Here is a 55477-nt window from a genome sequence, read left to right on the forward strand (position 1 = left end):
CCCGGAGCGTCCCGAACGTTAAATCTAACGTTGTTAGGTATCGGGAATGCGGGGACCTTAACCCGGCTCGAACCCCTTGGGAAGACCCTGCCAACGGGTAACCTGGCGGCCCGGAACGAGGGGGATCACACGTGGGCCGACCGAACCAGCCGCTGCTCAGCCGGGGGAACATCGCCCGCGCGGCCCTCGAACTCCTCGACGGCGAGGGCCCGCAGGCCCTCAAGATGCGCACGCTCGCCGACCGCCTCGGGGTCAAAGGGGCATCCCTCTACCACCACGTCGCGTCCAAGGAGGACGTCCTCGACGCGGTCTCGGAACTGATCAACGAGGAGATCGACCTGAGCCCGCTCGACGGGCCCGACTGGCGGGAGGGGATCGCCTCGTACGCGCGCGGCTACCGCCGCGTGTACCTGCGCCATCCGAACGCCATCGCCCCCGCCGCCCGCCGCAGGGTCGAGGCGGACCGCGCCCTGCGCGGATACGACGCCCTGCTCGGCGCCCTGATCCGGGCGGGCTGCACCCCGGCGCGGGCGGCCGAGGCCGCCGCCGCCATCGACTACCTGGTCCTGGGCTCCGCACTGGAGACCTTCACCGCGGGCTTCACCCGCGCGGCGGGCGACTACCGCCCCGCCTACCCGGCCCTCGCCGACTCCCTCACCGGGGCCGCGGCCACCGGCGCGGGCCTGGCCGAGCTCGACGACCGCGGATTCGAGCTGGGCCTCGGCCTCGTCCTCGACGGCATCGCCGCGGGGTCGGCCCGCGGGCATGGAGCGGTCGGCCCCGGGTAGCCGCGTGGCATGACGGGCGGCGAAACGACAGGCGAAGGAGTACGGCGCGAGGGGGCACGGACCGCGTCCCCGGGCGGCATGGGCCGAGAGGTCGTGGCCCGGTGCGGACTGGTGGCGCGCGGCGTACTGTACGTGCTCCTCGGTGCGGTCGCCGTCCGCGTGGCGTTCGGCGAGAGCGGCCCCGAGGCGGACCGCAAGGGCGCGCTCCAGGCGCTCACGGAGCAGCCCTTCGGGGGGGTCCTCGTCTGGGCGGTCGGCATCGGCCTGGTGTGCATGATGCTGTGGCGGCTGTCGGAGGCGGTGTTCGGCGCCGCGGGCCCGGACGGCGACAAGGCCGGCAAGCGGCTGGCGTCGGCGGCCCGGGCGGTGTTCTACGGGGCCCTCGCGTTGTCGGTGCTCTCCTTCGCCGCCGGGTCCGGCGGCCAGCGGTCCAGCGACGAGCAGTCGCGCGACGTGACGGCCAGGGCGATGGAGCTGCCCGGCGGCCCGTGGTGGGTCGGCGCGGCCGGTGGGGCGATCCTCGTCGCGGGCGGCGTGATCGCCGTAGGGGCGGCCCTGCGCACGTTCCGCAAGTATCTGGCCCTGGACCGGATGACCGAGGGGGTCCGCAAGGCGGTCGAGTTCCTCGGCGTCACCGGCGGCGTGGCCCGCGGCGCGGTCTTCACCGCGGCGGGCGCCTTCGTCGTGTACGCGGCGCTGCGCTACGACCCGGCGGAGGCGAAGGGTGTCGACGACACCCTCCGCGCCTTCACCCAGACCCCGGCGGGACCGTGGCTCCTGGTCCTGGTCGCCGCCGGGCTCGTGCTGTTCGGGCTGTTCTCCTGGGCGATGGCGGTCTGGCGCCGGGTCTGAGGAACCCGGCGCCGCGCGTCAGAGCCGCACCGTCCACGCCGCCGTCGAGCGCAGGGTGCGTGCGATCTCGGGGTCGCGCACCGAAGGGGTGCGGTCCTCCGCCGTGACCTTGAGGCGGTGCGGGCGGAAGTCGAAGAGCCACAGGTCCGCCACCGCCACCTCGGTCCGGCCCTCGAACCGCTTCAGCTCCCTGCCGTCCAGGTACCACCTGACCACGAGCTGGCGCCCGTCCGCTCCGGCCAGCCGCGGCACGGCCGCCCGCGCGGTGTCGCGCGCCCGCAGGGTGCGGTCGGTCGGGGTGAGCGGGGTGACGGTCCTCGCGTGCTGGTGGAACCCGCCGATCATCGCCTCGACGCCGGGCAGGTTGAAGGGCTTGCCCAGCACCCGCATGATCGAGTTGTCCGTGGGCCGGTACAGCCCGGTGGAGAAGTAGCCGCCGCCCTCGTACGCGCCGACCGTGCCGCCGTCCGGGGAGGGTTCGCCGAGCCAGCGGTACCACTTGGCCCGCTGGGTTGCCATCCGGTCCGCGGGCAGGGCGGAGCTGTTGGACTCGGCGGGCTCGGGGCCGGTGTACTTCTCGTACTCCGGGACGCCGGAGTAGAAGTACTCGTCGGCGAGCTTGCCGAGCGAGTGGCCGGTCTCGTGGATGGCCACCTGACCGGACTTCGGGTGGCCCGCCGAGGCCGTCGATATCCCCTCGTAGCCGAGGGTGGCGCTGGGCTCGTTGTAGCCCGCGCCGCCGTACTTGGCGCTGTTGGCGAGCACGATGACCAGGTCGGCCTCCGGCGCCTTCGCCACGTACGCGTCGACCTTGGGCTGGTCCACGCAGAGCAGCCGCTCGATCTCCTCGCACCAGAAGTACGAGCCGAGGGCGGTGTCGCGGACGGTGGCCGCAGTGGGGTCGCCGGAGACTCCGGACTCCCGGGAGACGGCGTCGACCGTCCACACGTTGAACAGGTTCCGGTAGGTGGTGTACGGCTCCACGGCCGTCACCTCGTCCCACTTCTGCCGGGCGTCGGAGCGGAACCGCTCCAGCTCCGCGGAGGTGTAGCCGTCGCCGATGACGACGACGTCGAGGCGGTCGGCGGTGGGGCCGTTGTCGACCATTTTGACGACCTCGCCGTCGGCCGCCCGCTCGGCCGGGGACAGCCCGCCCGAGGTCTTCGCCCGGGCCCCGGCGGCCGGGACCCGGATGTGGCCGGATCCGGCGTCGCCGCCGTGCTCCGGCCCCGGTATCTCGACCTCCACCCCGGCCGCCGGCGGCGCGTCGGCCGCCCCCGCCGGTGCGGCTGCCACCAGAACGGCGGCCGCGCAGACCGCCGCGAGGGCGGCCCGCAGCGCCGGACCCCGGACCCGGCCTCTGACTGGACGCATGAAGTCCTCCCCCTGGAAAGGAAGTTGAACAAGGAAGTTAAGCAAGGCGATAAGCCTGCTGAATCGGTTGCTTAAACTAGGTGGCGCGCGGGGCGTGCGCAATGGCCTGATCCCCCTGAATACTGGGGAGTTCGAGCAACCAGGGGGATTCCATGGACGAACCGGCCCGGATCGGCAGCAGGGTTCAGCGGATGCGCACCGAACTCGGCCTCACTCAAAGACAGTTGGCGGAGCCCAGCTATACCCCCGCATACATCTCGACGCTGGAGTCGGGCCGGGTCCGCCCGTCCGAGACCGCGCTGCGCTTCCTCGCCGGACGCCTGGGCACCTCGTACGAGGAGCTGGCCACCGGCCGCCCCGCCCACCTGGCCACCGAGCTGCGCCTCGCGCTGGCCGACGCCCAGCAGACGCTCGCCACCGGCGCGGCCGACGAGGCCGCCGTGCGCTACCGGCGGCTGCTCGACGAGGCGGAGGAGCTCGCGCTGGTCGCCGAGCAGGCGGAGGCGCTGCTCGGGCTGGGCGACTGCGCCCTGGAGGCCGGGGAACTCGCCGACGCGATCGGCCGCTTCGAGGCGGCCGAGCGCCTGCTGGCCGATGAGCCGCTGCCCCGCCGGGCCCGCCCGATCCGCGGCCGCGCCGTGGCCCACCTGCTGGCCGGAGAGCTGCGCTACGCCTGCTACCTGCTGGAATCCACCATCGACGAGCTGGGCGCGAGCGGGCTGGCCGACCCCGAGGCGCTGGTCCTGCTCTACGCCGCGGTGATCGGGCCGTACATCGACATGGGCGCGCACGCCCGCGCCGCCCACGCGGCGGAACTCGCCCTCGCCCTGGCCCCGCAGGTCAGCGATCCGGCGCTGGTGGCGGGGATGCACCGGCAGGTGGCGCGGACGTTCCTGGCCGAGGGCCGGGTGGCCGACGCGGACGCCTCGCTCGCCAAGGCGCAGGCGATCTACGGGCAGCTGCGCCTGCGGACCGATCTGGCGCACTGCCACTGGATGCGCGGGTACGTACAGGCACAGAACGGCGAACTCGCCGCAGCGGAGCGGGAGTTGCGTACGGCCCGGGAGATGCTGGCGGCCCGGCGCGCCGCCCTGTACACCGCGCAGGTGGAGGTGGAACTGGCCGACGTACTGCGCCGGCTCGGCCGGTACGAGGAGGCCGCGGAGCTGCTCTCGGCGCTCCTGGAACTGGGGGACAGCCACGGCGCCGTGCACGCGGGAGGCGCGCACCGGCTCCTCGGCCTGATGGCCGAGGAGCGCGGTGAGCCCGAGACCGCGGAGGAGCACTACGTGCAGGCGCTGGCGCTGCTGGAGCGCAGCGGGGCCACCGGCGACCTCGCGGACCTGTGCCGGATGCTGGGTGACCTGCTGCGCCGGACGGGCCGGACCGAGGCGGCCCTGGACGTGTACCGCACGGGCCTGGGCCACCGGGCGGCGCCGGGCACCACCACTCTGGGCCCGGCGCCCGCCGCGCCGGCGTTCGGGGCCGTCCCTTTCGGGCCGGCCCGGATCAGTGGTTCTCGGTGGGCTGGAGATCGCGCGGAATGAGGGCCCAGGTCGTGGCCGCCGCGGCGATCGCGAGGCCGCCGGCCATGAGGAACGCCGGGGTGATCGCGAGGGTGTAGGCGTGCGAGGCGGCGTCGGCCAGGGCCTGGCCGACGGTGCCGCCGAGCCGTTCGGCGATGTGCGCGGCCTCGCCCACGGAGTCCCGCACCGCGGCGGCGCTGGGGCCGTCCAGGTCCAAGGCGGGCAGGTTGCCCCGGTAGAGGGCGGCCGCGGTGGAGCCGAGGATGGCCACGCCCATGGCCGAGCCCAGTTCGTAGCAGGTCTCCTCGATGGCGGCGGCGCTGGAGACCTCGTCCGCGGGCGCCGCGGAGATCAGCGTGACCGAGGCGACCGTGGTGGCGGTGCCGGCGCCCAGGCCCATGACGGTCAGGGCGGCCGCGAAGGCCGGGTACCCGAGGTCGGTGAACTGCTGGAGGGTCCACGGCAGGGCCATGCCGACCGCCAGGACGACCAGGCCCGCGCCCAGCACGTGCCGGATGGCGAAGCGGTGCATCAGGGCGGGGGCCACCATCGAGGCGCAGATCAGCGCGAGCGGGGCGGGCAGCAGCCGCAGTCCGGCCTCGAGCGGGGTGTAGCCCTGTCCGTACTGGAACCACTGGGTGACGAGGAAGAGGATCGCGCCCATGCCCACCATGGGCAGGAAGATCGCGGTCGCCGCGACGCTGAAGGCCGGCTTGGCGAACAGCCGCACCTGGAGCAGCGGGTTGTCCCGGCGCAGCTGGCGGCGTACGAAGACGGTCAGCGCGACGGCTGCCACGGCCAGCAGGGCCCACGGCAGCGGGTCGGCGACGCCGCTCTTGCCGAGCTGCTTGATGCCGCCCGCGAGCGCGAGCATGCCGACGATGGACTGGCCGACGCCCCACCAGTGCCAGTCGCCGGTGCTGCGCGGGGAGCGGGACTCGGGGAGGTAGCGCAGGCCCGCCGCGACGATGAGGGCGGCTACGGGCAGGTTGAGGAGGAAGGCGGAGTGCCAGCCGTAGTCCTGGACGAGCAGCCCGCCGATGACCGGGCCGAAGGCCATGCCGCCGCCGAACACGGCCGCCCAGACGGCGAGGGCGAAGGCGCGTTCCCTGGCGTCGGTGAAGACGCTGCGCAGGATCGACAGGGTGGCGGGCATGATCGCCGCGCCGCCGATGCCGAGGAGGGCGCGGGCCGCGATGACGTGCCAGGCCTCGGTGGAGAAGACGGCTATGAGCGAGGCCAGCGAGAAGATGCCGAAGCCCGCCATGAGCAGCCGCTTGCGCCCCCAGCGGTCGCCGAGCGCGCCCGCGGTGACCAGCAGGCCGGACAGCGCGAGCGCGTAGACGTCGATGATCCACAGCTGCTGTACGGCGCCGGGCCGGAGGTCGCCGACCAGGGAGGGGAAGGCCACGTTGAGGATCGTGGTGTCCATGGAGATCAGCAGGAGGCTGCCGGAGAGGATCGCCAGGACGATCCACCGGCGGGGGTCGAGCGCGGCGGGGTGCATGAGGTTCCGTTCGGGGTGGTGCACGGGGTGGAGCGGGTCGGGGCGAAAACAGCCCTACGGCGCGGACGGCTGCCCGGGGGGCCGGGTCCCGCTGAGGAAGGAGGTCAGGACCAGGTGGCCGATCCGGCGGGGGGCGAGGTGCCCGTCGCGGACGCCCTCGGCGGCGGCGTCGAGCAGGCCCCACAGCGAGTACCAGATCCAGTACGGCGGCAGGTCGGTGCGCAGCCGCCCGAGCCGCTGGCCGAGGGAGAGGAAGGCCAGTGCCCGCTGGTCCTGTCGGTCGACACCGGCCCGGAACTCGGGGTCGGCGAGGACGGTGGCGTCGCGCGAGGTGAAGCCGTACAGGTGCGCGGCGGGCAGCAGGGCGACGACCAGCTCCTCCAGCGCGGCGTCGAAGGCCGGGCCGTCGGCGGTCTCCGGCAGGTCGGCCGGGGTGAGGCACGCGTCGACCACCTGGATGGCCCGGACGGCGACGGCTTTGAGCAGCGCCTCCCGGGTCGCGTAGCGGCGGCCGAGCGTGGCGCGGCTGGTCCCGGTCCCGGCGGCGATCTGCACCATCGAGGCGCTGTGATCGCCGGCGAGGACGCGCGCGGCGCTGTCCAGCAGTTCTTCTTCGTGCACCATGATGAGCCTCCTTCGCCTCGAACGATACAAAGTTGTCTCATCCGAGGCAAGTGTGACCCATTGTCGGCTCGTGGCGCGGCGCGTCGTTCGCTACCGTGGGAGGACCATGGACGAGAAGACGAACGAGAGCACCACCGACGCGACCGGCGTCGCGGCCGCCGCGAAGTACGAGAAGTGGAAGCAGAACGGCGTCGCCCTGCGCGCCTTCCTCTACATCGTCGGCACCCACGTGTTCGCCGGTTTCGTTTGGCTGCTCTTCCACCTGGGCCAGCAGGCCCAGAAGTGACACCGACCGGGAGACGGCATGCGCGAAGAGAGCGGCGACGCCGAACGGGGTGACGGCCGGAACGAGAGCGAGGAACAGCGCGCGGACCGGCGGTGGCAGGAGCTGGTGCAGGAGATCCGGGTCGTCCAGACGGGCGTGCAGATCCTCTTCGGCTTCCTGCTGACCGTCGTCTTCACCCCCCACTTCCACGGGCTGCCCCAGACCGACAAGACGCTCTACATCGTGACCGTCGTCCTGGGATCCCTGGCGACCGGCGCACTCGTCGGCCCGGTCGCCTTCCACCGCATCGTCTCGGGCCGCCGGATCAAGCCCCAGGCCGTCGTCTGGGCCTCACGGCTCACCTTCGCGGGGATCCTCCTGCTGCTGGCCACCCTCACCGCCGCGCTCTTCCTGGTGCTGCGCGTGGCCACGAACAACGCCTTCGTGCCCTGGCTGGTGGCCGGCGTGCTGGGGTGGTACCTGCTGTGCTGGTTCGCCCTGCCGCTGTGGGCGCGCACGCGCTACACGCACAAGGACTGACCCGGCCCCGCCCCGGCGCACCTGCGAGCCGCTACTCCGCGTCCTCCGCGCCGGTACGGGCCCGGGCGCCCGAGCGGGTGCGGCCGGCGGTCTGGGCCCGCCGCGGGTGGCGGCGTACGTACTCGTGCTCCAGCTCGTTCATCCGCTGCGTGTGGGTGACCAGGGCATCGTCCGACCCGTGCAGCAGGGTCTCGTGGCGCGTGCGGTGGATGGCCTCCAGCTCCTTGAGCAGTCGGCCTTCCTCCAGATTCCGCGCCGACGGACCGCCGTCGTGCTCCGTCATGGCACGCACACCTCCTCCGCCCTCGGTCCCGCCCTCGCAGAAACGGCCCTGCGCTTCCATCATCTCCTGCCCGGCCCGCGTCAGCAGATGCGCGGCAGCTGCTCTCCGATCGGCAGGTCGACCACCCGGGTGCCGCCGAGGCCGGTGCGGGCCACGACCAGGCCGGGGTGGGCAGCGACCGCCTCGCCGATCACCGCCGCGCGGCGGCCCAGCGGGTGGGCGCGCATGGCGTCGAGGACGGCGTCCGCGTGCTGCCGGGGGACGAAGGCGACCAGCTTGCCCTCGTTGGCCACGTACATCGGGTCGAGGCCGAGGATCGCGCACGCGTTCGCGACGGCGGCGGGGACCGGCACCCGGCGCTCCTGGATGACGACGCCGGTCCCGGAGGCGGCCGCGATCTCGTTGAGGGAGGCCGCCAGCCCGCCGCGGGTGGGGTCGCGCAGCACGTGGAGGTCCGGGGTGACGGCGAGCATGGCCTGGACGAGACCGCCCAGGGCCGCGCAGTCGCTCTCGACGTCCACACCGAACTCCAGCCCCTCCCGGACGCTCAGGATGGCCACCCCGTGCAGGCCGATCTCGCCGCTGACGATCACCACATCGCCCGGAACGACCCGCTGGGGGCGCAGGTCCACCCCGTCGGGGATCAGCCCGATGCCCGCGGTGTTGACGTACACGCCGTCGCCGTGGCCCGCCTCGACGACCTTGGTGTCGCCGGTCGCCACCTCCACCCCGGCGGCGCGCGCGGCCGCGCCGAGCGCCTCGGCAATCCGCGCCACGACGGACATCTCGACGCCCTCCTCGAGGATGAACCCGCAGGAGAGGTAGGCGGCCCCGGCCCCGCTCATGGCCAGGTCGTTGACCGTGCCGTTGACCGCCAGGTCTCCGATGCTGCCGCCCGGGAAGAACAGCGGCCGTACGACGTACGAGTCGGTCGAGAACGCCAGCCGGACACCGCCCAGCCAGAGGGCGGCGGAGTCCCCGAGCTGGGCCAGGACCTCGCCGCCGAAGGCGGGGGCGAAGAGGTGCTGGACCAGTTCGGCCGAGAGCGCGCCGCCTCCGCCGTGGCCCATCACCACGCGGGGGCGGTCGCGCAGGGGGGCGGGGCAGGTCCAGCCGGTGATGTCCAGCCTGGTCGCGGTCCGTGCGGCCGCGGTCTGTGCGGTCGCGGTCTGTGCGGTCGCGGTCTGTGCGGTCTCAGGCAACGGGGCTCGCCTCCGGCGAAACGGCGGTCCGGGCCGGGGTGAGTTCCAGCCGGCGGTAGAGGTAGTACGCGGCGCACGCGCCCTCGCTGGACACCATCGTGGCGCCGAGCGGGCTGCGCGGGGTGCACAGGGTGCCGAAGGCCTCGCACTCGTGCGGCTTGAGCAGCCCCTGGAGGACCTCGCCGCTGCGGCACTCCGCGGGCTCCCGGGTGTTGATGCCGGTCACCGAGAAGCGGTGCTCGGCGTCGTACTCCCGGTAGCGGGACGACAGCCGCCAGCCGCTGTCCGGGATGACGCCGATGCCCCGCCAGGCACGGTCGGTGACCTCGAAGACGTCCTCCAGCATGGCGAGGGCGGCCGGGTTCCCCTCCGGGCGCACGGCGCGCGCGTACGCGTTGTCGACGGTGTGCTCGCCGCGCTCCAGCTGCCGTACGGCCCGCCGTACGCCTTCGAGGATGTCCAGCGGCTCGAAGCCGGTCACGACGATCGGGACCCGGTGGCGGGCCGCCAGCTCCGGGTACTCCCCCATGCCCATCACGCTGCACACGTGCCCGGCCGCCAGGAAGCCCTGGACCCGGCAGCTCGGCGACCGCATGATCGCCTCGATGGCCGGCGGGACGCGGACGTGGGAGACCAGCAGGCTGAAGTTCGGGATGCCCAGCTTCCTGGCCTGGTACACCGTCATGGCGTTCGGCGGCGCCGTGGTCTCGAAGCCGATGCCGAAGAACACCACCTCGCGCCCCGGGTTCTCCTGCGCGATCCGCAGTGCGTCGAGCGGGGAGTAGACGACCCGTACGTCGCCCCCCTCGCTGCGCACCTGGAAGAGGTCGCGGCCGGTGCCCGGCACGCGCAGCATGTCGCCGAAGGAGCAGAAGACCACATCCGGCCGGGAGGCGATCTCCAGGGCCTTGTCGATGACCTCCAGCGGGGTGACGCACACCGGGCAGCCCGGGCCGTGGATCAACTCCACTTGATCCGGGAGGAGTTGATCGATCCCGTGCCGGATGATGGTGTGGGTCTGGCCCCCGCAGACCTCCATCAGGGCCCAGGGGCGGGTCACGATGGCGTGGATGTCGTCGAGCAGCCTGCGGGCGAGCTCGGGGTCCTGGAACTCGTCGATGTACTTCACTTGCGGGCCTCCTCCTGCGCTGCGGCTCCGTCCGGATCGTCGGTGAAGGGCCACGGGGAGCCGCCCGCCGCCGCGGCCTGTTCCCAGGGGTCGCCGAACTCCTCCTGCAACATGCCGAGCTGCGCGAAGAGTTCGAGGGTCTGCCGGGCCGACTCCTCGTCGAGGCGCTGGAGGGCGAAGCCCACGTGGACGATGGCGTACTCGCCCACCTGGAGGTCCGGCAGGTATTCCAGGCACACCTCCTTCTGCACACCGCCGAAGTCGACGGTCGCCATGCGGGTGCCGTCCCGCTCCCCGATGTCGAGCACTCGGCCGGGTACCGCCAGGCACATGGGCTTCTCCTTCGCTAGGAGTGGTGGTCCGCGGAGTGGACCGCTGCCGCCACCACGAGCTGGCCCAGCGACAGGCCGCCGTCGTTCGGCGGGATCCGGACGTGGCGCAGGACGGTGAAGCCCCTCCCGCGCAGGACGCGGGCGCAGGCCGAGGAGAGCAGGGTGTTGGCGAAGACCCCGCCGGTCAGGGCGACGGTGTCCAGGCCGTGCCCTTCGCGGGCCCGTTCGCAGAGCGCGCCGACCAGTTCGGCGACCGCGGTGTGGAAGCGGGCGGCGATCCGGGACGGATCCGTGCCCGCGCGCACGTCGGCCGCCACGGCGGCCAGCAGGGGCGCCGGATCGGCGGTCACCGGCCCCTCGGCGCCGTCGGGGGGCGGGCGCAGGGCGAAGGCGTACCCCGGTCCGGATCCGGAGGTCGTGAGGTCGGCGAGGTCGGCGAGCGCCGCGGACTCCAGCTCGATCGCGGCCTGCGCCTCGTACCCGGAGCGGTGGCAGACCCCCGCCAGGGAGGACACCGCGTCGAAGAGGCGTCCCATGCTGGAGGTGGGGGCGCAGTTCAGGTTCCGCTCCAACTGGCTGCGCAGCACCCGCAGTTCGGCGGAAGGGCAGGCGGTGACACAGGGCAGGTCCGGGGTCCATTCGATGCCCGCGGCCCACAGGTGGGACAGGGCCATGCGGTACGGGCGCTGCACGGCCGCGTCGCCGCCCGGCAGCGGGACGTAGGCGAGGTGGGCGAAGCGCGTGTACCCGGCGTAGTCGGCCAGCAGGAACTCGCCGCCCCATACCGCGCCGTCGTCGCCGTAGCCGGTGCCGTCGAAGGCGACGCCGATCACCTTCCGGCCGCCGTCCAGGCCGTGTTCGGCCATCGCGGAGGCGATGTGGGCGTGGTGGTGCTGTACGCGGACCAGCGGCCGGCCGGCGGCGGTGCGCCGGGCCCGCTGCCCGGAGCGGTAGCCGGGGTGCAGGTCGGCCGCGAGCAGGGCGGGGGTGACGCCGGTGACGGCCTCCAGCTGCCGCTGGGCGCGCTCGCAGGCGTACTGGGTGGCGAGGTCGTCCATGTCGCCGATGTGTGCGGACAGCCAGGCCCGGCGTCCTTCGCCGAGGCAGAAGGTGTTCTTCAGGTCTCCCCCGGCGGCGAGGACCGCGGGGACCGGCAGCGGGAGCGCGACGGGCAGCGGGGCGTAGCCGCGGGAGCGTCGTACGGTCAGCCGCTCGCCGTCGCAGACGCGCACCACGGAGTCGTCGCAGGGCACGTGGATCGGGCGGTCGTGGGTGAGCCAGGCGTCGGCCAGCCGGGCGAGTCGGTCCAGGGCCTCGTCGTCGTCGGTGACGATGGGCTCTCCGGAGCGGTTTCCGCTGGTCATGACGAGCAGTCGGGCGCCGGGCGGGTCGCCGGGCAGTCCGAGCAGCAGGTGGTGCACGGGCGTGTACGGGAGCATCGCGCCCAGGTCGGGGCAGCGCGGGGCGACCCCGTCGGCCACCGCGCCGGCCGCGACGGCGGCCCCGAAGGCCCGGCGGCGCCGCAGCAGCACGATCGGCCGCGCCGCCCCGGTGAGCAGGGCCCGCTCCTTGGGGCCGATGTGGACGAGGTGTTCGAGGTCGGCGAGGTCGCGTGCCATCAGGGCGAACGGCTTGTCCCCGCGGGCCTTGCGGCGGCGCAGTTCGGCCACCGCCGCGGGGTCGGCCGCGTCGCAGGCGAGGTGGTAGCCGCCGATCCCCTTGACGGCGAGGATCGCTCCTGCGGCCAGGAGCCCGCGGGCCTCCGCGACCGGGTCAGCGCCGGTCACCTCGCGGGGAGGGTGCCCGACGAGCAGCCGCAGCCGCGGTCCGCAGGCCGGGCAGGCGACGGGCTGTGCGTGGAAGCGGCGGTCGGCGGGGTCGGCGTACTCACGGGCGCAGTCGGGGCACATCGGGAAACCGGCCATCGTGGTGTGGGCGCGGTCGTAGGGCAGCCCGGTGACGATGGTGAAGCGCGGTCCGCAGTGCGTGCAGGTGATGAAGGGGTGGCGGTGGCGGCGGTCGGCGGGGTCCGCCAGCTCGGCGAGACAGTCCGCGCAGGTGGCCGTGTCCGGCGGGACCAGGGTGCGGGCGGGGCCGCCGGTCCCGGAGGCGACGATGGCGAATCCGGTGCCCCCCGCGACGGGCACCCGGCGGTGGTCGACCGCGTCCACCCTCGCCAGCGGGGGCGCGTCCGCGGCGAGCCGCTCGCAGAACTCGGTGACGGCGGCCGGTGCGCCCTCCACCTCCGCGACGACGCCCTCGGGGGTGTTGGTGACGTGCCCGGCCAGGCCCAGGCCGGTGGCGCGGGTGTACACGTACGGCCGGAAGCCGACGCCCTGCACCACGCCCCGGACGGTGATCCGGCGCCGCTCGACGGCCTCCATCAGCGGGTCTGCACCACGGCGGGCGACGTCCCGTGGTCGTGCCCAGGCCTGTGTTCGGGCCCATGCCCGTGCCCGTGCCCGTGCCCGTGCCCATGCCCGTGGTCGGCCCCGTGCGCGTGGGGTCCGCGCGCCATGACCGGCGTGTGCGCTCCGGCGCCCGCGCCGACCGCCAGCGCCCGGTCCAGCAGCACGCCCACGCCCTCGCCCGTGCGGGCGGACGTCAGCGCCACCTCCACACCGGGGTTGACCCGCTGGACGTTGGCGCGGAAGGCGGCCTCGTCGAACGCGACGGCCTGCGCGATGTCCGTCTTGGTCACCACCACCAGCTGCGCCGACCCGAAGGCGGTCGGGTACTTCAGCGGCTTGTCCTCGCCCTCGGTGACCGAGGCGAGGACCACGCGCAGGGTCTCCCCGAGGTCGTAGGAGGCCGGGCAGACCAGGTTGCCCACGTTCTCCACGAACAGGAGCCGGGTGTCTTCGGGCAGCCATCCCTCCAGGTGCCGGCCCAGCATGCCGGCCTCCAGGTGGCAGAGCCCGTCGGTGAGCACCTGCTTGACCGGTGCTCCGGAACGGGCCAGGCGCCGTGCGTCGTTCTCGGTGGCGAGGTCGGCGGTCAGCGCGGCCACCGGCACCCCTCGCTCCCGGGCGAGGAGCAGTTCGCGCTCGAGCAGTTCCGTCTTCCCGCTGCCCGGGCTGGAGAGCAGGTTGACGACCACGGTTCCCCGTGCGGTGAGTTCGGCGCGCAGGGTGTGCGCCGCCTCGTCGTTCTTGGCGAGTACCGCCTGCCGTAGATCGACCACTCGGCACATGGTTCAGGCCTCCTCGGAGATCGGTTCGCGGGTGCGGGCGGCGGCGCGGGCGGCGGGACCGTCCTCCCAGTCCACGGTGAGGATCCGGAGCTCGCGGCCCGCGAGCAGCTCGACGTCGGTGGCCCGTGCGCAGCCGGGGCAGCACAGTTCGGGGGGCATGCCGGTCGGCCATTCGCGCGTGCAGGAGCCGCACCGGGCGCGGGCGGCCACCGTCTCGGTGACGAGACGGGCGCCTTCCAGTACGGTTCCGGCGCAGGCCAGTTCGAAGCAGAAGACCAGGGCGTCGGGGACCACGCCCGCCAGTTCTCCGACCTGGAGCCGCACGGCCGTCACGGCGCTCGCACCACCGGCCTCGGCCGCTTCCTCCACCTGGCCGACGACAGCCATGGCGATCGACATCTCGTGCATCGGACTCCGTCCTGCCGGGGCTCATTACACCGGCAGGACGGAGGCGTGGCGGGCGGGCACGCCGACGCGCGACACGCCCCGTACGCCATTCGGCGCCGGGGCGGTCGCGGTCTCACATCCTGACCATCCGCAGGTATCGCCTGATGTCGGGGAAGACCTCGATCAGTACGACGAGCAGTGCGGCGGTGGCGGCCCCGCAGAGGACGGCCTTCTTCATGGGGTTCTCCTCAGGGCGCGGGAAGGCGTGGCGGTTTCGCCGTGGAGCAGGTCCAGCACCATGCGGGCGGCCCGCGGCACGGCCGCGGCCACCGGTGGGCTCAGGCCGATGCCCTCCTCGACCGAGGCCGGTTCGCAGCCGACGACCAGCGTCCGGCGCGGCGGAGCGGTTCCGGTGCCGGCGCACAGGGTGTCCAGCAGCGCGAGGACAGCGTCGGGGGACATGTGGTGGCCGTCGAGGACGGCGCCGCCGGGCCCGTCGCTCCCCTCGGGTTCGATGAGGTAGAGCGTGCCCGGCTCGCCGCCGCGTGCGGTGGCGTCGACCAGCAGGAGCGTGTCGTAGCCGTCGAGGAGCTGGTAGGCGAGGTGCACTCCGCGTACGCCGAAGTCCACCGCCTCCGCTCCGTCGGGCAGCCGGTGCGCGGACAGGGCCCGCACGGTCTCGACGCCGAAGCCGTCGTCTCCGAGGAAGACGTTGCCGATGCCGGCGACGAGCGTTCTGCCGCTCACGCGTCCTCCAGGGGGGTGACCTCGTCGGGCTGGAAGTAGAGGAAGCGGCCCTGTTCCCGCCGGATGTCCGCGCCCGGGTCGTCCTCGACGGTCACGGCGAGGTGGACTCCCCCGTCGACGTCGTGCAGGACCGCCTCGACCCGGGCGGCCATGCCCTGGAGGAACAGGTCCTGGGCGTCGGTGCGGCGCAGGCCCGGGCGGAGCAGGACGCGGCTGCCCGCGCCCACCGGCGCTCCGTCGACGAGGATCCGGTCGCGTGCCGGGTCGGCGGTGTCCTCCCGGGCCGGGTCCCACCAAGGCGTGTCGGGCCGGAACACCCCGTGCTCGTCCGGGGGTTCGGTGATGGTGCCGGGGAGGTCCGGCTGCGCTCCGGCCGGGTCGGTGATCTCTCGCAGGGCGCGCACCGCCCCGTGCAGCCGTTCCAGTACCTCGGGCGGCATGGTGTCGGCCAGGTCGATCACGGCGGCGGCGCGGGCGTCCGTACCGCGCGCCTCGCGCTTCTCCCGGTCGGTGAGGGCCGCCGTGCGCAGGGCGAGGATCTCGTCGATCTCGGTGGCGTCGTACATCGCGCCGGCGCTTTCGGGGGCGATGGCCGGGTGGTCCTCCAGGATGATCGGGGAGGACAGCACCACGTCCGCGCGGCCGGGCCCGCCGGCCAGGACGGGCCAGGTGTGGCGGTTGACGCAGGAGGCGACCGCTTCTCTGGCCCACTCGGGCGGGTCGGTCATGGAGAGGAAGGAGCCGGCGCCCAGGCCGAGCAGGAGGTGCGCGGCGACCAGCGAGCGGGGCAGGGCCGCGTCGCGGTCGGCCCCGTCCGGCGGGGTCCACGGGCTGGTGTTCTCCACGACCGCGGTGAGCTTGAACACCCGGTAGGCGCCCGGGAGTTCGATGGCGCGCAGGCGTACGACGCCCTCGATTTCCACGGTACGCCGCACCAGGCGGCCGACGCGGCGGCCGTCGGCGTCGAGGACGGGCTCGGCGGTCTCGCGGGCGGGGCGGCGGAACGGGAGCGTGACGCCCTCCCCGGCCAGTTCGGCAACGCCGGCGGACAGCTCGACCCGCTCCTCGGCCCCCTCGTCCCAGGGGACGAGGACCCGGTCCGCCAGGTGCAGTTCGGCCACGTCCGCGAACCTGCCGTCGGGCAGGGCCTGTTGGACGGTGCGGCGCTGTGCGTGCAGGAAGCGCAGCTCGACGGCGAGGTGCGCGGCGCCCTTGGGCTCCATGAGGATCTCGGTCTGCTGGTGCGCGTGCTCCCCGTGCGCCGGCCCCCACGCGGGCGGGACCAGTACGCCGAACTGCCAGCGCAGCCGGTTCTTGGCCGCCGAGGCCCGGTACGGGTAGAGCACGTAGCCCTCGAAGAGGACGGCGTCGGCCACCTGCCGCGCGGTGGCGAAGCGGGAGTCCGGTGCGGCCGTGGTGGTCATGGCGCCGTCCTCTCGGTGGCACGGGGCGGGAGGGAGCCGAACCGGACGGGGGGCGGGTCCGGTGGCGGCGGGTCCGCCGCGGCGGCCGTGTCGAGGAGGGCGCGTACGGTGGACTCCCAGGAGGCGAGGGCCTGCCGCGAGCGGAAGGCGAGCAGCTCCGCCATGGTGTCGCGGGGCAGCCGCAGCCAGCCGGAGCCCGGGAAGTGCTGCTCGATCATCTCCCGCCACACGGGTACGGGCAGGCGGTACGAGGCTTCGCGGTCCCAGGGCACGGGCTCGACGCGGAAGCCGCCCGCGCCGGTGAAGGCGGTGCCGGAGAACAGCATCAGCAGCGGCGCCTCGCCGTCCTCCAGGGCGTGGAAGTAGCGGCTCGCCGCGATGTCCATGTCGTAGGTGCAGGGGACGGCCAGGTCGGTCTCGGTCTCCCCGGTGAAGCCGGGCACCATGAGCGCGACCTGGGCGAACTGCACGGGCTGGAGGGTGCTGCCCCAGCGGCTGCGCTCGCCGAACAGGTCGGCCAGGCCCTCGGCCTCGGCGGGGCCGTAGCCGCGCCGGGCCGGTTCGATGCGGATCTGGCAGCGCAGGGCGAGGGCGTGCACCCGGGCGTTGTCGGCGGCGGTGATCCGCAGCCGGAACACGAGGGTGGGGCCGGCGGCGTGGGCGTCGGCGCGCACCCCGGTGCAGCTGAAGCGGAGGTCGGTCATCGCGGCCGCGCCCCGGCTGCGCCGGCCGGGACCTTGGCCCGGCGCTCCACCTGGTCGAAGAAGGCGTCGAGGGCGGCGCGGGCCTCGCCGCCGCCGTCGAAGCCCTGCCACAGCAGCCTCATCCGGCCCACCAGTTCGTAGCAGATGTCGATGGGCACGAGGTAGCAGGCGGTGCGGCCCTCCGAGCGGCGCAGCAGGAGGGCCTCCACATCGGGCTCGAGCAGCGCGGCCAGTCGGCCGCCGCCGAGCACGGTCTGCCAGGTCTGCGGGTCCAGTTCGCTCTCGGTGGCTCCGGCCGGGCTCGGGTAGAGCGCGACCAGGCGGTCGAGGGCGGCGTTGCGGAAGAAGAAGGCGACGCCGACCGGGATCTGGAGCAGTTCCCAGGCTCCCTCGTCGAGCGGGTGGCCGGGGTCGGTGAGGTAGCGGTCGGGGACCGCGCGGTACCGCCCGGTGGTGCTGCCCGGCCGGTCGAACAGCAGGGCGCAGGCGGTGCAGGCGCAGACCAGCGCCCGCTTCTCGGTCTCCACCAGGTGGCGGTGGCCGTCCTCGGGCACCGCCGCCGCGCACAGTTCGCAGGTTTCGGGCCGCGGCGGACGAGGGCCGGCGAACCGCCGCAGGCCGCGCGGTGCGCCCGTACGCTCCGGGTGCCGGTTCACGGCACCCGCGCCGGGTTGTGCGGGCGGGCGGAGATCTGGAGCAGGGCGGGCTGCGGGGCCGCCTGCTCCACGTCCACCCGGGTGACCTCGGGGGCCAAGGAGGCGAGCGCGTCCTCGACGGCCTGCCGGGCGCCCGTCCCGCCGGCGCTGCCGCACCCGCAGCCGGTCCCCTCGGACGCGGGGCGCAGCCGCAGCACCCCGGTGCCCTCGTCGAAGCCCAGCACCTCCACCGGGTCGCCGGCGGCGGCCAGGGCGCGGGAGATGCGGGTGTGCACGTCCTCGGGGTGGAGGTCGTGCAGGGCCAGCAGGCTCGCGACGAGTTCGTCGTCGAGCAGCGGGCGCAGCGGCGCGTCGCCGAGCCGCCCGACGAGGCGGCCGAGGCCCGCCCCGTAGAAGTCCATGAGGGCGCGCACCAGTTCCTCGGCGGCCGCGCAGGCATCCCGGTCGCCGGTGGCGGCGAGCCGGTCGAGCGCCTCCTCGACGCGGCGGCCCGCCTCCCGGGCGTCGACGGCCGGGCTCATCCGCCCAGTCCGCTCAGGCCGGTGGGCACGTGCATGGTCTTGACGGTCTTGCCGCCGCCCACGTACATGTGGACCCCGCACGGCAGGCAGGGGTCGAAGCTGCGGACGGCGCGCATGATGTCGATCCCCTTGAAGTTCTCCGGGGTGTTCTCCTCGAAGATCGGCGTGTTCTGGACGGCGTCCTCGTACGGTCCTGGGGTGCCGAAGGTGTCGCGGGTGCTGGCGTTCCACGGGGTGGGCGGGTACGGGTGGTAGTTGGCGATCTTGCCGTCGCGGATCACCATGTGGTGCGAGAGCACGCCCCGTACGGCCTCGGTGAAGCCGACGCCGATGGACTCGTCCGGCACCTCGAACTTCTCCCAGGTCTGGGTGCGTCCGGCGCGGACCTCGGCCAGCCCCTTCTCGGCGCAGTGCAGGGCGATGGCGGCGGCGTACGCCTGGAAGTAGGTGCGGGCCCGGTTGCGCTCCAGGGCGTTGCTCCACTGCGGGATCTTCCACTCGAAGCGCGTCTCGGGCTTGGTCATCGTCTTCGGCAGGTTGATCACCACGCTGTGCCCGGTGGCCTTGACGTAGCCGACGTCGACGAGCCCGGACAGGGCCGTGGACCACAGGCGCGCGATGGGGCCGCCCCCGGTGTCGAGCGCGAGGTGGTCCTTGCCGTCGAACCAGCGGGGCGACATCACCCAGCTGTACTTGTCGTCGAAGTTCCGCTTCTGCGGGGCGGGGATGGTGTGCTGGTTCCAGGGGTGGCGGGGGTCGACCGGGTTGCCGAGCGGGTCGTGGGTGACGAACTGCTCCTGGCCCGCCCAGTCGTCGTAGTACGAGCTGCCGAGCAGGATGCGGATGCCGAGGTTGATCTCGGTGAGGTCGTTGGTGACGAGTCTGCCGTCGACGATCACGCCCGGGGTGACGAACATCTTCCGTCCCCAGTCGGACATGTTGGCGTACGTGAAGTCGCAGTACTCGGGGTCGTTGAGCGCGCCCCAGCAGCCCAGCAGCACGCGGCGCCGGCCGACCTCCTCGTACCCGGGCAGGGCCTCGTAGAAGAAGTCGAAGAGGTCGTCGTGGAGCGGGACGACGCGCTTCATGAACTCCACGTACCGCATGAGGCGGCTCATGTAGTCGGTGAAGAGCTGCACGGAGGCGATGGTGCCGACGCCGCCCGGGTAGAGGGTGGAGGGGTGCACGTGGCGGCCCTCCATCAGGCAGAACATCTCGCGGGTGTAGCGGCTGACCTGGAGGGCCTCGCGGTAGAACTCGCCCTCGATGGGGTTGAGGGAGCGCATGATGTCGGCGATGGTCTTGTAGCCGTGGTCACCGGCGTGCGGGGCCTCGGTGCGCTCGGCGAGCTCGAGGACCCCCGGGTTGGTCTCGCGGACCATCTTCTCGCAGTAGTCGACCCCGACCAGGTTCTCCTGGAAGATGTTGTGGTCGAACATGTACTCCGCCGACTCGCCCAGGTTGATGATCCACTCGGCGAGGTGGGGCGGCTTCACCCCGTAGGCCATGTTCTGCGTGTAGACGGAGCAGGTGGCGTGGTTGTCGCCGCAGATCCCGCAGATGCGGCTGGTGATGAAGTGCGCGTCGCGGGGGTCCTTGCCGCGCATGAAGACGCTGTAGCCGCGAAAGACCGACGAGGTGCTGTAGCACTCCGCGACCCGCTTCTGCTTGAAGTCGATCTTCGTGTGGATGCCGAGGCTGCCGACGATCCGCGTGATCGGATCCCAGGCCATCTCCACCAGCCCGCTGCCGTCACCGGCCGCCTTCGTCTTCGGTGCCATCGTGTCTGCCGTGACCCTTCTCGCTGCGGTGCCGCGCGGAGTGCGTGGACGGGGTGGGGACGTGCGGGGCGGTCACCAGGGCGGGCGGTAGCCCGTGGTCAGCTTCCGGCCGGTGCGGCGCCACTTCGGCTCCTGGTCCACGGTGTGCGCCGTGACCGCGCGGAGCCTGCGGACCACCGCCCCGTACGCGCCACTGGCCTTGCTGGACACCTTGGCGCCGGGGGGTTCGTCCATGAACGGCATGAACTTGTCGGGGAAGCCGGGCATCGTGCAGGCGATGCAGATGCCGCCGACGTTGGGACAGCCGCCGATGCCGTTCATCCAGCCGCGTTTGGGGACGTTGCACTTGACGACGGGACCCCAGCAGCCCAGCTTGACCAGGCACGTGGGCGAGTCGTAGGTCTTCGCGAACTGGCCCTGCTCGTAGTAGCCGGCCCGGTCACAGCCCTCGTGGACGGTGGCGCCGAACAGCCAGGTGGGGCGCAGCTTGTCGTCGAGCGGGATCATCGGGGCCGCGCCGGCCGCCTGGTAGAGCAGGTAGGTCAGGGTCTCCGAGAAGTTGTCCGGCTGGATCGGGCAGCCCGGCACGCACACGATGGGGATGCCGGCCTTCGAGGTCCAGTTCCAGCCCAGGTAGTCGGGCACGCCCATGGCTCCGGTGGGATTGCCCTCCATGGCGTGGATGCCGCCGTACGTGGCGCAGGTGCCGATGGCGACGACGGCGAGGGCCTTGGGCGCCAGCCGGTCGATCCACTCGCTGGTGGTGATGGGCTGGCCGGTCTCGGGATCGTCGCCGAAGCCGCACCAGTAGCCCTCGGGCTTGATCTTCTCGTTGGGGACGGAGCCCTCGACGACGAGTACGAACGGGTCGATTTCGCCCCGCTCCCCCTTGAAGAACCATTCGATGAAGGTGTCCGCGCCGCCGACCGGGCCGCATTCGAAGTCGATCAGCGGCCAGTGCACCGCGATCTCGGGCAGCCCCGGCAGGGCGCCCGTCACGATCTCCTCGATGCTGGGCTGCATGGCGGCGGTCAGGGATACCGAGTCGCCGTCGCAGCTCAGACCCGCGTTGATCCAGAGGATGTGGATCGGGGGGTCTTCGACCGTGGCCGACGTCGCTGGATCCATGGGGATGCCTCCTCGGGGAGGTGCTCGGGCGGAGTCCGGGGCGAGGCGGCGCGGGCGGCCTCACCTTTCTTGCTAGCAGCCGGGCCCCGGGCCTGCCGCGTCCTGCGCGGCCAGTCCAGTGACCGGACGCCGCCGCGAGGGAAGCGGGGCCGTGTGCCGGCCGGCCACGGCGCGCGCGAGGTGGGGCGGCGTGGCCGTCGCGGGTTCCTTGCGTACGAAGGCGCGGCGCAGGGCGTGGTACGGGGCGTCCGGGTCGAAGAAGGTCCGGCGCATCAGGGCCAGTTCCGCCTCTCGATAGGCGGACAGGGGCCGCTCGGCCTCGTCGCGGTCGCGCCGCGCCTTCTTGGCGGCGATCCGGGAGGCGGTGGAGGGCAGGGCGGCCAGCCGCACCGCGAACCGCGCCGTCTCGCCGGCGAAGTCCTCGGGCGCGCAGGGCACCGTACGGTCGGCCAGTCCCAGCCGGTGTGCGGCCTCCGCGCTCAGCGGCAGGGCCTCGGTGGTGAGGCGCTCGGCGACGCCGGTGCCGACGCGGCGCGGCAGGGTGTACGTCCAGAATTCGGAGCCGTGCAGTCCCATCAGGCGGTAGTGCGGGCCCAGGACCACGCCGGAGCGGCACCAGACCTCGTCGGCGGCGAGGGCGAGCATCGCCCCGCCGGCGGCCGCGTTGCCGCCCAGGGCGGCGACGACCAGGCGGTCGGTGGTGGTGAGGACGGCCTCGACCAGGTCGTCCATGGCGTTGATGTTGGCCCAGGACTCCTCCGCCGGGTCGCCGGCCGCCTCGATGACGCCCAGGTGGATGCCGTTGGAGAAGAAGTCGCGGCCGCCGCCGAGGACCAGGACGGTGGTGGGGCGGGCGCAGGCGAACCGGTAGGCCTCCCGCAGGCGCCGGCAGTGGGCGGTGCTCATCGCCCCGCCGGGGAAGGAGAAGGACAGGAAGCCGGTCTGCCCCTCCTCCCGGTAGCCGATGTCGGACCAGGTGCGCCGGCGCGCGTCGGTGTGCAGCGGGGCGGGAAGTTCCCGCAGCGCGGGCAGCCGGCCGGCGAGGGCCACGGTGGCGGGCAGTTTCGGGGCGGCGGGCCCGCCGGGGGCGCGGGGGGCGCGGAGTTCGGGGATCCAGACGGCCCCGTCGGCGGTGGCCCGGCAGATGGCGCCCGCCCGGGTGGCGAGCAGGTGTCCGGGGCGGCCGCGCAGGCTGTCCTCGGCGTGGCCGCCGTGCAGGAACCACTCGGCGCCGAGCAGTTCGTCCCGTACGCCGGGCTGTGAGTCGGCGGCGCGCAGGGTCCGCAGGACCCGCGCGGTGGAGTCCGTCTGCCAGTCGATCCGGCGGTGCTCCTGGCGCATCGCGGGGCGCGGGTGTCCGGTGGCCTGCGGCTGCGGGGTGTAGGTGCCGGAGGCGAAGCGGCCGACGGCGAGGAGGACGGCCTCCAGGGCGGCGTCGGCGATCTCGCCGCGGTAGAGGTCGCTCTTGCCCACCGGTGGTACGGGGCAGGCGACGTGGGCCCAGACGGCTCCGGCGTCCATCTCCGCCTCGGCCTGCAGGACGGTGACGCCCCATCGGGAGGCCTGTTCGTGGAGGGCCCAGTCGAGCGGGGCGGGGCCGCGGTCGCCGACCGGTCCCGGGTGGACGATCAGGCAGGTGTACGCGGCCCACACCTCCTCGGGGAGGGCGGTGCGCAGCATCGGCGCGATGACGAGGTCGGGCCGGTGCCGGTGGACGGCAGCGGCCAGGGGCACGTGGGGAAGGGCGAGTTCGACCGCCACGCTGTGGCCGTGGTCGCGCAGCTCGGCGTGGACCCGCTGGGTGAGGCTGTTGAAGGCGCTCGCGACGAGCAGGACGTGCACGTGATCTCCCAGCGGCGGCCCGGAGCCGGGACGCCGAAGCGCCTCGGCTGATCATGGCCGGAGCCCGACGCGAACGTCATGACCGGCCGCCTGAGATGGTCGGGCACCACGGCGGCGGCGCGCCCGGCACCGAGCGGGGGTGTCACCCGAAAGCGCAGCCCGCGGGGGCCACTCGGCCCTGGCGGTGCGGGGCCCGGGTCAGCGGGCGGCGGCGCGGGAGGTGCAGCTGCGGGCCACCTCGGCGGCGAAGGCCCGGGCCGGCGGGGCGAGGGCGGACCAGCGGCGGACCGCCCAGCCGACGGCGAGGGGCGGCAGGCCGGGGATCGGGACCAGGCGCAGCGGGCCGTCGGTGCCGGGGACCCGCCAGCCGGGCAGCGCGGGTACGACGGCGTGGCCCAGGCCCAGTTCGGCGAGGAGCAGGGCGGTGTCCCAGTCCGCCACGCTGGTGTCGGAGCGGACCCGGATGCCGGCTTCGGCGAAGGCGGCGTCGAGGCGGGCGCGGGAGGCGGAGTTCTCGGGCAGCCGGACGTGGCGGATCCCGGAGAGGTCGGCGAGGTCGATGCGCGGGCGGGCTGCGAGGGGGTCGTCGGCGCCGACCGCGAGCACCCAGGGGAGTTCCATCACGGGGCGCTGCTCGATGCCGCGGACCGGGGCGCCGATGGTGATCCAGGCGAGGTCGAGGTCGTCGGCGGCGAGGGCGTCGAAGCAGCTGCGGCTGGAGTTCTCGGTCTGGAACTCCAGGCTCACCCCGGGGTGCCGGCGGCGGAAGGTGACGACGGCTTCGGACATGAAGTGCCGGACGGTGGTCGCGCCGGTGGTGACGCGCACCGAGCCGCCGCCTCCCCGTACGAGGTCGTCCAGGCGGCGCAGGGCGCCGTCGAGGCCGGCGATGCCGTCGGCGGCGGCCGCCTGCAGGATGCGGCCGGCTTCGGTGGGCACCACCCCGCGGGCGTGGCGCTCCAGCAGGCTCGTGCCGGTCTGCTTCTCGAGGCGGCGGACGTGCTGGCTGACGGCGGACTGGGTGCGGCCGAGGTCGCGGGCCACGGCGCTGAGGCTCCCGGCGCGGCAGACGGCCACGAACACGCGGAGGTCGTCGAGGGTCATGAGGTCCAAGCTATCGCTTGGGTGCGGGGAGCAAATCGGTGGATTGACTTGGGTGTCGGGCCGGATCAGGATCGGTGCAGGGCCCGGGCGGCAACCCGTCCCGCGTCTGCGCCACGGGGTCCGGAACCCGGGCGCGGACGTCGGACGGGTGCCGACCCACCGTTCTCCGAAGGGACGCTCCTGTGCCGGATGAAGTCGTCACATGGCTGCGGGAGCTCGGCGCCGAGCGCGTCCCACATCCCGGCGGAACCTTGCTCGTCCACTTGATGCGGGTACGGCAGCTGCTCGCCTCCTGGGGTGCGCGGCCCGAGCTCCGGCAGGCGGGGCTGTGCCACGCGTTCTACGGGACGGACGGCTTCGCTACCGCCCTGCTCCCGCTCTCGCGGCGGCCCGAGCTGGCCGCGGTGATCGGCGCCGGGGCCGAGGAGATCGTCTACTTCTACGCCTCCTGCGACCGGGCGGCGTCCTATCCGACGCTCGGCGGCTCGGAGGCGGCCTTCCGGGACCGGTTCACCGGCCGGGTCCACTCCCCCGCCCTGGAACTGCGCAGGGACTTCGCCGAACTGTCGGCGGCCAACGAGCTCGATCTCGCGCGCACCGATCCCGGCTTCCGGGCGCGGTGGGGATCGGACCTGCTGTCGCTCTTCGGCGGGTTCCGCGAACTGCTGAGCGAGCCGGCCTGGCGGGAGTGCCAGGCCGTGCTCGGCGGCTGACGCGTGCGGTCAGGGGGTGAAGGTCCAGCGTTGGGCAGCGGTGTTGTCGCAGGCGGCGCGGGTGAGGAGGGTGCCGTTGGCGGTGCCGGATCCGGCCGGGGTGAGGCATTCGCCGGCAGTGCGCAGGGTGCTCTGGGGGCCCGCCTGCCAGGTCTGGCCGGCGCTGCCGTCGCAGGTCTGGACGGTCACGCGGGCGGCGCCTGCGTCCAGGCAGACCCCGGCGAGGCCGGTGAGGCGGCCGTCGCCCTGCAGGGTCCAGCGCTGGTTCGGGCCGCCGTGGCAGGTGTAGAGGGTGGGCTCGGTACCCGGGGTGGTGGAGCTGTGCGGCAGGTCCAGGCAGCTGGCCGAGGCCGCGTTGACGAGGGTGGCGTCGGCCGGCAGCGGGGCCGGGCGTCCGGTGAGGGTGATCTCGGCGGCGCTGGTCCAGGGGCCTCGCCCCCCGGCCTCGGTGAGGGCCTTCAACTTCAGGTAGCGGCCGCTCTTCGCGGACAGGGCGGTGCTCTTGGCGGCCGCGGTGTCGGCGAAGGAGCCGCTCGCCACGGGTGAGCCCCAGTCGGCGGTGGTGTCCGAGACGTAGACCTCGTAGTCGCCGATGCGGCCGTTGACCCCGCCGTCCTGGCGGGGCAGGTACCCGAGGCCGTCGACGGCGTAGCGGGCGCCGAGGTCGAGCTGGATCTCGTGCGGGAGCGCGGCCGGCTTCCCGGAGGACCAGGCGGTGTGCCACAGCGTGGCCGGGTCGCCGTCGAAGGCGTTGGCGGCGGCGCCGTTCTCGGCGGCGGTCTCCTGGCTGTCGGCCGAGACCAGGGACCAGCCCGACTGCGCGATGGGGCTGGCGGAGGGCAGCGCTCCGGCCGCCGGGACGGTGGTGCCCGCGGCCGAGACGCTGAACGCGCCCGACTTCGTACCCGTCTTGACCCACAGGACTCCGGCGCGGTCCGCCGGGTCGAAGAACCAGCCCGAGGCGGCCGCGTCGTAGGCGGCCTTGGAGGTCAGGCGGGGCAGGGCGGCTCCGTCCGCCGTGAGGGCGGTGGGCGCGGAGGCCACGTGGAGGGTGAACTCGTAGCCCCGGGAGGCCGGCTTGCCGGTGTAGCTGCCGGCGGGGGCACCGACGGAGACGGTGACCGTGCCGGAGCCCGAGGCCGGGGCGGTGACGTCGACCTGCTGGCGGGCGTAGGCGCCGGACTGGAAGGCCCGGGTGCGGCCGTCGTCCTCGTAGAGGCTGAAGGAGGAGTTGCCGCGCGGGTGGATGTCGTAGGTGAGCGTGGAGACGGGCTTCTCGCCCGTGTGGTTCATCTGCGGCCACATCGGCACGATGGCGCCGCCCTTGACGAAGAGCGGCAGGGTGTCGAGCGGGGCCCGGTAGCCGTTGAGCCACCCCGGGCCCGCGTAGGTGCGGCCCGTCCAGTAGTCCGTCCAGGTGCCGGCGGGGAGGTAGATCCCGTCGCGGACGGAGGTGTCGGAGACGACGGGAGCGACGAGGAGGGAGTCGCCGGCCATGAACTGGCCGCTGGTGAGGTTCCCGCGGGCCACCGGGTCGTCGGGGTACTCGAGGACCATCGCGCGGGTGCTGGGCACGCCGGTCTCGTGCGCCGTCCTGCTCATCGTGTAGAGGTACGGCATCAGCCGCATCTTGAGCTGGAGGTACTTGCGGTTGATGGAGAGGTACGGCTCCGCGAAGCGCCAGGGCTGCTTGTCCTGGTAGCCGGCGGACGGGTTGGTCGCGCCCCAGCCGGACATGGTCATGAAGGCGGGCGTGAAGGCCTTCCACTGGAGGTCGCGGGTGTACGTCTTGGGGCTGCCGCCGAAGATGCCGTCGACGTCCCCGGAGGCGTAGTTCAGGGCGGAGAGGCCCGCGCCGGCGATGGCGGGGACGTGCCAGCGCATGTCGTCCCAGGTGCCGTGGGTGTCGCCGGTCCAGACGACGGCGTTGCGCTGGGTGCCGGCCCAGCCGTCGACGGTCCAGACGTAGCGCCGGGCGTCGGAGTTCTTCTCGATCCCGTCGACGGCCTGCCGCACCCCGTCGAAGGCGTACTTGTAGCCGCTCCCGATCCACGCGACGTCCGTCTTCACGCCCCGGCTGCCGGCCGTGCCCACCTCGTCGGCGATGTTGCCCAGTCCGGTGGAGGTCCACAGTCCGGTCTGGAAGCCCTTGGCCTTCAGCGCGTCCACCGTCGACTTGAGGGGCGCGGTGTAGCCGCAGCCGTAGCCGTCGTTGGGCAGGAACCAGCCCGAGGGCATGTCGGCGGCGCGGGCGTCGGCCGCGTACCCCACGACGTCCGGGGTGGTCTGGTGGCGCAGGCGCCCGTGGTCGCCCTGGTAGTCGGGGTTGGAGGCGTTGAAGCAGTCGGCGTTGCCCAGTTCGAAGCCCCACATCGGCGCCATGAACGGTTTGCCGCTGACGTCCGTGTACGCGTCGAGCACGGACTTGAGGGAGCCGCCGGTGAAGTACCAGGCGTCGAAGCGGCTCTCGTTGTGGGTCAGCGCGGTGGGCGCGTTGAAGGCGTAGGAGCCGGGGGCCCAGGTGTTGCGCATGACGCCGTAGCCGTTGGTGGACATGTAGAAGGGGGCGGGGCTGGCGTTGTTGTTCTCGCGCCACTTGTTGTCGACCGCGACGGGGACGGTCTTGCCGCGCAGCGCCCATTCGCCCAGGCGCAGGCCGGTGCCGTAGAACTGCTCGTCCGCGCCCCGGGCCAGGTACTGGGTGGTCTGGCTGCCGGTCCAGCTGGTGGGCTGGGTCTCCTGCCAGACGAGGGTGGTGTTGTCGGCCCGGTAGACGGAGAACCGGAGGGGCGATTTGTTGACCCGGATGGACAGGGCTCCGGTGGTGATCCGGTAGTACGCGCCCGCGTCGGTCCAGCTCGTCGTGACGGAGCCGAAGTCGGTGGTCGGGGCGAGGTCGGTGCCGGCCGGGTCGTTGGTGAAGGCCCCGTCGGGCGAGAGCCAGAGCCGGAAGATGTCGGCCCGGGCGACGACCACGCGGGCCTTGGCTCCGCTGGAGGCCGTGACGGTGAAGGTGTTGCCGGCCCGGCTGAAGCCGGTGACGTTGCCGGCCGTGGCCGTGGCCCCGGCGGGCGCCGCGGCGGCGGGCGCGGCGACCGGCCCGGCGGCGGCCAGACCCGCGACGGCGAGAGCCGCGGCGAGGAGCGCGGACCGGGTCCGCCGCAGCCGGGGTGGGCGGTGGGGCGTGATCCCGCCCCATGTCCTGGTCCTGGTCCTGCGGATGCCTGGCAGTCTCATGGGGCAGCTCCTCGTGCGGTCCGGATCGCGGACACAGCTCTTTGGCATGCGCCTGACAAGATAGCGGCCGACAGGCCCTCACTGAAGGATGATGCTCGAAATCTCTTCCTACCGCGCAACTTTGAGCATCAAAGTGCCCGCCTCGTCCCTCAGAGGGTGACCGCCAGCACCGGCGGGGCCGGGGAGGACCACCGGTGACCGCAGGGCTCGAAGACCAGGACCACCGGACGGCCCGGCCGCTGGCGCCAGGAGATGCGTTCCGCCGCGCCGTCGCACACCGGACAGGAGGGCAGCGGGCCGGGCTCCGGCGGGCACTCGGATGCCGCCGCGAGCGGCGTGCGGCGCGGATCGCGCATGGAGGCTCCCTGTCGTGCGGTTGGGCTGCTCGCACTGTGCCATGGAGGAGCCCTCGACCGCATGGGCGGATCGTCCAGTGTTTCGGCTGGTCAGACGAGCCGCCACCAGGCCCGATGGCGCTCCGCCGCCCCGGGGTCCGCGCCGTGCGGACCCCGGGGCGTGCGCTCAGGCCGGCGTGTCGACCTCGGGGTGCTCGGCGAGCCAGGCGCGGACCGCCTGCTGCTCCTTGCCCTTGCCGGTGTTCTGGATCTCGGCTTCCAGGCTGGTCAGCTGCTGCTCGGTGAGCTTGAAGGAGCTCAGCCACCGCGCCACCTCGGGCTCGTCGGCGGCGAAGCCCTTGCGGGCCAGGGTGTGGATGCCGTCGCCCGCGCCCCAGACCCCCTTCGGGTCCTCCAGCTTGGTCAGCTCGTACGAGGAGTACGCCCAGTGCGGGGACCACAGCACGGCCACCACGGGCTCCTTCTTGTCGTAGGCCCGCTTGAGCTCGGCGAGCATGCCCGGCGTGGACCCGTCGACGACCTGGTACTCGCCCTCCAGCCCGTACTCCTTCAGGACCTTGTCCTTCAGGATCGACATGACGCCCGCGCTCGGCTCGATGCCGATGATGCGGCCCTTGAACTGCGCGGACTTGCCCTTCAGGTCGGCGAGCGAGCGCACGTCCTTCACGTACGAGGGCACGGACAGCTCCAGCGAGGTGGGGCCGTACCAGGAGCCGAGGTCCTCCAGCTTGTTCCCGTACTTCTCCATGTACTGGGCGTGGGTGACGGGCAGCCAGGCGTCGGTCTGGAAGTCCAGCTGGCCGCCGGCCAGGCCGGTGTAGAGCGCGCCGGCCTCCAGCTGGCGGGCGTCGACCTTGAAGCCGCGCCGCTCCAGGAGCTCCTTCCACAGGAAGGTGGAGGCGATGCCCTCGTCCCAGGGGATGTAGCCGACGGAGAGGGTGCGGCCCTTGCCGATGTCCGCGGCGCCGGCCGGCCCGTCCTGGGAGGCCGAGCCGCCGAAGGTGCTCAGGGCCCCCGCGACGAGGGCGAGGACGACGGCCCCGGTGACGGCGTAGGCGGGCCGGGGGCGGTGGTTCCACACCCGGGCCGCACCGGTGGCGGCGGACCGCGCCTTGGCGAGGGCGCGCCGGCCGAGCGGGGACACCTGGCGGCCGAGCGCCCCGGTCATCCGGTCGAGGTACATGGCCAGGATGACGATCGAGATGCCCGCCTCGAACCCGAGGCCGATGTCGACGTTGCCGATGGCCCGGTAGACGGCGCCGCCGAGGCCGCCGCCGCCGACCATGCCCGCGATGACGACCATGGACAGGCCGAGCATGATGACCTGGTTGACCCCGGCCATGATGGTCGGCAGGGCCAGCGGCAGCTGGACGCGGACGAGGGTGTCGCGCGGCGCGGTGCCGAAGGCGTCGGCGGCCTCGACCAGCTCCGGGTCGACCTGGCGGATGCCGAGCTCGGTCATCCGTACGCCCGGCGGCAGCGAGAAGATGATGGTCGCGATGATGCCGGGCACCACGCCCACCCCGAAGAAGATGATGCCGGGGATCAGGTAGACCATGGCCGGCATGGTCTGCATGAAGTCCAGGACGGGCCGCAGGACGGCGCTGACCCGGTCGGAGCGCGAGGCCCAGATGCCGAGGGGGACGGCGAAGAACAGCGTGACGAGCGTGGCGACCAGGACCAGGGACAGCGTGGACATGGCCTCGGACCACAGGCCCACGGAGTCGACGAGGGCGAAGCCCGCGAAGGCCAGCAGGCCCGCGAGGAGCCCGCGCAGCCACCAGGCGCCGACGGCGAGGATGCCCGCGAACAGCAGCGGGGCGGGGGCGGACAGGACGGCGTCGATGCCGTCGTAGAGGCCGGTGACGAGCGCGCTGATCGCGTCGAACAGCCAGGACAGATGGCTCTGGAGGAAGTCGACACCGCTGTCGACCCAGGCGCCGAGGTGCAGGCGGGGCATCAGGCGGCCACCTGCACACAGGCCATCGGCGGCCGCGGTTCGTCGCCGATGAAGGCGATGAGGCGGTCCTGCGGGACGGCGCCGATGACCGCGCCGTCCGCGCCGGTCACGGCGACCGGGTGCGGGACCCGGGCGCTGACGGCGCACAGGTCGGCGAGCGAGGTGCCGGCATGGACGGTGGGGCAGGCGCAGGCGTTTGCGCCGGCGGGGGCCTCGTCCATGACGGCGTCGGCCGTGAGCACGCGCGAGCGGTCCACGTCCTGGATGAAGGAGGCGACGTAGTCGTCGGCGGGCCGGGTGAGGATGTCCTCGGCGGTGCCCTGCTGGACGACGCGCCCGTCACGCATGACGGCGATGCCGTCGCCCAGGCGCATGGCCTCGTTGAGGTCGTGGGTGATGAAGACGATGGTCTTCTTCAGCCGCCGCTGCAGTTCGAGGAGCTGGTCCTGCATGTCGCGGCGGATCAGCGGGTCGAGGGCGCTGAAGGACTCGTCCATCAGCAGCAGGTCGGCGTCGGTGGCCAGGGCGCGGGCCAGGCCCACGCGCTGCTGCATGCCGCCGGAGAGCTCGTCGGGCCAGGACTTCTCCCAGCCGCCGAGCCCGCACAGCTCCAGGGCCTCGGTGGCCCGGCGCTCGCGCTCGGCCCGGGGGACGCCCTGGACCTCCAGTCCGTACGCGGCGTTCTCGAGGACGTCGCGGTGCGGGAACAGCGCGAAGTGCTGGAAGACCATGCTGATCTTGGTGGAGCGCACCCGGCGCAGTTCGCGCGCCCCGAGGGCGGTGAGGTCCTCACCGTCGAAGAGGATGCGTCCCGCGGTGGGCTCCAGCAGTCCGTTGAGCATGCGCAGCAGCGTGGACTTGCCGGATCCCGACAGACCCATGACGACGAAGATCTGGCCGGGCTCGACGCGGAAGGAGGCGTCGATGACCGCGGCCGTCGTCCCTTCGGCGCGCAGCTCCTCGCGGCCTGCCCCGTCCCGGAGCGCGCGGACCGCCGCCGCCTCTTTGTCGGGGTGTCTTGCGAACACCTTGTAGACGTGCTCGGCCTGGAGCGTGGACACATGCACCTCGCGGGTCGTACCGGGTGCGGCGCGCGCCGGTCGGGCCGGCGGGCCGCGGAGCGGGACGGGATCTGCCCGCGTGCGCCACGCACTCCGGCGGATAGCGCCGGAGTGGATGGTTCCACTCCAGCCCCGCTGGTTCCCGGCATTCACCTGCGCAAACGCAAAGGTGATCTACCTCACGGTTGCGGCCCGGTGCGGGGCCTCCGGTTCGTCCTCGAGCATGGAGTCGCGCAGGTGCCCGAGGATCCGGTTCAGCAGCCGCGAGACCTGCATCTGCGAGATGCCGAGCACGGCGCCGATCTGGGCCTGGGTCAGCTCCTCGCCGAACCGCATCCGCAGCATCCGGCGCTCGCGCTCGCTCAGCCGTTCCAGCAGCGGCGCCAAGGTCTGGATGTCCTCGACCAGTTCCATGGCCGGCTCCTCCTCGCCTATGACCTCGGCGAGCGTGTGCCCCTCGGCCTGACCCCCGCCGTATTCGGACGGAGCCATCTGCGGGGCGTCCAGGGAGCCGCTGGTGTGGCCGTTCGCGGCGAAGAGACCCTCGATCACCTCCTCCTCCGAGAGGTCGAGGCGGTCGGCGAGATCCGCGACGGTGGGCGACCGGTCGAGCTCGCTCGTCAGCGCCTCCTTCGCCTTCGCGATGTCGATGCGCAGCTCCTGGAGCCGGCGCGGGACGCGGACGGCCCAGGAGGTGTCGCGGAAGTGCCGCTTGATCTCGCCGGTGATGTACGGCATGGCGAGCGTGGAGAACTCGTTCTCGCGGTCCGGGTCGAACCGGTCGATGGCCTTGATCAGGCCGATGGTGCCGACCTGGACGATGTCCTCGATGTCGCCGCCCTCACCGCGGTTGCGGAAGCGGCGCACGGCGTACTGGACGAGTGAGGCGTTCATCTCTATGAGGGTGTTGCGGACGTACTGGTACTCCGCGGTGCCCTCGGACAGTTCGCGCAGCCGCCGGAAGAAGACCTTCGAGAGCTCCCTCGCGTCCGCCGGGGCCATCTCCCGGGGCTCGTCGATCCGCGGCACTCCGGCACTGCGAGCCGCCGAATCGGCGCTGCGGCGCGGGCTCGGGACAGCAGCGGGGGCGGCAGCGGGGGCGGGCACGCCGTCGCGGACGGCGTCGGTATGGGAGTACGGGGCAGGGACCGGCATGGGGTTCGCTCCTTGGGCTGGTCGGCTTGCGGCGCGGGACCTTGACTGCCGTAGATGGTGGACCTCTTCTTCTCTCCCGTCAAGAATTACCGGAAATCTGTTTCACGTCTTGCGTCACGTGAATCACACATCGCATCATGACGGGCATGGGGAGCATGTCTCAGCGCAATAACTGGACATTCCTGACGAATCACGCTCGCGTTCTGGTGACCATCGCCCGGGACCCGGCCGTGCGGCTCAGGGATGTCGCCGCCGTGTGCGGACTGACCGAACGCACCGTCCAGACGATCGTCACCGACCTGGAGACGGACGGGTACCTGCGGCGCGTCCGCGACGGGCGGCGCAACCGGTACGAGATCTCCCCCGGCGCGGTCTTCCGCCACCCGGCGGAGGCGGGCGTCCAGGTGGCGGGCCTGCTCGCGCTGCTCACCGGCGCCGCCGCCGACCCGGACGCCCCGCCCCCGACCCCGGACCTGACCGGCCCGGAGGCCACCGAGCTCCTCGGCATGGCCCCGGCCCTCGACCCCTCTACGTGACGCGGAAGCCGCCGACCGGGCGGTGGTCACGGCGATCGGGGCCGTCAGGACGATCAGGGCGATCACGGTGGAAGGTCAGCCGGTCCCAAGTGGGGAAGGCCAGGTCGGTGACGGCCAGCAGCCGGCCCGAGGTGTCGTGCAGAGTGCGGCGCACGGTCAGGCCACAGGTCCGGGCCGCGTCCGGCGGATGGATGGTGCGGGTCATCGTGAGGGTCTCGGCGACCCGGCCGGTCGCCTCGGCCCGGTCGAGCCAGCGGTGCAGGGGAGCCAGGTCCGCGTCGCGGACCGGCGCCGGCCGGTCGCGGTAGCGGGCGAGTTCGGGGCTGCGCGCGACGGCCTCCCGGCTGAGGTAGGTGACGGCGTGCCGCAAGGTCTCGCCCGCCGGACCGCGTTCGCGGTGGTGGTGGACGAGGGTCCGCTCGCCGCCGCTCATGCCGAGCAGCTCGGCCCGCGAGGGCGGCACGGTGACCAGCGTGAGCCAGCTCTGGGTGCGCACGCGTACGGGCGCCGGCGCGGGTACCGGTACGGGCGCGGGCACCGTCGCGGCCGCCGGCCCGGCGGCCGCGACGGCACGCGTGCCGCGGCGGCCGGTGACGACGAGGCCGTCCTCGCGCAGGTGCTGGAGCGCGGCCCTGATCGTCTGCCGGTTGACCTGGTAGCGGGCCGCCAGGCTGCGCTCGGAGGGCAGTCTGCCGCCGGGGGCGTGCGCGGCGCGCTCTAGTTCGTCCCGCAGCGCTGCGGCGATCCGCTGGTACTTGGGCATGGCGGCCGGGCCGCCGCCCCGCGAAAGGGAGGACATGGCTTCTCCTCTGACGGGTGGTCAAGGACTGCGCGGTCTGCCCGACCCTAGCATTGGTCTATACCTTTGGACGGGGGCTTCACGGAACGCGCACCACCTTGGCCGGTTCCCTACCCCCTCAGCGGGTTCGCAAGCGGCAGGTACCGGGCGTCCGCCCCGTCCGCCCGGGTCCAGCGCAGCAGCAGGTTGGTCTTGGCCGGCAGGGCGGGGGCGGCGAGCAGTTCCCCGATCTCGGGCAGCCCGCGCTCGGCGTCGTAGCGCAGGAGCTCCTCCCGTACGGCCGGCCACACGAGCCCGGAGACGTCCGGATGCCGTTCGCCCAGCGCCCCGGCCATCTCCGCCAGGTGGTTGACGACCAGGCAGTAGACCAGCCGCTGCCAGGCCGCCGCGCGCTCGAGGTCGGACAGGAGCTTGACCCCCTCCGCGTCGCGGAAGAGGGCCTGGACCGGCATGCCCGCCGCGTCGACGGCGACCAGGGTGTTCTGGAGGTGCGCCTCCAGCACGATGCCGTGACGGGCGAACAACTCCAGCACCGGGGGCACCACATGGCGCAGGTACGCCCGCCACCAGGCGGCCGGATCGGCGGTGACCGCGAGGGGGCTTCCGGCGTACCCCTCGGCGAGCGCGGCGGCGAGCAGCGGAGTGGCCCCGGGCGCGGTGTGCCGGTGCGGGTGCGTATGCCCGCGCCCGTGCCCGTCCCACCCGCCGAAGCCGTCGCGGACCAGGACGGCGAGCTCCTCGAAGGCGAAGCCCGCGGTGCGGTAGCCGCGGTCGGCGAGCCAGGCCGCGCCCGAACCGGCCCGGTGCAGCGCGGCGAAGCCGGCTTCGACCGCCGCGTCGGTGCGGCGCAGCTTCAGCAGGTCGTGGCGCCACAGTCGGCGTACGTCGTTGGTGATGCGGACGTCGAGGCTGAACTTCACGAACAGGTCGGCCGCGGCATCCGGTACGTACAGCGTCCGGATCGAGGCGGTGGGCCAGGCGGGCAGGCGGCTCTCGCCGAGCCGCAGCAGCCGCCCGTCGGCGAAGGCCTCGCGCACCGCCGGCCGGGAGCCGACCAGGTCCAGCTGCCAGGGGTGGGCGGGCAGCAGCCGGTATCCGGCGGGCGGGCGCGGCCCGTCGAGGGCGTCGGCGAGGGAGTCGATCGCCGCGGCTGCGGCCGGCCCGCCCTCTTCGGCGGCCTGGTCCTCGCGCAGCCCGAGGAAGACGAGCGGGAAGCGGGCATGGGCCTCGGGCGCGTACGGCAGCCAGCTCCCGGCCGGGGCCCCGCCCCGGGCCTTGGGCGCCGGGTGGTGCGGGTGGCCCATGACCAGGGACTGCTCGGAGAGGAGGTACGGGTCGGCCGGGGGCTCGGCCGCGGAGCGGGCGGCCAGCAGCGCGGCGACGGTGTCCCGGCTGTCGTTGATCTCGACCGGCAGTTCGTCGTTCGGTACGCCGGTGTACCGGCCCAGCTCGTCGGAGGTGAGTTTGACCAGCTCCGTGTGGCTGAGCGGATGCCAGCCGTTCGCCGTGCGCAGTTCGGGGCTCCCGGGCCGGCGGACGCCCCGCACCCGCAGCAGGCGGCCGCTGCCGCGGAGCCGGTGGACCCCCGCGCCCTGCCCCGCGGCGGGCTCGGCGGCCTCCCGGAGCAGGCAGTTCAGGAGCGGGGTGGCCGCGTAGGCGTCGGCGGCGGCGTTGAAGTCCACTGGTTCCATGAGGTCCCATCCGGTGCGCCGGAGCTCGCGGAAGCGTCCACCGGCCGTGATCATCAGTATCCGCGATGATGACGTGATCATCCTGAGAAGCGATATCCCGATGTGCGGAGTTTCCAGCATGTACTTTCCCGCCTCCCCCGCCGAAGAGGCCGTCGCAGCAGAGCTGGCCTCGGTGCGCCCCGCGCTCGAACCGGCGTACACCGGCGCGCTCGGCGGGGCACGGGCCGCCGTACTGACCCGGCTGTGGCGGGCCCTGGCCTTCGAACCGCTGCCGTGGGTGGCGGGCCGGGAACGGGGTTCCGAGAGCCTGGTGCTGCGGCTGGCGGGGGGCGGCCGCCTGGAGGGCCCGCTGCCGGACGCCTACGCCACGGGTGCGTACGTGCGGGAGGTCCTGCTCGACGGCAAGCCCCACCGGCAGGCCGCTCGGCTGATGGCGGCTCTGGGCGTACCGCACGGGGAGGGGTTCGCGGCCGAGCTGGACGGCAGCACGGCCTCACTCGCGCTCTCCCGGGCCGGGCAGCCGGCGGCCGGCCCGGACGACCTCGCCCGCCGGACCACGCGGGAGTGGGAGCAGCGGGTGGTCGACGGGCATCCGTACCACCCGAACTGCCGCTCCCGGCCCGGTTTCTCGGTGGCCGAGGAGCTGGCGTACGCGCCCGAGCACCGGCCCGTCGTCGAGCTCGGGCTGGCCGCCGTACGGGCCGAGGACTGCCTGGTCACCGGCGACTGGCCGGCGGAGCTGCGGGACGGGGGGCGGATCCTGGTCCCGGTGCACCCGTGGCAGGCGGAGCACGTACTGGGGCGCGAGCGCCCGCGGTCCGGTTTCGCGGCGCACCCGCTGATGGCGCTGCGGACGCTGGCCCCGGTGGCGGGCGGGGCGCACGTCAAGACGGCGCTGACCACACGCCTGACCTCCTCCGTGCGGGACATCTCCGGGTACTCGATCGAAACGGCGGCAGCGGTGTCCGCCTTCGCCCAGGCGCTGTCGGAGCGGCTCGACGGCCGGCTGCACGTCACCCGCACGCTGGGGGCGGCCACCGCGCACAGCCCGGACCTCGCGGCCGTGCTGCGCGAGCCGCCGGAGGTGTACGCGGACGCCGCCGCCGGTGAGCGGGTGCTGCCGGTGGCCGCGCTGGCCTGGTTCCCCCCGGCGCGCTCGGCGGCGTGGCTGGCCGAGTTCGCCGGTCTCGCGCTCTCGGTGTGCCTGCGGGTGCTGGAACTCGGCGTGGCCCTGGAGGCCCACGGCCAGAACCTGCTGGTCGTCGTGTCCGCCACCGGCGCCCCGCTGCGGCTGGTCTACCGCGACCTCGCCGACATCCGGATCAGCCCGGCCCGGCTGGTCCGGCACGGGCTGCCGGTGCCGCCCCTGGCCGGGCGGCTGATCACCGACGACGCGGCCCTCCTGCGGCGCAAGCTGTTCGGGTCCGTGCTGACGGGGGCGCTGGGCGCCACGGCGGGCTCGGCCCCTGCCTTCGCCGAGGCCTTCGCCTCCGCCGGGGCGGCCGGGCTGCCGGCCACCGCCGACACCGAGGCCCTGCTCACCCGGGGGCTGCCCACCAAGGCGCTCACCCTGATGAGGCTGAGCCCCGGCGTGCCGGGCGACCAGTGGGCGGAGTTGCCCAATCCGCTGAACGGGGGGTGAGTCGCGGCGCCGATCGGGCTACCGTCCGGGAGCATGACAGAGACCTCGAACCTGAGTGCCGTGCGGGCTTCCTACGACAGGGTCGCCGTCGACTACGCGCGGCTGCTCGGCACGGAGCTCTCCGGGAAACCGCTGGACCGGGCCGTGCTGGCCGCCTTCGCCGAGTACGTCCGCGCGGACGCGGGCGGCGGGGGCCGCGCGGTCGCGGACCTCGGCTGCGGTCCGGGACGCGTGACGGCGCACCTGGACGGGCTCGGCGTACGGGCCTTCGGCGTCGACCTGTCCCCGGCGATGGTGGCGGTGGCCCGCCGGACGTATCCGGGGCTGCGCTTCGAGGTGGGTTCGATGCTGGCGCTGGACGTCGCGGACGGCGTGCTCGGCGGGGTGCTCGCCTGGTACTCCACGGTGCACACTCCGCCCGCGGAGCTGCCGGCCGTGTTCGCCGAGTTCGAGCGGGTCCTGGCGCCGGGCGGCCACGTACTGCTCGCCTTCAAGGCGGGCGGCCCGGGTGCCGCACCGGACGGATCCTGGGGGATGACCCGGCTGGAGCACGCGTACGGGCATCCGGTCGATCTCGACGTCTACTGGACGCCGCCGGAGCTGATCGCGGAACGGCTGGCCGCGGCGGGCCTGGCCGAGGTGGCCCGCCTGGTCCGCGAGCCGGCCGGCCCCGAGCAGGCTCCCCAGGGCTTCCTGCTGGCCCGCAAGGCGTGATCCACGGACATCCACGTTGCATGATCATGCATGATGACGCATACTCTTCCTATGTCTAAGGTTCTCACCTCCCTGCCCACCGGCGAGCGCGTCGGCATCGCCTTCTCCGGCGGACTCGACACCTCCGTCGCGGTCGCGTGGATGCGCGACAAGGGTGCCGTCCCCTGCACCTACACCGCCGACATCGGCCAGTACGACGAGCCCGACATCGCGTCGGTGCCCGGCCGTGCGACGGCGTACGGCGCCGAGATCGCGCGCCTCGTCGACTGCCGCGCCGCGCTGGTCGAGGAGGGCCTGGCCGCGCTGACGTGCGGCGCGTTCCACATCCGGTCCGGCGGCCGCGCCTACTTCAACACGACGCCGCTCGGCCGTGCCGTCACCGGCACCCTGCTGGTCCGGGCGATGCTCGAGGACGACGTGCAGATCTGGGGCGACGGCTCCACGTTCAAGGGCAACGACATCGAGCGGTTCTACCGCTACGGCCTGCTCGCCAACCCGCACCTGCGCATCTACAAGCCCTGGCTCGACGCGGACTTCGTCACCGAGCTCGGCGGCCGCAAGGAGATGTCGGAGTGGCTGCTCGCCCACGACCTCCCCTACCGGGACAGCACCGAGAAGGCGTACTCCACCGACGCCAACATCTGGGGCGCCACCCACGAGGCCAAGACCCTGGAGCACCTCGACACCGGCGTCGAGACCGTCGACCCGATCATGGGCGTGCGGTTCTGGGACCCGTCGGTCGAGATCGCGGCCGAGGACGTGACGATCGGCTTCGACCAGGGCCGCCCGGTGACGATCAACGGCAAGGAGTTCGCCGGCCCGGTCGACCTGGTGATGGAGGCCAACGCCATCGGCGGCCGCCACGGCCTGGGCATGTCGGACCAGATCGAGAACCGGATCATCGAGGCCAAGAGCCGCGGCATCTACGAGGCGCCGGGCATGGCCCTGCTGCACGCCGCCTACGAGCGCCTCGTCAACGCGATCCACAACGAGGACACCCTCGCGCAGTACCACAACGAGGGCCGCCGCCTCGGCCGCCTCATGTACGAGGGCCGCTGGCTCGACCCGCAGGCGCTGATGATCCGCGAGTCGCTGCAGCGCTGGGTCGGCGCGGCCGTCACCGGCGAGGTGACCCTGCGGCTGCGCCGCGGTGAGGACTACTCGATCCTCGACACCACCGGCCCGGCGTTCAGCTACCACCCGGACAAGCTGTCCATGGAGCGCACCGAGGACTCGGCCTTCGGGCCGGTGGACCGGATCGGCCAGCTCACCATGCGCAACCTCGACATCGCCGACTCCCGCGCCAAGCTGGAGCAGTACGCCGCGCTCGGCATCGTCGGCAACACGCACGAGACGCTCATCGGCGCCGCCCAGGCCGCCTCGACGGGTCTGATCGGCGCGATGCCGGAGGGCGGCGCCGAGGTCATCGCCTCCCGCGGCCGCGCCGAGGGCGACGACGAGCAGATGCTCGACCGCGCCGCGATGGAGTTCGGCACCGACTAGCGGTACCGGCTGACCGCCGCCGACCCCCGACCGGCCGTGGGCCGTTCGGGGGTCAGGCCGGTGTGTGGCGCCCCGCCTGCACGCCGATCGGTGCGGGCGGTGGCAGGAAGGGGGCATGAGCCTCCGTCGGCGCCAGGTCCTGGGCAGTGCGGCCGCGGCCGTCCTCGCTTCCGTGGGGGCGGCCGGCCGGGGCCCTGACTTCGGCGCGCTCGCCCGTGGGACCGACGGGCGGGTGGTGCTCCCGGGCGACGGGGAGTACCCGGAGGCCCGGCAGCTGTTCCAGCCCCGGTACGACTCCGCGGCCCCGGGCGCGGTGGCCTATCCCGCACACGCCGGCGACGTGGCCGTCTGCCTGGACTTCGCCCGCCGTGCGGGCGTACCGGTGGTCGCCCGGGGCGGCGGGCACGGCTACGCCGGGTGGTCGACCCGCGCCGGCGGGCTGGTCGTCGACGTCGGGGCCATGGCCGCGGTCGCGGTCGGGGCGGACGGCGTACGGATCGGCGCGGGAGCTCGGCTCGGGGACGTGAACACGGCCCTCGCCGGGGAGGGACTCGCCGTCCCGACCGGGCTGTGCCCCTCCGTCGGCATCGCCGGGCTCACGCTCGGCGGCGGCCTGGGACTGGCCTCACGGGCCTACGGCGCGACCGCCGACCGGCTCACCGCCGCCGAGGTGGTCACCCCCGACGGCGCCGTCCGCGAGGTGTCCGCCGACCGGGACGCGGAGCTGTTCTGGGCCCTGCGGGGCGGCGGGGGCGGCAACTTCGGGGTGGTCACCGAGTTCCGGTTCGACACCCGTCCGGCGGGCGACTGCGCCTTCGCCGAACTCCACTGGCCCCAAGGCGATTCGGCGGCGGTCCTGCACGGCTGGCAGCGCTGGCTGACAGCGCTCCCGGACCCGTTCTGGAGCCAAGTGGAGTTCACTGTCGAGGCGGGATCCGCCGCGCCGCCCCCGGCGGTACGGGTGGTGTGCCTCGACGGACGCCCCGAACTGGAACGGGAGCTGACCCGGCTCTCGGACCTGGTCGGCCGGCCGGTGCGGGACAGCTGGAGCGTCGTACGGAGCCACGGGGACACCGCGCGGGCCCTGTCGGGCTGTCTGGAGCGCAGCCCCGAGCAGTGCCGGCTGCCGGGCACACTGCCCGGCCGCGACCCCCGGGGCCTGCTGGGCCGGCACTCGTACGCGGCGCGCTCCGACTTCTGGGCGGGCCCAGGGCTGCCGGACGCGGCGGTCGGCGCGGTGCTGGCCGCCGTCCGGCGGTACGGGTCCGCGGTTCCCCCCGGCGGGCGCGGGGTGGTGCAGTTCGACGGGGTCTGCGGCGGCGCCCTGAACCGGGTCGCGGCCGCCGACACCGCTTTCGTCCACCGCGACAGCGCCTTCCTCGCCCAGTACCTCGCCTACTGGCCGCAGTCCGCGACGGCCGCCGAGGTGGCCCGGCACCAGGCCTGGCTCGACGGGCTCTGGCAGGACCTGCGCCCCTGGGCGAGCGGCCGGGCGTACCAGAACTACACCGATCCGCGGCTCGGCGGCTGGCGCGAGGCCTACTACGGGCCGAACCTCTCCCGGCTGGAAGACGTGCGCCGCGCCTACGACCCCGACCGGTTGTTCCGCTTTCCCCAGGCCATCTAGGAGCTGCGCATGCGACGTCTGTTGACCTTGGCCATGGCTGCGGCCGCCGTGCTGGCCGCCGGGGGGCCGCTGCCCGTCGCCGAGGCCGGGAGCGCCGCTCCGGGGGCGGCCGGGCACTGGTCCGCCCGGGCGGCGGAGTCCTTCTGGACCGCCGAGCGGATGGCCGCCGCCGCCCCTCTGCCGCCGGATCCGCTACCGGGCGCGGCCGCGGGACCCGAACCGGAAACGGATCCGGCTCCGCTGCCGCTGCCCCTGCCCCTGCCCCTGCCCCTGCCGGAGCCGGCCCCGACTCCCGCGCCCGCCGGCTCCCCGTCTCCGTCGCCGTCTCCGTCTCCTGCGGTCGCGGCTCCGAGCCCGGACCCGGCCGCGACCCCGGTGACCACGCCGACCGCGCCGACCGCGCCCCCGGGCCCCGTACTCAGCCCGCCTCCGGCGCCGGCTCCGGCCGTACCGCCCACCCGGCCGGTCCGGCCCGCCCCCGTACGCGTCCCCGCCACCACCCCCGGCGTGGGGAAGGACTTCGACGGCATCCCGGTCGCCGGCCGCATGTTCCTGGTCAAAGGGGGCGGCTCGTACTTCTGCACCGCGAGCGTGGTCGCCTCCCCCGGCCGGAACCTGGTGCTCAGCGCCGCGCACTGCCTGACCGGTTCCGACACCCGGCACATGGCCTTCGTACCGCGGTACACGCGCGCGAAGCCGCAGCCGTACGGGATGTTCCCGGTCCTGCGTGACGCGGGCGGGCACTCCCGGATCTGGATCGACCCGCGCTACCGGTCGCAGGGCCCCGACCGCGCGGCCGCGCTCGACGCGGCCTTCGCACAGGTGGGACCGGACGCCCGCGGACGCCCGGTGCAGGACGTGGTCGGCGGGAACCGCCTGGTCACCGGTGCCGCGTTCGCGCATCCGCGGGTCACGCTGATCGGCCACCCGGCCTCCGCGGCCCGCCCCCGCCTGTGCGTCAACAGGACGACGAAGTTCACCAGCAGGGACGCACGGATCCCGGGCTCGTTCCTGCGGATCGACTGCACGGGCTATCCCGGCGGGACCAGCGGCGGCCCGTTCCTGCTCCGGTACGACGCGCGGACCGGAACCGGCGACGTGATCGGGGTGATCGGCGGCTGGAAGACCGGCGGGGACACCGCTGACACCTCCTACAGCTCCTACTTCGGCAAGGACATCAGGAAGTTGTACGAGAAGGCGGTTGCCGGGGCGAAGGCGGGGTGAGCACCCGGACCCAACGGGTCCGGCGCGGGTTGCCGACCGTGCGCGGGGTCGCCGGGAGCCCGGCGGCGATCAGCGGGTCCGCGGGCGCCAGGCCGAGCCTGCGGCGCAGGTCGGCGAGGGCCGCGTGGACCGGGGCGAGGACCACCTCGGCCCCGGGGTCGATGTGCGCGAGGGCGTGCGCGGTGGTCTCGATGGCCTCGGCCGCGTCCTCGGCGGCGGTCCGGCTCCACCCTCCGGGTGCGCCGGTCCGCCAGGGCGCGACGGTGTCGTAGAGGTGGCAGGCGGCATCGGCCACGGCGTCGGCCCGTTCCCCGACGCCCGGCGCCGCGATGGTCGGCAGTTCCATGCCGGGTCAACGAGCCGGTTCCCTCCGGGGGTACGAGCGGATGCCCTGGAGCGGCGCACCGCGAACTGGGCTACCCGCCGGGACCCCCGCGCGCTACCGCGCCGACGCTCCCCGGAGGATCCGGCGGGAGACCGCGTGGGCCGCGGCGGTGGCCGCGCCCGCGAGCGCCAGTCCGGTCACCGCGTGGCGCGCCCGCGCGGGCCGCAGGACGCCGGCGCGCCGGAGCCGGCCCCGGGCCCAGAGCGTGAAGGGGACGACGACGAGCGGCGAGGTCACCACGCCCGGGGTGTATCCGCGCGTGGCGGCGGCCTGGCCGAGGTGCACGAGGCCGTGCAGGCCGAATCCGGTGAGGGCGCCCTGGTAGAAGCCGGACCGCCCGCCGGTGCGCAGCCCGTCGGCGGACGCGGCGGCCACCACGAGCCCCATGACGCCGACGGCGGTGGCGAACCGGCGTCCGTCGACGCCTTCGAGGCGCTGCCAGAGCCGGTCCGGCACGCGGGGGTGGCGCTCGCGCAGGACGGGGACCCTGCTGCGCGACCAGCGCGCCATGGTGGCCACCTCCTCCAGGTCGTGCACGGCCCAGGCCGCCAGCAGGCCGAGCGTGGCGAGGACGGGCGCGGGGTCGGGGCGCTTCGGTTCGCGCATGAGGACGCTCATGAGGACACGGTATGCAGCCAGAGCGGCAGCAGCAGGAGGGAGGCCAGAGAGGTCTTGATCACTATCGAGGCGGAGAGTTCGACGCCCACGTCGTAGCGCTGGGCGAAGATGAACAGGTTCTGGGGAGTGGGCATCGCCGCGAGCAGGACGAGGTACGCGAGCCACTCGCCGCGCACGCCGGCCAGCCCCCCGCACACCGCCCAGGTCAGCAGCGGGAAGGCGACGCACTTGAAGGCGATGAGGGCCAGCTCCTCGCGCGTGGTGCCCCGCAGGTCCAGGCCGACGCCGCCGAGGTGCAGGCCCAGGGCGAACAGGGCCACCGGCGAGGCGCTGTCGCCGACGAAGGCGGCTCCGTCCAGGACCACGGCCGGGACGCGCACGGACAGCAGATTGAGCACGATGCCCGCGTTGCAGGCCAGGACCAGCGGCGTGGCGAGCGAGGCGCCGACCGCCCGGGCCAGCCGCCGTCCCGGGCCGCCCGCGCCGGGGCCCGCCCGGCCCAGCTCCATCAGCGAGATGACGGCCAGGGACAGGACGCACACCTGGAACAGCAGGATCGGGAAGATCGGGGCGGCCGTTCCGAACACGGTGATGAAGACGGGAACGGCGAAGTACGCGGTGTTCACCTGGACCCCCGCCATGACGCGCAGGGCCACGGCCCGCGGTTCGCGGATGCCCTGGGCCACGCACACCGCCGCGACCGCGGCCACCGCGAGGGCGGCCGCCCCGGCGTAGCCGCCGATCGCCTGCCAGTCGAACAGGGCCGCCAGGTCACCGGCGTAGATGTTGCCGAAGAGGTAGCAGGGCACGGCGAAGAGGAAGGCGTAGTCGGAGAAGGCCTTGGCGGCCTCGGCCGGGACGGCCTTGCGGCGGGCGAGCAGCACTCCGCCGCCGAAGGCCAGCAGCACCGGCACCAGCTTCTCCAGCGCGGCTGCCCCACCCATGCCCAGCTGCTCCCCTGATCGTCCGGCGAGCAGCCTATCCCCCGCTCCCGTTGCGCATAGGCTGGCCCGATCATGAGCGACAAAGCCCGCTTCCGGCTGGTCGGCCGGCCCCGCGCACGCGTCCGTGCCGCCGCGTCCTCCCCCGGCTCCCGGGTGCCCGGGGCGCTGGCGCAGCTGGCCGTGGTGCTGCGCACCCCCGCCCGGGCGGCGCAACCGCTGTTCGGGCAGGCGCCCAAGACCTGGCAGAGGATGCTGCCGTTCGCCGTCGTCGGCGTCTTCGTGGTGACGCTGCTGCCGGTGACCATCGCCGTGCTGACCAACGACTACGGGCTGAGCGGCGGCTGGTCGGGCGCGCTGGGAGTGGCGCAGACCGTGCCGCTGCTGCTCGCCGTGACCCGGCCGCTGCACGCCTGGGGCGTGGTCCTGCTCGCCGACACGATCGGCGCGGCGCTGCTGATCCACGCCGACCGGGTGGCGGCGCACGCCTGGCCGTGGACGCCGATGGCCATCGTCGGCTACCTGCTGCTGATGGCGTGTCTGGGGCTGCGCGAGTCCATCCGGACACTGGTCGGGGTGTGGCTGGCGACCGGTGCGGTGGGGGCGGTGCTGGGCTTCTTCCAGCCGGCGGGCTCCATGAACACCGCCGCGCTGCTGTTCGTGCTCGGCGGGGTCATGCTGGCGCTGACGGGCGCGCTGCGCGGGCTGGGCGACGCGCAGCAGCGGATCGCCGAGCAGGAGAGCATCAGCGAGGCGGAGCGGGCCCGGCGGACCCTCCTCGAGGAACGGGCCCGGATCGCCCGGGAGTTGCACGACGTGGTGGCCCACCACATGTCGGTGATCACCGTGCAGGCCGATTCCGCCCCGTACCGGCTGCCGGGCATGCCGGAGCCGGTCCAGGAGGAGTTCGCGGCGATCGCGGCGAGCGCCCGGGAGTCGCTGGGCGAGATGCGGCGGCTGCTGACCGTGCTGCGCGGTGACGGTACGGAGCGCGCCGAGGGCGAGAAGGCCCCGCAGCCCGGGATCGACCGGCTCCAGCAGCTGGTGGAGGCGACCGTACGGGCCGGGCAGCCGGTGGAGTTGTCCCTGGAAACCGGCGCGGCCGAGGCGGCTCCGCCCGCCGTGGACCTGTCGGCGTACCGGATCGTGCAGGAGGCGCTCGCCAACGTGGTCCGGCACGCGCCCGGGGCGTCGACCCGGGTCTCGGTGACCGTCGACGAGGACGAGGTCCTGGTGCTGGTGGTCAACGGCCCGGCCCGGGACGCCGTGGTGGCGCTGGAGAGTTCGGGCACGGGGCACGGTCTGGTGGGGATGCGGGAGCGCGTACGGTTGACCGGCGGGACGCTGGACACCGGTCCGCTGCCCGACGGCGGCTTCCGGGTCGCCGCCCGCCTGCCCCTGAACGCGCCGAACAAGGACTTGAGTTGACCATCCGCGTGATCATCGTCGACGACCAGGCCATGGTGCGGGCCGGGTTCGCCGCCCTGTTGTCGGCGCAGGCCGACATCGACGTGGTGGGCGAGGCGCCCGACGGCCGGCAGGGGGTGCAGGTCTCCCGTTCCACGCACCCCGACGTGGTGCTGATGGACGTGCGGATGCCGGAGATGGACGGGCTCACGGCGGCCCGCGAGCTCCTCGATCCGCCGCCCGGGGTGGTGCACCGGCCGAAGGTGCTGATGCTGACCACCTTCGACATCGACGACTACGTGTACGAGGCGCTGCGCGCGGGCGCCTCCGGGTTCCTGCTGAAGGACGCGCCGCCGGCGGACCTGATCGCGGCGGTACGGGTCGTCGCGTCGGGCGAGGCGCTGCTGGCGCCCTCGGTGACCCGGCGGCTGATCGCCGACTTCGTGCAGCAGCGCCCGGCGCCGCGCAAGGATCCGGCGCTGCGGCTGAACGGTCTCACCCCGCGGGAGACCGAGGTACTGGAACTCATCGCGCGCGGGCTGTCGAACCAGGAGATCGCGGGCCATCTGGTGCTCGCGGAGCAGACGGTCAAGACGCACATCGGGCGGGTGCTGGCCAAGCTCGACCTGCGGGACCGGGCGCAGGCGGTGATCTTCGCGTACGAGGCGGGAGTGGTGCGGCCGGGCGACTCCGCCTGAGCAGACGACCGGCGCGGATCGCACTCATGGAGCAAGGCCCGGCACGGCGAGCTCGTCCTGCCAGGCCGGGTCCGGGAAGGCCGCGGAGTAGAGCTGGGCGCAGCTGCGCAGGTGCTCCTGGAACGCGGTGTGCAGCCGGGCTGCGTAGTGGGCGCACAGCGCCGCCGCCGGGGTGCCGGCGGCGGCCGCGTCGATCACGGCGGCGGCGAGGATCCCGGTCCGCAGCGCCTGAGCGGTGCCGGTGCCGCTGAGCGGATCGCAGCGCAGTGCGCCGGCGCCCACGGTCAGCGACCCGCCCGTCCCGCCGGGGGCCGGCGGCAGGGCGGGGGCGCGGTGCAGCCGCGGGGCGGCCGGCACCGCGACCGCGGTACGCGGTGGACGGAGCAGTACCGGGAGCAGTCCCGCCTGGTCGAGGAGGCGGGCCAGCAGGGCGGCCGGGTCCGCGGCCGGCCCGGGCACCATCGCCTGGGCCAGGCACGCTCCTGCGCCGAGCGGGGTCAGGTGCACCCAGCCCAGGGCGGTGGTGGCCAGCCGCGCCGTGCGCTCGTCCCCGCCGGGCCGCAGCCGCGCGGTACCGGCCAGCAGCTCCCGCCGCCCGCACTGCCGGTGGGCGGCGTCCGGGGCCGCGGTGGTCACGGTCCACGACGGCTCCTCGCCGTCCGGGTGGCCCGGCCCGAGCCGTTCCCGCATCCGCGCGGCCAGCACCGTACCGTCCACGACCCGCGCGGGCTGCGGAAAGCGCTCCACGGGCCGGCTGCCCCAGGCGACGTGGCGGTGCCCCAACTCCCAGGTGCCGTCCAGCAGTCCGGCTCCCCACAGGGAGTCCAGCAGGTCCAGCGTCGGCTTGTTGAGCAGGAGAGGCCGGGGGCCCGCCGGGGCGGCGGGCTCCGGCGGGAGCCGGAACCGGTGCCCGCGCCCGGCGAGCAGCCGGGCGCAGGTGAGCTCGGCCAGCCCGGATCCCGCGACGGCGACCAGGCTCATGTGTCGAGCAGCGCGAGCAGTGCCTCGGTACTCGGCTGTTGCGCGTTGACCAGTGCCCGCGCCGCCGCGTCGCCGAGGGGCCGGATGGCCTCGTGGGCACGGATCGCGGCGAGCGCCGCCTCCCGGGTGAGCTGGCCGTCGGCGAGCGGTCCGGTCGATGCGCCGAGCCCGGCGGGCAGCGTGAAGCGGGGAGCGACGCCGCGGGCGGCGAGCAGGTGGTTGGTCTGGTGCAGGAATTCCATCACGGTGCGGGACTGGCCCATCAGCACGCCACCGGCCTTGTCGCGGAGGGCGAAGGTGCTGCGCAGCAGGCCGAGCAGGATCGCGTAGTACTGATCGCCGAGTTCGAGCAGCTGCTCGTGGAGCGGGGTGCCGTTGCCCGGTCCGAGGGTGCGCAGGTACTGGGTGGGTGCGAAGGGCCCCAGGTGGGTCTTGACCGCCGTGAACCGCTTGAAGTGGTCCCCGCCCTCGTCGATGATGAGCTTGATCAGGTGGGCGAGCCGGTCGGCTTCGGGGAACAGCTGCGGCTGCTTGACCAGCGTCTGGTGCAGCTGCACGTACATCCCGTCCACGCCGGTGCCCACCGACTGGCTGGGTGCCTCGACGTCGATGAACCACTGCAGCTGCTCGGGCGTGAGCGGACGGAGCGCGAAGGGGTGCGCACCGTCGCGCTCGATCTCCGCGGCACGCCCGATGACGGGCGCCTCCCCGAGCGTGCCGAGCGCCTCGTTGACCCAGCGCAGGTGCCGCATCTCGTCGACCGCGACCTGGAACACCTCGTCGGCGGCCCGGTGGACCTGCGCGGTGAGGCTGTCGGGCTGGGTGCCCGCGGGCAGCTGCCGCGGGGCGTCCAGCGAGTAGTGGGCGAAGAGGTACTCCACGCACAGCGCGTGCTCGACGGTGGCCAGCCGCTTCAGCTCTGCGATCACCTGCTGGCGGGTCAGCGGCGGGACCGCCGGGGGTTCCGGGTTGCCGATGCTGTCGCTCTCGCGGTCGTTGAGGACCACGGGGAGCACGTTCCAGTCGGCGATCACGTCCGGGTAGTCCATCTCCAGGCTTCTGCGGGCGTCTTCCACGTCGTCGGCCCGGTCCGGCACGGGCGTGCGGTCGAGGCGCAGGAAGTTCATCTGGGGGACGGCGCCGTCCGGGCTGCTGGAGATGTCGGGCTTGGAGGCGGCCCAGTAGTAGCACATGCAGTCGCGGAAGTCGTACTGCCAGGGGGCGCACATGCTGCGGGTGAGGTCGCCCGGCTCGTACGCCTCGGGATCGATCACTCCGTCGGCGTCCAGGAAGCGGGCGCGGTCGGCGACCAGCACGGCGAGAGCGACCCGTCCGCCCGGCCCGCGGTCGACGAAGCTGCTGCCGTCCATCCGGAGCTGGTTGAGGTCGCCGACGGAGGCGAGCCCGGGGGAGTTGAAGCCGGGGCCCGGTCCGATCACGAGGGCGATCCGGCCGGGCAGCAGGTCGTGGGCGTGGCGCCAGACGTCCAGGCCGTCCTTCCCCCGGCAGTTGACGGGGGGAGCGGCCGTCTCCGGCTGGTCCACGGTCGTGCGGCCGCAGAGGGCCCTGAGGTAGAGGTGCTGGCCCGGCACGTTCAGGTCCGCGTCGGTGAGCCCCTTCGCGGCGGCGATCCCGCCGGTGACGGCGATGACCCGGGAGCCCTCCCTGCGGTGGAAGTCGACCGTCAGCCCGGGGAAGAACTTCTTGTCCATGTTGCGCTGGTCGAACTCCAGCCCGGGAAAGCAGTTGTCGACGCCGCTCTCGGGGCGGGTGCCCGACGGGTTGCCGCGCACGATGTGGTCGGCGCGGGCGGTGAGGTTGCGCGGGAAGATCTTCCCGTCGGGGGTCGGCAGATCGGGCATGACGGCTCCTTCAGACGGTGCTGGCGCTGCTGGCGACGGGAACCGCGGGAGAGGTTTCGAAGAACTCGGGTGCGCTCTCGGAGAGTTCGACGTAGGCCCGCAGGCAGAAGGCCAGCCAGCCGCGGATGTAGTCGCAACCGGGCCGGCCGCGGCGGCTCACCTCGTGGTAGCAGCCGCCGCCGCACAGGTAGCGGGCCCAGCAGGACCGGCACGGCTCCGTACGGTCCACGTGACGGCTGTCCAGGTGTTCGCGGCGGGCGGCGGTGTCGCTGCCTCCGGCCACCGAGCCCATGGCGAACGCCGGGTCGTCGACCAGCCGGTGGCATGCGTACAGTCCGCCCTCGGCCGAGGCGCTGAGGTATCCGGCGCCCGCGCCGCAGGGGTACGGGCGGTGGGTGCCCCGGTGCAGCTGGCGCAGGGCGGTCTGGAAGTTCCCGAAGGGGTAGCGGCGCCCCGCCGACAGCTCGCGCAGCGCGCTCTCGCCGCACTCCAGCATCCGCTCCAGGAAGCCGCCGAAGGTCTCGGCCGTGATCTCGTACGCGGGATCGGGTGCGCTCACCACGGCGGCGAAGCCCACTTCGTCGAAGCCCAGCCCGATGCCGTGTTCCAGGACGTCGAGCAGCCGTGTGGTGTACGGGGTGACGCTGACCCTCGCGCTCAGCTGGCGGGGGCGTCCGTGCCGGGCCAGTACGTCCAGCCCGGCGAGCAGCCGGTCGTAGGCGCTCGCTCCTCCGGGCGCCCGGCGCAGCGCGTCGTGACCCGCGCGGTCGCCGTCGAGGCTCACGGTCACGGTGAAGGGGTGCTCGGCGAACAGCCGGGCGTCCTCGGGGCGGACGGTCGTCAGGTTGGTGGTGAGGGCGAAGCGGACCTGGTGGCCGGCGGCCGCCCCCGCCTGCTCCGCGTACCGGACCACCTCGTGCACCAGGTCCCCGGCCAGCATCGGCTCGCCGCCCATGAATCCGACCACCACGTCCGCGCCCGGCGCCGCCTCGGCCAGCAGGCGGTCCACCGCGGCGAAGGCCGTCGCCCGGGGCATCGTACGGGCGGAACCGCCGAACTTGCCCTCGTCGGCGTAGCAGTGCCCGCAGCTGAGGTTGCAGGCCTGCATCACGTTGAGGGAGATCGAGGAGAGCGGCGGCGGCCCGGCGGGCGTGCCGTCGATGCGGCGCTCGTCCCACAGGGGCAGGGCCAGTTCCCCGGCGAGCTGCGCGAGGGTGCCTTCGGGGGCCGCCGTCCACCGCTCCAGCCGGGCCGCGGTGGCCTCGGGCAGGTCGTACACCCGGCTGCCGTCGGCGACGAACAGATGGGCGCCGAGCTCGCTGCGGAAGACCTTCACCTCTGCGGCGGGCCCCGGGAGGGCTCCACCGGCCGTACCCGGGGGCTGGGACGGCGGACGCGGCTCGGGCGGGCGCCTTCCGATCTGCAGCAGCACCGTCACGTGCCCGCCTCCGTGTCTTCGCGCAGGGCAGCCGCCCACCGCACCAGCAGGTCGTACTGGCGGCGCGTCAGGTGCAGGGCATTGCCGTCGGCGCCCCGCATGTCGGGCGGCATCCTGCGGTTGTAGCCCCCGGCCCCACTCGGATCGGCGACGGGCTCGCGGATGATCGCCCGGATCAGACCGGGCTGTTCGCGGAACAGGTCCTCCACCATCTCCAGTGCCACGAACCGGCGGTGCTGGCGTCCGGCCCGCTCGGTGAGGCCGAGGAGGACTCCGTTCAGGTTCGCCGGGGCGGGCAGCGCGCCGAAGACGTCGTTCTGCACGTCCAGGTTGATGTTCCCCGCCGTCTCCAGGATCCGCTCGAACAGGTCGCGGATCTCCAGCGTGGTCTGCTGCTCGTCCGCGAGGTACTCGGGGGTGCGCACGTCACCGCGCCGGACCCGGTCGGCCAGCCCGTCGGCGACCGATACGAAGGGTCTGCGGTCGGGCGCGAAAACGGGCGGGCAGGCGACGATCCGGGCGCTCGCCGTCAGCCCGCCGGGCAGGCTGACCGAGACCAGTCCGTCGCAGACGTCGTCGACCAGGCCCACGGACTCCCTGCTCTCCGCGCCCGCGAACAGTCCTTGCGGAGCGGTGCGGACGTCGTCGGCGGGGAGCTCGAACCCGCACCATTCCGCGTCCGGATTGAGGATCCTCCGCTCCTGCGGCACCCGGTACCTGCCGCCGGCGGGCAAGTCGGCCGGCCCGTAGACCGCCCCCGTCCCGGGCGTGAACCTCAGCCGCAGCTCGGGCAGCGCGGCGTTGGGCACCGGTACCTGCACCGAGCCGAGCGGCAGGCTCCGGCCCGCCGGGACGAGCGGCTGGGCGGCGTTCTGGGGGGAGGTGCCGGCGAGGCCGTGCTTCTGGTGGTCGTCGCCCCGCACCTCGACCCGCGCCTCGATCCGGTCGTCGTCGTTCTCGGTGAGGTGGTGGGCCTTGAGGTTGGCCACCGCCACCTCCCACCGCACGTCGGCCGGCCCCAGCCCGAACTCCGCCAGGACCTCCTCGGTCAGCGGCCCGGTCCTGCGGTCGCCGTTGACGGTCCAGCTGCCGTGCACCTCGAAGTACGGGCAGACGGGGCGCCAGCCGTCCTCGTCCTTGAACCGGACCTTTTGCGGCATCCGCTCGGTGAGCGTGCCGTCGGCGGCCAGATCGAGGGTGGGCTGGGGCACCACCGTGGTCTTGCCGGTGCCGCGCGGCGACAGGTCGCTCTTCCCCCAGCGGTAGTTGTCGCACGGTTTCGGGGACGGGCCCAGACGGGCGAAGGCGAGCGGGGGCTGGATCCAGAGCTGGTCGATCACCGGCATCTCCTAGCGGTAGGCGGCAAGATGACGGGGCGTGATCGAATGTACGGACTCCGTTACGGTGTGTCACGTTCGACACGGGCGTCGCGCCCTGCCTGAGCCGCGGGTCTCCTCCACCCCCTACCGGGGTATGACATCCGACTTGGCTCCACGGTCCGACGTACGGCGCGGTACCTCCTTCCTACCTTCCACCTCGTCACGAGGAGAGGAGAAGGGCATGCGCCGCTTCGGAAGGACGATGGCCACGGCCGCGCTGGCGGTGGCCGTCGTCGGGGGGACCGCGGGGTGGGCCTCCGGCGACAGCCAGCGGGCGGTCACCGGGCCGCCGCCCGGCACCGCCGCCTGGCGGGCCGACACGGTGTCCGGCCGGGCGCTGCCCGATCCGGCCGGCGCGACGCCCCGCGAGGTGGCCCGTTTCTTCGCCGGGCTGGACGAGGCCGCGCGCCGGGAGCTCGTACGGTCCCACCCGCTGGTCGTCGGGAACCTGGACGGGACCCCGCTCCCCCTGCGGTACGAGGCCAACCGGATCGCGATCGCCGCCACGGGGGAGGCCCGCTACGCCTCGCTCGGTGCGCCGGACCGGCAGATCCTGGCCTTCGACCCGCGCGGCCGCGGCCAGGTCGCCGAGGTCTTCGGGGACCTGGAGCACGCGGCGCACGTCTCGGTGATCGTGCCGGGGTCGGACAACGACGCCACCCGCCACGACGCCCGGCGGGAGCCCGCCGGCGGACCGGCCGGGATGGCCCGGGCGCTGCGCGCGTCCACCGGCGGATCCACCGCCGTCATCGCCTGGGTCGGGTACACGACCCCGGTCGGGGTCGGACTGGACGCGGCCGACGGCCGGCTGGCCGAGGCCGGGGCGGTCCGCCTGGCCCGCTTCACGGCCGGGCTGGACGCGGTCGGCGCGCCCGACCCCGTGCTGTTCTGCCACAGCTACGGCTCGGTGGTCTGCGGACTGGCGGCCCGGCACACCGACGCCGCCGACATCGTGGCCTTCGGCTCCCCCGGCATGCGCGCCGACACCGCGGCCGGGCTGCGCACCCGCGCCCGGGTGTGGGCGGCACGCGGCCCCTCCGACTGGATCGCCGACGTCCCGAACGTCGCGTTCGCCGGGATCGGCCACGGCGCCGACCCCACCTCCGCAGCCTTCGGCGCCCGCCGGGTGCCCGCCGCCGACGTGCAGGGCCACACCGGCTACTTCGCGCCCGGCACCCGGTCACTGGCGGCGTTCGCCGCGATCGCGAAGGGAGAAGTCCGATGAGCACCCTCACGAAGCTGAACAGGACGGCCGAGCGGATCGACCGGCAGACCCCCGCCCATCGCGACCGGGCGATCGACGGGCTGCGCGCCCTGGCGCTGCTGGCCGTGCCGGCGGGCCACTGGCTGCTCGGCGGGTTCACCCTCGACTCCGGCGGCGGCCTGCACAACGCGAGTCCCCTGTCGGCCTTCGGCGGGCTGGCCCCGGCGAGCTGGGTGCTCCAGATGCTCGGCATCTTCTTCCTGGTCGGCGGCTACGCCTCGGCGCTCTCCTTCCGGCGCCACACCGGCCCGGCGGGCGCCTGGCTGAAGGGGCGGATCGTCCGGCTGGGGCGGCCGGTCCTCGGGGTGACGGCGGTGTGGGCGCTGGCCGCGCCGGTGCTGTACGCGGCCGGGGTGCCGGAGGCGACCCTGCGGACCGGGGCGACGCTGGTGATCCAGCCGCTGTGGTTCGTCGGGGTGTACGTGGTGATCACCGCGCTGACCCCGTACTGCGTGCGGGCGGCGGGCCGGCTCGGCGGCTGGGCGGCGGCACCGCTGCTCGCCTCGGTCGCCGCGGTGGACTTCCTGCGCTACGGGCCGCTCGCCGGCTCGGTGCCGGGCTGGGTGTCGCTGCTCAACATCCTGCCGGGCTGGCTGTTCGCGTACCAGCTGGGCGTCGGCTGGGGCGAGGGACGGATCGGGCGGCGCGGCGGGTGGCTGCTGCTGGCGGGCGGGACGCTGCTGTTCGCGGCGCTGCTCGCGGTCTTCCACTACCCGGCGTCGATGGTGGGCGTGCCGGGTGCGGAGCGGACCAACTCCCACCCGCCGTCGCTGCTCGTACTGGCCCTGGCGGCGGCCCAGTCGGGCGCGGCGATCCTGCTGCGCGACCGGCTCGCGAGGCTGCTGGCCCGGCCGGCCCTGTGGGCTCCGGTGGTCGTGATCAACCTGTGTGCGATGACGATCCTGTGCTGGCACCAGACGGCCATGCTGGCCGCGGCCGTTCCCGGTTCGTTCCTGGGCGGGCTGGCGGGGCTGACGACGGCGCCGGACAGCCTGGGCTGGATCGCGGCGCGGCTGGCGTGGATGCCGGTGTTCGCGGTGCTGCTGGTCGCCATCGCCCGGTACGCGAGGCGGTTCGAGGGTCCGCCGCGGGCGGTGCGCAGGGGCCGGGCGGTGCGGCGGGCGGTCGCGGGACTGCTGGCGGCAGGATTCGCGGTCTTCGCGCTGGGCCTGGCGTAGGACGGCGAGAGCGCCGCTCCCCGTGGGAAGCGGCGCTCTCGCTGCGTCGTCCGCGTGCCCGTCAGGCGATCGAGGCCGCCACGATCGCGGCCACGGCGAGGTTGCAGGAGGCGGTGACCCAGACGGCGGGGTGCGGCTCCGGGTCGACGACGATGGCGCCGAGCTTGCCCGGGGTCACCAGGTCGAGCACCAGGAACGCCACCGCCATCAGGACCAGGCCGAGGACGCCGAAGGCCGCGGTCGACAGCAGGCCCTTGCCGAAGTCCTGGTAGGTGGTCCAGATCGAGGTGAAGACGATGCCGCCGATGCCGAGCAGGGCGGAGCTCAGCAGGAGGGCGGCGTTGCGGTTGCGCTCCTCCCAGATCTGCTTCGGGAGCTTCCCGGGCGTCAGCACGTCCACGAGGACGATGCCGAGGATCAGCAGCACCAGGCCGAGAGCGCCGAAGGCGCTGGTGCGGCCAAGTCCGTTGATGATGTCGCTCATTGAGAAGCCTGTCTCCGCGTGGGTGGGAAAGGGGTGGGAAATGATGTGCCGTGGGGAGGCCGAATCTATCGCACGGCCCCTTCTCGGACCATGGGGAGGTCAGGAATTGGCAGAGGTCAGGGCCGCGCGGGCGGCCGAGGCGCAGGCCCTGACCGGGCTGGTGATGCGGTCCAAGGCGTACTGGGGGTACGGGCCGCAGGTCCTGGCCGCCTGCGCGGAGGAACTGCGGATCCGGCCCGGCGACGTGACGGCCCGCCGCATCGTGGTGGCCGAGGACGGCGAGGGGAGGGTGCTCGGGTTGGCCTCCCTGGAGGGGGCCGCCCCGCTCGCCGGGCTGGGGCTGCTGTTCGTGGAGCCCTCGGCCATCGGGCAGGGCGTGGGGCGGCTGTTGTACCGGGACGCGCTGCGCCGGGCGGCGGAGCTGGGGGTGCGCCGGCTGGTGGTCGACTCCGACCCGCACGCGGCCGGCTTCTACCGGACGATGGGGGCGGTGCCCGCGCCGGGCGGCCCCGACGGGCTGGTGCGGTTCGAGGTGTCCCCCGCCCCGCTCGCCGCCTGGGCGCGGGCGTGGACCGGTGGCGGCCGGGCCGTCCACGTGGGCAATGTGGCCGAGTTCAACACCCAGTTCGCCGACGCCTCCTTGGACCGGGAGCAGGCGGCCTCGCACCACTACGCCTGCCTGGCCGCCTTCTACAGCCCCTACCCGGCGGCACTG

At 73.9% G+C, this 55477-nt stretch carries 52 protein-coding genes (1 of these 52 cut by a window edge); 17 read left to right on the top strand and 35 right to left on the bottom strand.

Annotated features, from left to right (window positions below):
- The first annotated feature begins 131 nt into the window (after positions 1-131).
- Together ACIPUC_RS03185 and ACIPUC_RS03190 are read left to right on the top strand one after the other, a co-directional pair.
- Positions 132-788, top strand: coding sequence for a TetR/AcrR family transcriptional regulator (locus ACIPUC_RS03185; protein WP_446586450.1), 657 nt, complete (start codon positions 132-134; stop codon positions 786-788).
- Between the two features lie 9 nt (positions 789-797).
- Positions 798-1640, top strand: a complete 843-nt coding sequence (locus tag ACIPUC_RS03190) for a DUF1206 domain-containing protein (RefSeq protein ID WP_446586451.1) — start codon at positions 798-800, stop codon at positions 1638-1640.
- 18 nt (positions 1641-1658) lie between these two features.
- Here the strand turns inward: ACIPUC_RS03190 and ACIPUC_RS03195 are convergent, their stop codons facing one another.
- Positions 1659-3014: a M64 family metallopeptidase gene (locus ACIPUC_RS03195; protein ID WP_446586452.1), complete on the bottom strand. Its 1356-nt coding sequence runs from the start codon at positions 3012-3014 to the stop codon at positions 1659-1661.
- Positions 3015-3166: 152 nt separating this feature from the next.
- On the opposite strand from ACIPUC_RS03195, the gene ACIPUC_RS03200 reads away from it, so the two are divergent.
- Positions 3167-4561 carry a tetratricopeptide repeat protein gene (locus tag ACIPUC_RS03200; protein ID WP_446586453.1) on the top strand — a complete coding sequence of 465 codons (1395 nt, stop codon included), beginning with the start codon at positions 3167-3169 and terminating at the stop codon, positions 4559-4561.
- Here the strand turns inward: ACIPUC_RS03200 and ACIPUC_RS03205 are convergent.
- Positions 4524-6071 carry an MFS transporter gene (locus ACIPUC_RS03205; protein WP_446586454.1) on the bottom strand — a complete coding sequence of 516 codons (1548 nt, stop codon included), beginning with the start codon at positions 6069-6071 and terminating at the stop codon, positions 4524-4526. The genes ACIPUC_RS03200 and ACIPUC_RS03205 overlap by 38 nt on opposite strands.
- Positions 6072-6101: 30 nt before the next feature.
- Positions 6102-6671, bottom strand: a complete 570-nt coding sequence (locus ACIPUC_RS03210; RefSeq protein ID WP_446586455.1) for a TetR/AcrR family transcriptional regulator — start codon at positions 6669-6671, stop codon at positions 6102-6104.
- 106 nt (positions 6672-6777) lie between these two features.
- Between ACIPUC_RS03210 and ACIPUC_RS03215 the strand changes: the two genes are divergently transcribed.
- Together ACIPUC_RS03215 and ACIPUC_RS03220 are read left to right on the top strand one after the other, a co-directional pair.
- On the top strand, positions 6778-6957 hold the full coding sequence (locus ACIPUC_RS03215) for a DUF6126 family protein (protein ID WP_446586456.1): 180 nt from the start codon (positions 6778-6780) through the stop codon (positions 6955-6957).
- A gap of 18 nt (positions 6958-6975) precedes the next feature.
- The gene (locus ACIPUC_RS03220; protein WP_446586457.1) at positions 6976-7476 is read left to right on the top strand and encodes a DUF6328 family protein; all 501 of its coding nucleotides are present in this window, start codon (positions 6976-6978) and stop codon (positions 7474-7476) included.
- A gap of 31 nt (positions 7477-7507) precedes the next feature.
- Here ACIPUC_RS03220 and ACIPUC_RS03225 read toward each other — a convergent pair whose 3' ends face one another.
- From ACIPUC_RS03225 to ACIPUC_RS03305, 17 genes are all read right to left on the bottom strand, one after another.
- Complete coding sequence (locus ACIPUC_RS03225; RefSeq protein WP_446586458.1) at positions 7508-7759, bottom strand: DUF6158 family protein; 252 nt, start codon at positions 7757-7759, stop codon at positions 7508-7510.
- Positions 7760-7839: 80 nt separating this feature from the next.
- Complete coding sequence (hypE, locus tag ACIPUC_RS03230) at positions 7840-8886, bottom strand: hydrogenase expression/formation protein HypE (protein ID WP_446586773.1); 1047 nt, start codon at positions 8884-8886, stop codon at positions 7840-7842.
- A gap of 67 nt (positions 8887-8953) precedes the next feature.
- Complete coding sequence (gene hypD / locus ACIPUC_RS03235) at positions 8954-10090, bottom strand: hydrogenase formation protein HypD (RefSeq protein WP_446586459.1); 1137 nt, start codon at positions 10088-10090, stop codon at positions 8954-8956.
- The gene (locus ACIPUC_RS03240; protein ID WP_446586460.1) at positions 10087-10422 is read right to left on the bottom strand and encodes a HypC/HybG/HupF family hydrogenase formation chaperone; all 336 of its coding nucleotides are present in this window, start codon (positions 10420-10422) and stop codon (positions 10087-10089) included. Before ACIPUC_RS03240 ends, hypD begins: the two co-directional genes overlap by 4 nt.
- A gap of 14 nt (positions 10423-10436) precedes the next feature.
- Complete coding sequence (hypF, locus tag ACIPUC_RS03245) at positions 10437-12806, bottom strand: carbamoyltransferase HypF (RefSeq protein ID WP_446586461.1); 2370 nt, start codon at positions 12804-12806, stop codon at positions 10437-10439.
- Positions 12806-13615 carry a hydrogenase nickel incorporation protein HypB gene (gene hypB, locus ACIPUC_RS03250; protein ID WP_446586462.1) on the bottom strand — a complete coding sequence of 270 codons (810 nt, stop codon included), beginning with the start codon at positions 13613-13615 and terminating at the stop codon, positions 12806-12808. The genes hypF and hypB overlap by 1 nt, the downstream gene beginning before the upstream one ends.
- Positions 13616-13618: 3 nt before the next feature.
- The gene (locus ACIPUC_RS03255; protein WP_446586463.1) at positions 13619-14023 is read right to left on the bottom strand and encodes a hydrogenase maturation nickel metallochaperone HypA/HybF; all 405 of its coding nucleotides are present in this window, start codon (positions 14021-14023) and stop codon (positions 13619-13621) included.
- Between the two features lie 112 nt (positions 14024-14135).
- A complete protein-coding gene (locus ACIPUC_RS03260; RefSeq protein ID WP_446586464.1) occupies positions 14136-14240 on the bottom strand; it encodes a DUF6893 family small protein in 105 nt (34 codons plus the stop codon).
- On the bottom strand, positions 14237-14749 hold the full coding sequence (locus ACIPUC_RS03265; protein ID WP_446586465.1) for a hydrogenase maturation protease: 513 nt from the start codon (positions 14747-14749) through the stop codon (positions 14237-14239). The genes ACIPUC_RS03260 and ACIPUC_RS03265 overlap by 4 nt, the downstream gene beginning before the upstream one ends.
- On the bottom strand, positions 14746-16173 hold the full coding sequence (locus ACIPUC_RS03270; protein WP_446586466.1) for a hypothetical protein: 1428 nt from the start codon (positions 16171-16173) through the stop codon (positions 14746-14748). The genes ACIPUC_RS03265 and ACIPUC_RS03270 overlap by 4 nt, the downstream gene beginning before the upstream one ends.
- Positions 16170-16877, bottom strand: a complete 708-nt coding sequence (locus ACIPUC_RS03275) for a DUF6084 family protein (protein ID WP_446586467.1) — start codon at positions 16875-16877, stop codon at positions 16170-16172. The genes ACIPUC_RS03270 and ACIPUC_RS03275 overlap by 4 nt, the downstream gene beginning before the upstream one ends.
- On the bottom strand, positions 16874-17533 hold the full coding sequence (locus tag ACIPUC_RS03280; protein WP_446586468.1) for a DUF5947 family protein: 660 nt from the start codon (positions 17531-17533) through the stop codon (positions 16874-16876). Before ACIPUC_RS03280 ends, ACIPUC_RS03275 begins: the two co-directional genes overlap by 4 nt.
- Positions 17530-18054 carry a hypothetical protein gene (locus ACIPUC_RS03285; protein WP_446586469.1) on the bottom strand — a complete coding sequence of 175 codons (525 nt, stop codon included), beginning with the start codon at positions 18052-18054 and terminating at the stop codon, positions 17530-17532. Before ACIPUC_RS03285 ends, ACIPUC_RS03280 begins: the two co-directional genes overlap by 4 nt.
- Positions 18051-19835, bottom strand: a complete 1785-nt coding sequence (locus ACIPUC_RS03290; protein WP_446586470.1) for a nickel-dependent hydrogenase large subunit — start codon at positions 19833-19835, stop codon at positions 18051-18053. Before ACIPUC_RS03290 ends, ACIPUC_RS03285 begins: the two co-directional genes overlap by 4 nt.
- A 72-nt stretch (positions 19836-19907) precedes the next feature.
- Entirely contained in the window at positions 19908-20963 is a 1056-nt protein-coding gene (locus ACIPUC_RS03295; RefSeq protein WP_446586471.1) for an NADH-quinone oxidoreductase subunit B family protein, read from the bottom strand.
- A 72-nt stretch (positions 20964-21035) separates the two neighbouring features.
- Positions 21036-22805, bottom strand: coding sequence for an enoyl-CoA hydratase-related protein (locus tag ACIPUC_RS03300; RefSeq protein ID WP_446586472.1), 1770 nt, complete (start codon positions 22803-22805; stop codon positions 21036-21038).
- A 198-nt stretch (positions 22806-23003) separates the two neighbouring features.
- A complete protein-coding gene (locus ACIPUC_RS03305) occupies positions 23004-23909 on the bottom strand; it encodes a LysR family transcriptional regulator (RefSeq protein ID WP_446586473.1) in 906 nt (301 codons plus the stop codon).
- A 182-nt stretch (positions 23910-24091) separates the two neighbouring features.
- Here ACIPUC_RS03305 and ACIPUC_RS03310 point away from each other — a divergent pair, with 182 nt between their 5' ends.
- The gene (locus ACIPUC_RS03310; RefSeq protein ID WP_446586474.1) at positions 24092-24622 is read left to right on the top strand and encodes a DUF6817 domain-containing protein; all 531 of its coding nucleotides are present in this window, start codon (positions 24092-24094) and stop codon (positions 24620-24622) included.
- A 9-nt stretch (positions 24623-24631) separates the two neighbouring features.
- Here the strand turns inward: ACIPUC_RS03310 and ACIPUC_RS03315 are convergent, their stop codons facing one another.
- The 5 genes from ACIPUC_RS03315 to ACIPUC_RS03335 form a co-directional block, all read right to left on the bottom strand.
- Complete coding sequence (locus ACIPUC_RS03315; protein ID WP_446586475.1) at positions 24632-27859, bottom strand: TIM-barrel domain-containing protein; 3228 nt, start codon at positions 27857-27859, stop codon at positions 24632-24634.
- Between the two features lie 149 nt (positions 27860-28008).
- Entirely contained in the window at positions 28009-28215 is a 207-nt protein-coding gene (locus ACIPUC_RS03320) for a hypothetical protein (protein WP_446586476.1), read from the bottom strand.
- Positions 28216-28381: 166 nt separating this feature from the next.
- Positions 28382-30175: an ABC transporter permease/substrate binding protein gene (locus tag ACIPUC_RS03325; RefSeq protein ID WP_446586477.1), complete on the bottom strand. Its 1794-nt coding sequence runs from the start codon at positions 30173-30175 to the stop codon at positions 28382-28384.
- Complete coding sequence (locus ACIPUC_RS03330; RefSeq protein WP_446586774.1) at positions 30175-31236, bottom strand: quaternary amine ABC transporter ATP-binding protein; 1062 nt, start codon at positions 31234-31236, stop codon at positions 30175-30177. Before ACIPUC_RS03330 ends, ACIPUC_RS03325 begins: the two co-directional genes overlap by 1 nt.
- A gap of 174 nt (positions 31237-31410) precedes the next feature.
- Entirely contained in the window at positions 31411-32238 is an 828-nt protein-coding gene (locus tag ACIPUC_RS03335) for a SigB/SigF/SigG family RNA polymerase sigma factor (protein WP_446586775.1), read from the bottom strand.
- A 359-nt stretch (positions 32239-32597) separates the two neighbouring features.
- Here ACIPUC_RS03335 and ACIPUC_RS03340 point away from each other — a divergent pair, with 359 nt between their 5' ends.
- Complete coding sequence (locus tag ACIPUC_RS03340; protein ID WP_446586478.1) at positions 32598-32927, top strand: AsnC family transcriptional regulator; 330 nt, start codon at positions 32598-32600, stop codon at positions 32925-32927.
- Here ACIPUC_RS03340 and ACIPUC_RS03345 read toward each other — a convergent pair.
- Together ACIPUC_RS03345 and ACIPUC_RS03350 are read right to left on the bottom strand one after the other, a co-directional pair.
- Complete coding sequence (locus tag ACIPUC_RS03345; protein ID WP_446586479.1) at positions 32920-33726, bottom strand: GntR family transcriptional regulator; 807 nt, start codon at positions 33724-33726, stop codon at positions 32920-32922. The genes ACIPUC_RS03340 and ACIPUC_RS03345 overlap by 8 nt on opposite strands.
- Before the next feature lie 110 nt (positions 33727-33836).
- Positions 33837-35417 carry an IucA/IucC family protein gene (locus ACIPUC_RS03350; protein ID WP_446586480.1) on the bottom strand — a complete coding sequence of 527 codons (1581 nt, stop codon included), beginning with the start codon at positions 35415-35417 and terminating at the stop codon, positions 33837-33839.
- Positions 35418-35535: 118 nt separating this feature from the next.
- Here ACIPUC_RS03350 and ACIPUC_RS03355 point away from each other — a divergent pair, with 118 nt between their 5' ends.
- The 5 genes from ACIPUC_RS03355 (at position 35536) to ACIPUC_RS03375 (ending at position 42127) form a co-directional block, all read left to right on the top strand.
- A complete protein-coding gene (locus ACIPUC_RS03355; protein WP_446586481.1) occupies positions 35536-37059 on the top strand; it encodes an IucA/IucC family protein in 1524 nt (507 codons plus the stop codon).
- Between the two features lie 33 nt (positions 37060-37092).
- Positions 37093-37773 carry a class I SAM-dependent methyltransferase gene (locus tag ACIPUC_RS03360; protein WP_446586482.1) on the top strand — a complete coding sequence of 227 codons (681 nt, stop codon included), beginning with the start codon at positions 37093-37095 and terminating at the stop codon, positions 37771-37773.
- Between the two features lie 51 nt (positions 37774-37824).
- The gene (gene argG / locus ACIPUC_RS03365) at positions 37825-39276 is read left to right on the top strand and encodes an argininosuccinate synthase (protein ID WP_446586483.1); all 1452 of its coding nucleotides are present in this window, start codon (positions 37825-37827) and stop codon (positions 39274-39276) included.
- A gap of 115 nt (positions 39277-39391) precedes the next feature.
- Complete coding sequence (locus ACIPUC_RS03370) at positions 39392-40903, top strand: FAD-binding oxidoreductase (protein WP_446586484.1); 1512 nt, start codon at positions 39392-39394, stop codon at positions 40901-40903.
- Positions 40904-40912: 9 nt separating this feature from the next.
- The gene (locus ACIPUC_RS03375) at positions 40913-42127 is read left to right on the top strand and encodes a hypothetical protein (RefSeq protein ID WP_446586485.1); all 1215 of its coding nucleotides are present in this window, start codon (positions 40913-40915) and stop codon (positions 42125-42127) included.
- Here ACIPUC_RS03375 and ACIPUC_RS03380 read toward each other — a convergent pair.
- The 3 genes from ACIPUC_RS03380 to ACIPUC_RS03390 all read right to left on the bottom strand — a co-directional run bounded on the left by ACIPUC_RS03380 (position 42081) and on the right by ACIPUC_RS03390 (position 44074).
- Positions 42081-42473 carry a hypothetical protein gene (locus ACIPUC_RS03380; protein ID WP_446586486.1) on the bottom strand — a complete coding sequence of 131 codons (393 nt, stop codon included), beginning with the start codon at positions 42471-42473 and terminating at the stop codon, positions 42081-42083. The two genes, ACIPUC_RS03375 and ACIPUC_RS03380, sit on opposite strands and share 47 nt — an antisense overlap.
- A gap of 93 nt (positions 42474-42566) precedes the next feature.
- Positions 42567-43130, bottom strand: a complete 564-nt coding sequence (locus tag ACIPUC_RS03385) for an HXXEE domain-containing protein (protein WP_446586487.1) — start codon at positions 43128-43130, stop codon at positions 42567-42569.
- Positions 43127-44074 carry an AEC family transporter gene (locus ACIPUC_RS03390; RefSeq protein WP_446586488.1) on the bottom strand — a complete coding sequence of 316 codons (948 nt, stop codon included), beginning with the start codon at positions 44072-44074 and terminating at the stop codon, positions 43127-43129. Before ACIPUC_RS03390 ends, ACIPUC_RS03385 begins: the two co-directional genes overlap by 4 nt.
- Before the next feature lie 72 nt (positions 44075-44146).
- Between ACIPUC_RS03390 and ACIPUC_RS03395 the strand changes: the two genes are divergently transcribed.
- Both ACIPUC_RS03395 and ACIPUC_RS03400 read left to right on the top strand, forming a co-directional pair.
- Positions 44147-45499, top strand: coding sequence for a sensor histidine kinase (locus ACIPUC_RS03395; protein WP_446586489.1), 1353 nt, complete (start codon positions 44147-44149; stop codon positions 45497-45499).
- Complete coding sequence (locus tag ACIPUC_RS03400) at positions 45496-46176, top strand: response regulator (protein WP_215144191.1); 681 nt, start codon at positions 45496-45498, stop codon at positions 46174-46176. The genes ACIPUC_RS03395 and ACIPUC_RS03400 overlap by 4 nt, the downstream gene beginning before the upstream one ends.
- A gap of 24 nt (positions 46177-46200) precedes the next feature.
- Here ACIPUC_RS03400 and ACIPUC_RS03405 read toward each other — a convergent pair whose 3' ends face one another.
- Genes ACIPUC_RS03405 through ACIPUC_RS03420 form a run of 4 tightly spaced genes read right to left on the bottom strand, consistent with a single transcriptional unit; the run spans position 46201 to position 51797 of the window.
- Positions 46201-47157 carry a hypothetical protein gene (locus ACIPUC_RS03405; RefSeq protein WP_446586490.1) on the bottom strand — a complete coding sequence of 319 codons (957 nt, stop codon included), beginning with the start codon at positions 47155-47157 and terminating at the stop codon, positions 46201-46203.
- Complete coding sequence (locus ACIPUC_RS03410; RefSeq protein WP_446586491.1) at positions 47154-49019, bottom strand: LodA/GoxA family CTQ-dependent oxidase; 1866 nt, start codon at positions 49017-49019, stop codon at positions 47154-47156. The genes ACIPUC_RS03405 and ACIPUC_RS03410 overlap by 4 nt, the downstream gene beginning before the upstream one ends.
- A gap of 10 nt (positions 49020-49029) precedes the next feature.
- Entirely contained in the window at positions 49030-50457 is a 1428-nt protein-coding gene (locus ACIPUC_RS03415) for a radical SAM protein (RefSeq protein ID WP_446586492.1), read from the bottom strand.
- The gene (locus ACIPUC_RS03420; protein ID WP_446586493.1) at positions 50454-51797 is read right to left on the bottom strand and encodes a hypothetical protein; all 1344 of its coding nucleotides are present in this window, start codon (positions 51795-51797) and stop codon (positions 50454-50456) included. Before ACIPUC_RS03420 ends, ACIPUC_RS03415 begins: the two co-directional genes overlap by 4 nt.
- Positions 51798-52017: 220 nt before the next feature.
- Here ACIPUC_RS03420 and ACIPUC_RS03425 point away from each other — a divergent pair, with 220 nt between their 5' ends.
- Complete coding sequence (locus ACIPUC_RS03425; protein ID WP_446586494.1) at positions 52018-53061, top strand: alpha/beta hydrolase; 1044 nt, start codon at positions 52018-52020, stop codon at positions 53059-53061.
- Positions 53058-54278, top strand: coding sequence for an acyltransferase family protein (locus ACIPUC_RS03430; protein ID WP_446586495.1), 1221 nt, complete (start codon positions 53058-53060; stop codon positions 54276-54278). Before ACIPUC_RS03425 ends, ACIPUC_RS03430 begins: the two co-directional genes overlap by 4 nt.
- 61 nt (positions 54279-54339) lie before the next feature.
- Here ACIPUC_RS03430 and ACIPUC_RS03435 read toward each other — a convergent pair whose 3' ends face one another.
- The gene (locus ACIPUC_RS03435; protein ID WP_362586033.1) at positions 54340-54762 is read right to left on the bottom strand and encodes a DUF350 domain-containing protein; all 423 of its coding nucleotides are present in this window, start codon (positions 54760-54762) and stop codon (positions 54340-54342) included.
- A 106-nt stretch (positions 54763-54868) separates the two neighbouring features.
- On the opposite strand from ACIPUC_RS03435, the gene ACIPUC_RS03440 reads away from it, so the two are divergent.
- A protein-coding gene (locus ACIPUC_RS03440; RefSeq protein ID WP_446586496.1) for a GNAT family N-acetyltransferase crosses the window boundary here: on the top strand, positions 54869-55477 show its 5' portion. Its footprint extends 1212 nt past the window's final position; the window shows 609 of its 1821 coding nt (coding positions 1-609); its start codon is at positions 54869-54871; its stop codon lies beyond the right edge, outside the window.

The sequence above is a fragment of the Streptomyces sp. LARHCF249 genome, from assembly GCF_052871255.1.

What these genes read in the sequence shown, in the direction of transcription:
- ACIPUC_RS03270 (WP_446586466.1), bottom strand. Translation starts at nt 16,173, where the DNA reads ATGACCACCACGGCCGCACCGGACTCCCGCTTCGCCACCGCGCGGCAG.
- ACIPUC_RS03305 (WP_446586473.1), bottom strand. Translation starts at nt 23,909, where the DNA reads ATGACCCTCGACGACCTCCGCGTGTTCGTGGCCGTCTGCCGCGCCGGG.
- ACIPUC_RS03295 (WP_446586471.1), bottom strand. Translation starts at nt 20,963, where the DNA reads ATGGATCCAGCGACGTCGGCCACGGTCGAAGACCCCCCGATCCACATC.
- ACIPUC_RS03325 (WP_446586477.1), bottom strand. Translation starts at nt 30,175, where the DNA reads ATGCCCCGCCTGCACCTCGGCGCCTGGGTCGACAGCGGTGTCGACTTC.
- ACIPUC_RS03355 (WP_446586481.1), top strand. Translation starts at nt 35,536, where the DNA reads ATGTACTTTCCCGCCTCCCCCGCCGAAGAGGCCGTCGCAGCAGAGCTG.
- ACIPUC_RS03220 (WP_446586457.1), top strand. Translation starts at nt 6,976, where the DNA reads ATGCGCGAAGAGAGCGGCGACGCCGAACGGGGTGACGGCCGGAACGAG.
- ACIPUC_RS03410 (WP_446586491.1), bottom strand. Translation starts at nt 49,019, where the DNA reads ATGCCCGATCTGCCGACCCCCGACGGGAAGATCTTCCCGCGCAACCTC.
- ACIPUC_RS03375 (WP_446586485.1), top strand. Translation starts at nt 40,913, where the DNA reads ATGCGACGTCTGTTGACCTTGGCCATGGCTGCGGCCGCCGTGCTGGCC.
- hypF (WP_446586461.1), bottom strand. Translation starts at nt 12,806, where the DNA reads ATGGAGGCCGTCGAGCGGCGCCGGATCACCGTCCGGGGCGTGGTGCAG.
- ACIPUC_RS03255 (WP_446586463.1), bottom strand. Translation starts at nt 14,023, where the DNA reads ATGCACGAGATGTCGATCGCCATGGCTGTCGTCGGCCAGGTGGAGGAA.
- ACIPUC_RS03380 (WP_446586486.1), bottom strand. Translation starts at nt 42,473, where the DNA reads ATGGAACTGCCGACCATCGCGGCGCCGGGCGTCGGGGAACGGGCCGAC.
- ACIPUC_RS03435 (WP_362586033.1), bottom strand. Translation starts at nt 54,762, where the DNA reads ATGAGCGACATCATCAACGGACTTGGCCGCACCAGCGCCTTCGGCGCT.
- ACIPUC_RS03240 (WP_446586460.1), bottom strand. Translation starts at nt 10,422, where the DNA reads ATGTGCCTGGCGGTACCCGGCCGAGTGCTCGACATCGGGGAGCGGGAC.
- ACIPUC_RS03285 (WP_446586469.1), bottom strand. Translation starts at nt 18,054, where the DNA reads ATGAGCCCGGCCGTCGACGCCCGGGAGGCGGGCCGCCGCGTCGAGGAG.
- ACIPUC_RS03345 (WP_446586479.1), bottom strand. Translation starts at nt 33,726, where the DNA reads ATGTCCTCCCTTTCGCGGGGCGGCGGCCCGGCCGCCATGCCCAAGTAC.
- ACIPUC_RS03430 (WP_446586495.1), top strand. Translation starts at nt 53,058, where the DNA reads ATGAGCACCCTCACGAAGCTGAACAGGACGGCCGAGCGGATCGACCGG.
- ACIPUC_RS03210 (WP_446586455.1), bottom strand. Translation starts at nt 6,671, where the DNA reads ATGGTGCACGAAGAAGAACTGCTGGACAGCGCCGCGCGCGTCCTCGCC.
- ACIPUC_RS03370 (WP_446586484.1), top strand. Translation starts at nt 39,392, where the DNA reads ATGAGCCTCCGTCGGCGCCAGGTCCTGGGCAGTGCGGCCGCGGCCGTC.
- argG (WP_446586483.1), top strand. Translation starts at nt 37,825, where the DNA reads ATGTCTAAGGTTCTCACCTCCCTGCCCACCGGCGAGCGCGTCGGCATC.
- ACIPUC_RS03290 (WP_446586470.1), bottom strand. Translation starts at nt 19,835, where the DNA reads ATGGCACCGAAGACGAAGGCGGCCGGTGACGGCAGCGGGCTGGTGGAG.
- ACIPUC_RS03260 (WP_446586464.1), bottom strand. Translation starts at nt 14,240, where the DNA reads ATGAAGAAGGCCGTCCTCTGCGGGGCCGCCACCGCCGCACTGCTCGTC.
- ACIPUC_RS03405 (WP_446586490.1), bottom strand. Translation starts at nt 47,157, where the DNA reads ATGAGCCTGGTCGCCGTCGCGGGATCCGGGCTGGCCGAGCTCACCTGC.
- ACIPUC_RS03350 (WP_446586480.1), bottom strand. Translation starts at nt 35,417, where the DNA reads ATGGAACCAGTGGACTTCAACGCCGCCGCCGACGCCTACGCGGCCACC.
- ACIPUC_RS03190 (WP_446586451.1), top strand. Translation starts at nt 798, where the DNA reads ATGACGGGCGGCGAAACGACAGGCGAAGGAGTACGGCGCGAGGGGGCA.
- hypB (WP_446586462.1), bottom strand. Translation starts at nt 13,615, where the DNA reads ATGTGCCGAGTGGTCGATCTACGGCAGGCGGTACTCGCCAAGAACGAC.
- ACIPUC_RS03320 (WP_446586476.1), bottom strand. Translation starts at nt 28,215, where the DNA reads ATGCGCGATCCGCGCCGCACGCCGCTCGCGGCGGCATCCGAGTGCCCG.
- ACIPUC_RS03395 (WP_446586489.1), top strand. Translation starts at nt 44,147, where the DNA reads ATGAGCGACAAAGCCCGCTTCCGGCTGGTCGGCCGGCCCCGCGCACGC.
- ACIPUC_RS03390 (WP_446586488.1), bottom strand. Translation starts at nt 44,074, where the DNA reads ATGGGTGGGGCAGCCGCGCTGGAGAAGCTGGTGCCGGTGCTGCTGGCC.
- ACIPUC_RS03225 (WP_446586458.1), bottom strand. Translation starts at nt 7,759, where the DNA reads ATGACGGAGCACGACGGCGGTCCGTCGGCGCGGAATCTGGAGGAAGGC.
- ACIPUC_RS03275 (WP_446586467.1), bottom strand. Translation starts at nt 16,877, where the DNA reads ATGACCGACCTCCGCTTCAGCTGCACCGGGGTGCGCGCCGACGCCCAC.
- ACIPUC_RS03360 (WP_446586482.1), top strand. Translation starts at nt 37,093, where the DNA reads ATGACAGAGACCTCGAACCTGAGTGCCGTGCGGGCTTCCTACGACAGG.
- ACIPUC_RS03195 (WP_446586452.1), bottom strand. Translation starts at nt 3,014, where the DNA reads ATGCGTCCAGTCAGAGGCCGGGTCCGGGGTCCGGCGCTGCGGGCCGCC.
- ACIPUC_RS03315 (WP_446586475.1), bottom strand. Translation starts at nt 27,859, where the DNA reads ATGAGACTGCCAGGCATCCGCAGGACCAGGACCAGGACATGGGGCGGG.
- ACIPUC_RS03385 (WP_446586487.1), bottom strand. Translation starts at nt 43,130, where the DNA reads ATGAGCGTCCTCATGCGCGAACCGAAGCGCCCCGACCCCGCGCCCGTC.
- ACIPUC_RS03215 (WP_446586456.1), top strand. Translation starts at nt 6,778, where the DNA reads ATGGACGAGAAGACGAACGAGAGCACCACCGACGCGACCGGCGTCGCG.
- ACIPUC_RS03425 (WP_446586494.1), top strand. Translation starts at nt 52,018, where the DNA reads ATGCGCCGCTTCGGAAGGACGATGGCCACGGCCGCGCTGGCGGTGGCC.
- ACIPUC_RS03200 (WP_446586453.1), top strand. Translation starts at nt 3,167, where the DNA reads ATGGACGAACCGGCCCGGATCGGCAGCAGGGTTCAGCGGATGCGCACC.
- ACIPUC_RS03335 (WP_446586775.1), bottom strand. Translation starts at nt 32,238, where the DNA reads ATGGCCCCGGCGGACGCGAGGGAGCTCTCGAAGGTCTTCTTCCGGCGG.